This is a genomic window from Streptomyces sp. NPDC053755 (assembly GCF_040677675.1).
Taxonomy (GTDB): Bacteria; Actinomycetota; Actinomycetes; order Streptomycetales; family Streptomycetaceae; genus Streptomyces.
Window position 1 is genome coordinate 1 of the sequence record NZ_JBFASK010000036.1, and the last position, 56,605, is coordinate 56,605.

The 56,605-nt window shown below is 73.5% G+C and carries 49 protein-coding genes, 2 pseudogenes and 1 riboswitch (1 of these 52 cut by a window edge); of the genes and pseudogenes, 22 read left to right on the forward strand and 29 right to left on the reverse strand.

Features of this window, described 5'->3' with window-relative positions; translation table 11 throughout:
- Nucleotides 1-56: 56 nt before the first annotated feature.
- Together AB0K65_RS26990 and AB0K65_RS26995 are read right to left on the reverse strand one after the other, a co-directional pair.
- Entirely contained in the window at nt 57-341 is a 285-nt protein-coding gene (locus AB0K65_RS26990) for a hypothetical protein (RefSeq protein ID WP_365720893.1), read from the reverse strand.
- 623 nt (nt 342-964) lie between these two features.
- Entirely contained in the window at nt 965-1,591 is a 627-nt protein-coding gene (locus tag AB0K65_RS26995; RefSeq protein ID WP_365720895.1) for a hypothetical protein, read from the reverse strand.
- A gap of 265 nt (nt 1,592-1,856) precedes the next feature.
- Between AB0K65_RS26995 and AB0K65_RS27000 the strand changes: the two genes are divergently transcribed.
- On the forward strand, nt 1,857-3,380 hold the full coding sequence (locus tag AB0K65_RS27000) for a hypothetical protein (RefSeq protein ID WP_365720897.1): 1,524 nt from the start codon (nt 1,857-1,859) through the stop codon (nt 3,378-3,380).
- A gap of 8 nt (nt 3,381-3,388) precedes the next feature.
- Here AB0K65_RS27000 and AB0K65_RS27005 read toward each other — a convergent pair whose 3' ends face one another.
- The 5 genes from AB0K65_RS27005 to AB0K65_RS27025 form a co-directional block, all read right to left on the reverse strand.
- The gene (locus tag AB0K65_RS27005; protein WP_365720899.1) at nt 3,389-4,321 is read right to left on the reverse strand and encodes a carbohydrate ABC transporter permease; all 933 of its coding nucleotides are present in this window, start codon (nt 4,319-4,321) and stop codon (nt 3,389-3,391) included.
- A complete protein-coding gene (locus tag AB0K65_RS27010; protein ID WP_365720901.1) occupies nt 4,318-5,652 on the reverse strand; it encodes a sugar ABC transporter permease in 1,335 nt (444 codons plus the stop codon). Before AB0K65_RS27010 ends, AB0K65_RS27005 begins: the two co-directional genes overlap by 4 nt.
- 5 nt (nt 5,653-5,657) lie before the next feature.
- Nucleotides 5,658-6,983 carry an ABC transporter substrate-binding protein gene (locus tag AB0K65_RS27015; RefSeq protein ID WP_365720903.1) on the reverse strand — a complete coding sequence of 442 codons (1,326 nt, stop codon included), beginning with the start codon at nt 6,981-6,983 and terminating at the stop codon, nt 5,658-5,660.
- 1 nt (nt 6,984) lies between these two features.
- Complete coding sequence (locus AB0K65_RS27020; protein ID WP_365720905.1) at nt 6,985-8,670, reverse strand: glycoside hydrolase family 13 protein; 1,686 nt, start codon at nt 8,668-8,670, stop codon at nt 6,985-6,987.
- Between the two features lie 259 nt (nt 8,671-8,929).
- Entirely contained in the window at nt 8,930-10,204 is a 1,275-nt protein-coding gene (locus AB0K65_RS27025; RefSeq protein ID WP_365720907.1) for an ABC transporter substrate-binding protein, read from the reverse strand.
- 124 nt (nt 10,205-10,328) lie between these two features.
- Here AB0K65_RS27025 and AB0K65_RS27030 point away from each other — a divergent pair, with 124 nt between their 5' ends.
- The 3 genes from AB0K65_RS27030 to AB0K65_RS27040 are packed head-to-tail and all read left to right on the forward strand — an operon-like array spanning nt 10,329 to nt 13,989.
- Complete coding sequence (locus AB0K65_RS27030) at nt 10,329-10,844, forward strand: PadR family transcriptional regulator (RefSeq protein WP_365720909.1); 516 nt, start codon at nt 10,329-10,331, stop codon at nt 10,842-10,844.
- A 14-nt stretch (nt 10,845-10,858) separates the two neighbouring features.
- Nucleotides 10,859-11,647 carry an ABC transporter ATP-binding protein gene (locus AB0K65_RS27035; RefSeq protein ID WP_365720998.1) on the forward strand — a complete coding sequence of 263 codons (789 nt, stop codon included), beginning with the start codon at nt 10,859-10,861 and terminating at the stop codon, nt 11,645-11,647.
- A 2-nt stretch (nt 11,648-11,649) separates the two neighbouring features.
- A complete protein-coding gene (locus AB0K65_RS27040; RefSeq protein WP_365720911.1) occupies nt 11,650-13,989 on the forward strand; it encodes an FtsX-like permease family protein in 2,340 nt (779 codons plus the stop codon).
- Between the two features lie 93 nt (nt 13,990-14,082).
- Here the strand turns inward: AB0K65_RS27040 and AB0K65_RS27045 are convergent, their stop codons facing one another.
- The 3 genes from AB0K65_RS27045 to AB0K65_RS27055 all read right to left on the reverse strand — a co-directional run bounded on the left by AB0K65_RS27045 (nt 14,083) and on the right by AB0K65_RS27055 (nt 16,136).
- Complete coding sequence (locus tag AB0K65_RS27045) at nt 14,083-14,457, reverse strand: PRC-barrel domain containing protein (protein ID WP_365720913.1); 375 nt, start codon at nt 14,455-14,457, stop codon at nt 14,083-14,085.
- A 205-nt stretch (nt 14,458-14,662) separates the two neighbouring features.
- Nucleotides 14,663-14,914 (reverse strand): hypothetical protein, encoded by a 252-nt coding sequence (locus AB0K65_RS27050; RefSeq protein ID WP_365720915.1) that lies wholly within the window; start codon nt 14,912-14,914, stop codon nt 14,663-14,665.
- 160 nt (nt 14,915-15,074) lie between these two features.
- Nucleotides 15,075-16,136: a winged helix-turn-helix domain-containing protein gene (locus AB0K65_RS27055; protein ID WP_365720917.1), complete on the reverse strand. Its 1,062-nt coding sequence runs from the start codon at nt 16,134-16,136 to the stop codon at nt 15,075-15,077.
- Nucleotides 16,137-16,257: 121 nt separating this feature from the next.
- On the opposite strand from AB0K65_RS27055, the gene AB0K65_RS27060 reads away from it, so the two are divergent.
- Entirely contained in the window at nt 16,258-16,770 is a 513-nt protein-coding gene (locus tag AB0K65_RS27060; protein WP_365720919.1) for a DUF2690 domain-containing protein, read from the forward strand.
- Between the two features lie 33 nt (nt 16,771-16,803).
- Here the strand turns inward: AB0K65_RS27060 and AB0K65_RS27065 are convergent, their stop codons facing one another.
- From AB0K65_RS27065 to AB0K65_RS27080, 4 genes are all read right to left on the reverse strand, one after another.
- Nucleotides 16,804-17,487, reverse strand: coding sequence for a DUF4142 domain-containing protein (locus AB0K65_RS27065; protein ID WP_365720921.1), 684 nt, complete (start codon nt 17,485-17,487; stop codon nt 16,804-16,806).
- Between the two features lie 267 nt (nt 17,488-17,754).
- Entirely contained in the window at nt 17,755-18,093 is a 339-nt protein-coding gene (locus AB0K65_RS27070) for an STAS domain-containing protein (RefSeq protein ID WP_365720923.1), read from the reverse strand.
- On the reverse strand, nt 18,090-19,394 hold the full coding sequence (locus AB0K65_RS27075; protein WP_365720925.1) for a SpoIIE family protein phosphatase: 1,305 nt from the start codon (nt 19,392-19,394) through the stop codon (nt 18,090-18,092). Before AB0K65_RS27075 ends, AB0K65_RS27070 begins: the two co-directional genes overlap by 4 nt.
- Nucleotides 19,394-20,194, reverse strand: a complete 801-nt coding sequence (locus AB0K65_RS27080) for an alpha/beta hydrolase (protein ID WP_365720927.1) — start codon at nt 20,192-20,194, stop codon at nt 19,394-19,396. The genes AB0K65_RS27075 and AB0K65_RS27080 overlap by 1 nt, the downstream gene beginning before the upstream one ends.
- Nucleotides 20,195-20,309: 115 nt before the next feature.
- Between AB0K65_RS27080 and AB0K65_RS27085 the strand changes: the two genes are divergently transcribed.
- The 3 genes from AB0K65_RS27085 (at nt 20,310) to AB0K65_RS27095 (ending at nt 23,281) form a co-directional block, all read left to right on the forward strand.
- Nucleotides 20,310-21,221, forward strand: a complete 912-nt coding sequence (locus tag AB0K65_RS27085; RefSeq protein WP_365720929.1) for an endonuclease/exonuclease/phosphatase family protein — start codon at nt 20,310-20,312, stop codon at nt 21,219-21,221.
- 349 nt (nt 21,222-21,570) lie between these two features.
- The gene (locus AB0K65_RS27090; RefSeq protein WP_365720931.1) at nt 21,571-22,533 is read left to right on the forward strand and encodes a nucleoside hydrolase; all 963 of its coding nucleotides are present in this window, start codon (nt 21,571-21,573) and stop codon (nt 22,531-22,533) included.
- 91 nt (nt 22,534-22,624) lie between these two features.
- Nucleotides 22,625-23,281, forward strand: coding sequence for a class I SAM-dependent methyltransferase (locus AB0K65_RS27095; RefSeq protein WP_365720933.1), 657 nt, complete (start codon nt 22,625-22,627; stop codon nt 23,279-23,281).
- 221 nt (nt 23,282-23,502) lie between these two features.
- Here AB0K65_RS27095 and AB0K65_RS27100 read toward each other — a convergent pair whose 3' ends face one another.
- The 7 genes from AB0K65_RS27100 to AB0K65_RS27130 all read right to left on the reverse strand — a co-directional run bounded on the left by AB0K65_RS27100 (nt 23,503) and on the right by AB0K65_RS27130 (nt 32,210).
- Nucleotides 23,503-24,213, reverse strand: coding sequence for a GntR family transcriptional regulator (locus AB0K65_RS27100; RefSeq protein WP_365720935.1), 711 nt, complete (start codon nt 24,211-24,213; stop codon nt 23,503-23,505).
- Between the two features lie 159 nt (nt 24,214-24,372).
- On the reverse strand, nt 24,373-25,377 hold the full coding sequence (locus tag AB0K65_RS27105; RefSeq protein WP_365720937.1) for a proline racemase family protein: 1,005 nt from the start codon (nt 25,375-25,377) through the stop codon (nt 24,373-24,375).
- 21 nt (nt 25,378-25,398) lie between these two features.
- Entirely contained in the window at nt 25,399-26,265 is an 867-nt protein-coding gene (locus AB0K65_RS27110; RefSeq protein ID WP_365721000.1) for a dihydrodipicolinate synthase family protein, read from the reverse strand.
- A gap of 169 nt (nt 26,266-26,434) precedes the next feature.
- A complete protein-coding gene (locus tag AB0K65_RS27115) occupies nt 26,435-27,904 on the reverse strand; it encodes an NAD(P)/FAD-dependent oxidoreductase (protein ID WP_365720939.1) in 1,470 nt (489 codons plus the stop codon).
- On the reverse strand, nt 27,885-28,178 hold the full coding sequence (locus tag AB0K65_RS27120; protein WP_365721002.1) for a (2Fe-2S)-binding protein: 294 nt from the start codon (nt 28,176-28,178) through the stop codon (nt 27,885-27,887). The genes AB0K65_RS27115 and AB0K65_RS27120 overlap by 20 nt, the downstream gene beginning before the upstream one ends.
- 287 nt (nt 28,179-28,465) lie before the next feature.
- On the reverse strand, nt 28,466-29,599 hold the full coding sequence (locus AB0K65_RS27125) for an FAD-binding oxidoreductase (RefSeq protein WP_365720941.1): 1,134 nt from the start codon (nt 29,597-29,599) through the stop codon (nt 28,466-28,468).
- Between the two features lie 214 nt (nt 29,600-29,813).
- Nucleotides 29,814-32,210, reverse strand: coding sequence for a collagenase (locus tag AB0K65_RS27130; RefSeq protein WP_365720943.1), 2,397 nt, complete (start codon nt 32,208-32,210; stop codon nt 29,814-29,816).
- Nucleotides 32,211-32,400: 190 nt separating this feature from the next.
- On the opposite strand from AB0K65_RS27130, the gene AB0K65_RS27135 reads away from it, so the two are divergent.
- Complete coding sequence (locus AB0K65_RS27135) at nt 32,401-33,771, forward strand: aminopeptidase P family protein (protein WP_365720945.1); 1,371 nt, start codon at nt 32,401-32,403, stop codon at nt 33,769-33,771.
- A 66-nt stretch (nt 33,772-33,837) separates the two neighbouring features.
- Here AB0K65_RS27135 and AB0K65_RS27140 read toward each other — a convergent pair whose 3' ends face one another.
- Nucleotides 33,838-34,587, reverse strand: a complete 750-nt coding sequence (locus AB0K65_RS27140) for a DUF6215 domain-containing protein (RefSeq protein ID WP_365720947.1) — start codon at nt 34,585-34,587, stop codon at nt 33,838-33,840.
- 231 nt (nt 34,588-34,818) lie between these two features.
- Here AB0K65_RS27140 and AB0K65_RS27145 point away from each other — a divergent pair.
- Nucleotides 34,819-35,088 (forward strand): annotated as a pseudogene (locus tag AB0K65_RS27145) (potassium transporter TrkA); the annotation flags it as partial.
- 14 nt (nt 35,089-35,102) lie between these two features.
- Nucleotides 35,103-35,373 (forward strand): annotated as a pseudogene (locus AB0K65_RS27150) (cation:proton antiporter); the annotation flags it as partial.
- Between the two features lie 64 nt (nt 35,374-35,437).
- Here AB0K65_RS27150 and AB0K65_RS27155 read toward each other — a convergent pair.
- From AB0K65_RS27155 to AB0K65_RS27165, 3 genes are all read right to left on the reverse strand, one after another.
- Complete coding sequence (locus AB0K65_RS27155; RefSeq protein ID WP_365720949.1) at nt 35,438-35,902, reverse strand: hypothetical protein; 465 nt, start codon at nt 35,900-35,902, stop codon at nt 35,438-35,440.
- A gap of 88 nt (nt 35,903-35,990) precedes the next feature.
- On the reverse strand, nt 35,991-37,310 hold the full coding sequence (locus AB0K65_RS27160) for a hypothetical protein (RefSeq protein WP_365720951.1): 1,320 nt from the start codon (nt 37,308-37,310) through the stop codon (nt 35,991-35,993).
- 140 nt (nt 37,311-37,450) lie between these two features.
- On the reverse strand, nt 37,451-38,089 hold the full coding sequence (locus AB0K65_RS27165) for a methyltransferase domain-containing protein (RefSeq protein ID WP_365720953.1): 639 nt from the start codon (nt 38,087-38,089) through the stop codon (nt 37,451-37,453).
- A gap of 143 nt (nt 38,090-38,232) precedes the next feature.
- Nucleotides 38,233-38,416, forward strand: a riboswitch (cobalamin riboswitch).
- Nucleotides 38,417-38,562: 146 nt separating this feature from the next.
- Between AB0K65_RS27165 and AB0K65_RS27170 the strand changes: the two genes are divergently transcribed.
- From AB0K65_RS27170 to AB0K65_RS27180, 3 genes are read left to right on the forward strand one after another with little or no spacing between them, the layout of a single operon-like run.
- Nucleotides 38,563-39,546: an ABC transporter substrate-binding protein gene (locus tag AB0K65_RS27170; protein ID WP_365721004.1), complete on the forward strand. Its 984-nt coding sequence runs from the start codon at nt 38,563-38,565 to the stop codon at nt 39,544-39,546.
- Nucleotides 39,547-39,563: 17 nt separating this feature from the next.
- Nucleotides 39,564-40,721, forward strand: a complete 1,158-nt coding sequence (locus tag AB0K65_RS27175; RefSeq protein ID WP_365720955.1) for an iron ABC transporter permease — start codon at nt 39,564-39,566, stop codon at nt 40,719-40,721.
- Nucleotides 40,718-41,527, forward strand: coding sequence for an ABC transporter ATP-binding protein (locus tag AB0K65_RS27180; protein WP_365720957.1), 810 nt, complete (start codon nt 40,718-40,720; stop codon nt 41,525-41,527). The genes AB0K65_RS27175 and AB0K65_RS27180 overlap by 4 nt, the downstream gene beginning before the upstream one ends.
- Before the next feature lie 127 nt (nt 41,528-41,654).
- Here AB0K65_RS27180 and AB0K65_RS27185 read toward each other — a convergent pair whose 3' ends face one another.
- Nucleotides 41,655-42,305 carry a hypothetical protein gene (locus tag AB0K65_RS27185; protein ID WP_365720959.1) on the reverse strand — a complete coding sequence of 217 codons (651 nt, stop codon included), beginning with the start codon at nt 42,303-42,305 and terminating at the stop codon, nt 41,655-41,657.
- 367 nt (nt 42,306-42,672) lie between these two features.
- On the opposite strand from AB0K65_RS27185, the gene AB0K65_RS27190 reads away from it, so the two are divergent.
- The 4 genes from AB0K65_RS27190 (at nt 42,673) to AB0K65_RS27205 (ending at nt 50,348) form a co-directional block, all read left to right on the forward strand.
- Entirely contained in the window at nt 42,673-43,095 is a 423-nt protein-coding gene (locus AB0K65_RS27190) for an SsgA family sporulation/cell division regulator (protein WP_365720961.1), read from the forward strand.
- Nucleotides 43,096-43,214: 119 nt separating this feature from the next.
- On the forward strand, nt 43,215-43,373 hold the full coding sequence (locus AB0K65_RS27195; protein WP_365720963.1) for a hypothetical protein: 159 nt from the start codon (nt 43,215-43,217) through the stop codon (nt 43,371-43,373).
- A 332-nt stretch (nt 43,374-43,705) separates the two neighbouring features.
- Nucleotides 43,706-49,858: a DNRLRE domain-containing protein gene (locus tag AB0K65_RS27200; protein ID WP_365720965.1), complete on the forward strand. Its 6,153-nt coding sequence runs from the start codon at nt 43,706-43,708 to the stop codon at nt 49,856-49,858.
- A gap of 160 nt (nt 49,859-50,018) precedes the next feature.
- Nucleotides 50,019-50,348 (forward strand): hypothetical protein, encoded by a 330-nt coding sequence (locus AB0K65_RS27205; protein WP_365720967.1) that lies wholly within the window; start codon nt 50,019-50,021, stop codon nt 50,346-50,348.
- A gap of 18 nt (nt 50,349-50,366) precedes the next feature.
- On the opposite strand, the gene AB0K65_RS27210 is transcribed toward AB0K65_RS27205, so the two are convergent.
- On the reverse strand, nt 50,367-52,775 hold the full coding sequence (locus AB0K65_RS27210) for a SpoIIE family protein phosphatase (protein WP_365720969.1): 2,409 nt from the start codon (nt 52,773-52,775) through the stop codon (nt 50,367-50,369).
- Between the two features lie 197 nt (nt 52,776-52,972).
- On the opposite strand from AB0K65_RS27210, the gene AB0K65_RS27215 reads away from it, so the two are divergent.
- From AB0K65_RS27215 to AB0K65_RS27225, 3 genes are all read left to right on the forward strand, one after another.
- The gene (locus AB0K65_RS27215) at nt 52,973-53,266 is read left to right on the forward strand and encodes a hypothetical protein (protein ID WP_365720971.1); all 294 of its coding nucleotides are present in this window, start codon (nt 52,973-52,975) and stop codon (nt 53,264-53,266) included.
- Nucleotides 53,267-53,389: 123 nt separating this feature from the next.
- Nucleotides 53,390-53,713 (forward strand): hypothetical protein, encoded by a 324-nt coding sequence (locus AB0K65_RS27220; RefSeq protein ID WP_365720973.1) that lies wholly within the window; start codon nt 53,390-53,392, stop codon nt 53,711-53,713.
- A complete protein-coding gene (locus AB0K65_RS27225) occupies nt 53,710-53,994 on the forward strand; it encodes a hypothetical protein (RefSeq protein WP_365720975.1) in 285 nt (94 codons plus the stop codon). The genes AB0K65_RS27220 and AB0K65_RS27225 overlap by 4 nt, the downstream gene beginning before the upstream one ends.
- A gap of 40 nt (nt 53,995-54,034) precedes the next feature.
- On the opposite strand, the gene AB0K65_RS27230 is transcribed toward AB0K65_RS27225, so the two are convergent.
- Nucleotides 54,035-54,607: an antibiotic biosynthesis monooxygenase gene (locus AB0K65_RS27230; protein ID WP_365720977.1), complete on the reverse strand. Its 573-nt coding sequence runs from the start codon at nt 54,605-54,607 to the stop codon at nt 54,035-54,037.
- A gap of 179 nt (nt 54,608-54,786) precedes the next feature.
- On the opposite strand from AB0K65_RS27230, the gene AB0K65_RS27235 reads away from it, so the two are divergent.
- Nucleotides 54,787-55,719 (forward strand): GNAT family N-acetyltransferase, encoded by a 933-nt coding sequence (locus tag AB0K65_RS27235; RefSeq protein ID WP_365720978.1) that lies wholly within the window; start codon nt 54,787-54,789, stop codon nt 55,717-55,719.
- Between the two features lie 166 nt (nt 55,720-55,885).
- Here the strand turns inward: AB0K65_RS27235 and AB0K65_RS27240 are convergent, their stop codons facing one another.
- Nucleotides 55,886-56,605, reverse strand: partial view of a phosphodiester glycosidase family protein gene (locus AB0K65_RS27240; protein ID WP_365720980.1) — the 3' end only. It continues 822 nt past the right edge of the window; 720 of the gene's 1,542 nt are visible here — the last part of the coding sequence; the start codon falls outside the window, past its right edge — the gene reads right to left on this strand; the stop codon is at nt 55,886-55,888.

The following is a 56,605-nucleotide window of genomic DNA, read 5'->3' on the forward strand; positions in this document are numbered from 1 at the left end:
GCCCCCGTGGTGATCCACGGGGGCCCCTGCCATGCCCACGAAGCGGTGCTCCGACGTCAGGTGGAGAGCAACCGCTCGGTCACCTCACGGTACGTGCGCAGGGTGAGCCGGAGCTGTTCGGTGTCCACGCCCCGGTCGCCCGAGTCGCCGCCCGGCTGCCAGCCCTTCCGCAGCGCGGCGCGGCGCTCCTGGAGCGAGGCCACGAGCTGCCGCTCCACCTCGTCGAGCACCTCGGCCGCCTCGGCGACCGAGTCCCGCGGCGAGTCGACGAACCCGGCGAGCGCGTGGTGCATGCGCCGGCCGAGGCGGTCGCGGTCGGTGCCGCCGAGCAGCGGCTCCACCGCCCCGTCTCGCTCGGAACCGGGACCGGAACCGGAGCCGGCGGCGGTACCGGACCGAAGGCCGGTAACCCCGCCCGTACCCGTCTGCGACCCCGTCCCCTGAGGCACGGCGGTGTCCGTACCGGACGCCGGGCGCGCGCCGTCCCCCGGGAGGGCGCCGCGGCCTTCGTCGCCCCGCTCGCGGCCGGCCCCGGAGGTGGGGCCGTCGTGCGTGAGCGGATCCGTCGTGCTCCGTCCGCGCGGCGCGGCGGGGGCCACGGCGGGAGCCTGCGTACGGCTCCCGCCGTTCCGGCCCGTGGCGCCGGGGTCTTCGGACGGTGCTGCGGACAGAGGCGACCGGGACAGCGGCGTCGCCGGGGTCCCGGCGGCACCCGCGACGGGCGGTGCGGGGGGCGGGGGCGGCGGTGCGGCCGCGGGCGCCCCGGGCCCGCCGTGGCCGGCGTGCGGGGCCGGCGCCGCCTCGCGGAGCGCCTCACGGGAGGGCCCGCGGCGCACCCCGCCCTCGGCGCGGTGCGATCCGTCGCCGCCCGTCGGGTCCGGGTAGGCGGGAGGAGCCGGGGGCTCCTGCCGGGGGTCGGCTCCGGTCCGGCCCTCCGCCCACTGGTCGCGATTCTCGCGTGCCATCACGCACCACTTCCCTTCGGCTTGAGCAGGTGACCACGGCGGTGCGTGGCCGTCTCGCGCGGGCGCTCCGTGACGCCGGCCGTGGGTCCGGCCGTCGTCAGATCCTCGAAGAGGGCCCGAGCGTGGAGGAGGGCCTTGCGCAGCTCGTCGGTGGAGGCGGACTCGGTGTGCGCCGTCCGGCGCGCCGTGCGCAGACCCTCCACATGCCGCGGATGATGCACCGACAGCGCGGCGAGCTGGTCGTCGTGCCGGTCGGCGGCCGGGAAGCCCCGGGTGGCCGCGATCCGCGAGAGGAGCTGTACGGCGTCGGCGACGGCCTGCCGCGGTGCGTCGACGAAGCGCTCCTGCAGGGTCGTCCACTGAGCGGTGTACTGCTCACGGACGGCGGGCTCCAGCGGCAACGGCCGGATGTGGCCGTGCCGTTCGACCCGGTCGCGCAGGTCGTCGTGGGCGGCCTCGGCGTCACCGCCATGGCGTTCGAGGGTGCGGTCGTACTCGGGGCCGAAGCGCCGCTTGAGGGAGCGCCTGTCGCTGCCCGGGCCCGTGCGGGCTCGGAGCAGGACACCGGCCGCCAGCAACACCGCGACGACCGCCGCGATGATGAGGACTGTGGTCAGGGTCGACATGGCTGCCTTCCTGGATCGTGACTCCTGGCTGGCTGTTCGTCACTGCTTGCCTGCCGGTTCGGCTTGCCGCTTATCCGGGCGTCAAACCCGAGGCGGCCCGGCCGCGGTGGCGAGGGGGGCCGTCGACGGCCGATGCCGCCTCGGCGGGGGCTCGGCCGGCGAGGCGCGACGGGTGGCGCACGTGCCGGACGCCGCGACAGCCCACCGGGTGCGTCCGGATACCCTCACCGGGCGTGATCCGAACGGGCGGACGAGAGGGACAGCCGTGGACGGCGAGGCGAAGGCGACGGCACGGGCGGACGAGGCCCTGGCCGCCCTGCGGGCGAACGGTACGGTGCGGACGGCCGAACCCTTCACGGCGGAGGAGCTCGACGCGTGGCCGGTCACCGTTCCGGCCGCGGTGCGCCGGGTGCTGCTGGAGACCGGCGGGCTCGTCGGGGAACCCGGCACGGACGGATCCCGGGGCGACGCCTACCGCTTCGGACCGGAGGCCCGGTACGCCCCCGGTGCCTTCCGCGACGGGTACTGGACGATGGGCGAACACGGCCCCGGGCGCCTTCCGGTGCTGGTCGGCGTCGACGGGGCGGACCGCCCCGACTGGGGGCCGGTGCTCGCCGCTTCGTTCGGGGAGGACGGCGAGGTGTGGGTGCTGGCCCCGACCTTCACCCAGTGGCTGGCCTCCCTCGCCGGCCCCGCGCCCGTCACGGCCGGCGGACACCACGACGGGGCGGGCACGGCGTTCGTGACCGCCGTGCCCAGTGTGGCGGTGGCCGAGGGTCCCGACGCCGCACTCGCCGCGCTCGTCGGCCGCGGTGACCAGCTGACGGACGTGGTCGACCTGGCCTCGGTGCCCGGCTACCCGTGCCGGGTGCGCTGGGAGCCGTACTACTCGCTGGAGTTCGACACCGCCGACACCGGCGGCAGCGAGGTCGTGGCGACGCTCTCCGGCGGCGGCCGGCTGCTGTCGCTCCGCAGTGTGGTGAGCGGCGACTTCCTTGGCCGGCCCGTCCTCCGGCACACCGTGCCGTCCGACGCGGCGGCGCGGGCGGTGACCGAACTGCGCTCCCTGGCAGCCCGGTTCCCGGCGCGTGTGCGGCTTGCGCCGGGCTGCGCGGACGACGAGACGGACCGCTGGCCGGTTCCGGTCCCGGCCGACCTGCGGGACGTGTTCCGGGAGATCGGCGCGGTACGGGTCGACGGGCTGCCCGACCTTCTGCTGCTGCCCGGCGCGAAGGAGCACGAGGTCTCGCCGGAGACGCACGCCATGCTCGGGGGCGACGGCACCTACTGGCCGCTCGCCCGAGTCCGCTACGGCCCCTACGACGCGCTCGCGCAGATCCGGATCGACCCGGTCACGGGGGCGTGGGGGTGCGCGGTGTCGGTGATGTCCTCGCCCGGGACCCTGCGGGAGTTCCCCGATCTGACGCTGATCGCCGAGTCGCTCCCCGATCTGCTGCTGACCTACGCGCGGCTGGCCCGGGAGGCCGCGGCCCGGGAGCGGTCGGGCGGTGCGTGGCGCCCGGACGCCCCCTGGCTGTTCCCGAACACCGGGGAGGCATGGCCCCGCCCGGTGCCCGTCGAGGAGTGGGCGGGGTCCGCCGACCCGCTGCGGGCGGCCGCGGCGGAACTCCCGCCGGGCACGCACGGCGTGGACCTGCGCGGTGTCCCGGTTCCGGCGGACGTCAGCTTCCACCGGACGGAGGGCTGGCCCTACCGGCACCCTCTGAAGCGGCTGACGTTCCCGGGCGCGGGCACCTTGGTGCTGGCCGAGCTCGAGGAGCGTGCCTGAAGGGGCCGTCATTTGACCGAGCCCGCCATCACCCCCTGCACGAAGTGGCGCTGGAAGGCGAAGAAGACCACGACCGGGACGATCAGGGAGAGGAACGCACCGGGGGCCAGTACGTCGATGTTGCTGCCGAACTGCCGGACCTGTGACTGGAGTTCCACGGTCAGCGGCTGCGCGCCGCTGTCCGCGAACAGCAGCGCCACCAGCATGTCGTTCCACACCCAGAGGAACTGGAAGATCGCCAGGCTCGCGAGCGCGGGCCTGGCCACCGGCAGGACGAGCCGCGTGAGGATACGCCACTCGCCACCGCCGTCCATCCGCGCGGCCTCCAGCATCTCGCGCGGGATGTCGGCGAAGTAGTTGCGCAGCAGGAAGACCGCGAACGGCAGCCCGTACGCGACGTGGAAGAGCACCACACCCGGGATCGTCCCGAAGAGGCCCAGCTGCCCGAAGAGCTTGGCGACCGGCAACAGCCCGACCTGCACGGGCACCACCAGGAGGGCCACGACCAGCAGGAAGATCCAGTCGCGGCCGGGGAACTCCAGCCAGGCGAAGGCGTAGCCGGCGAGCGCGGCGATGACGACGACGAGCACGGTCGTCGGCACCGAGATGAGCACCGTGTTCCAGAAGGCCCGGGTGATGCCCGCGTTGGCGAGCACGGCCGTGTAGTTGTCGAGCGACAGCTGCCCCGGGGCGCTCAGTGCGGTCCACCAGCCGCTCGACGCGCTGTCGTCGGCCGAACGGAGCGAGGAGAGCAGCAGACCCGCGACGGGCGTGATCCAGACCAGGCCGACGACGGCGAGGAACGCCTGGACGAGGCTGCTGCCGAGCAGGCGGCGGAGCCGGACGCCGGGTCCCCGGCCCGAGGGCCGCCGGACGGGCGTGCGCGGGCCGGCCGGCGGGGCGGGGCGCTTCGACGGCGCCGGAGTGACGGTCGCGCTCATGACTGGCTCCTGCGGAAGCGGCGGACGTTGAAGACCATGGCGGGGATCACCAGCAGGAGGAGCAGCACGCCGAGGGCGCTGCCGAGCCCCTGGTCGTTGCCGCCGCCGAAGGAGACGAGCCACATCTGGGTGGCGAGGACGGTGGCGTCCTCCTGCACGGGCCCCGGCGCGATGATGTAGATGAGGTCGAAGACCTTCATCACGTTGATCACCAGGGTCACGAAGACGACCGTGAGCACCGGCGCCAGCAGCGGGACGGTGATCCTGCGGAACACCTGCCATTCGCTCGCGCCGTCCATCCGGGCGGCCTCCAGCGCGTCACGCGGGAGGGAGGACAGGCCGGCGCCGATGAGCACCATGGCGAAGCCGGTCCAGATCCACAGGTACGCGCCGATGATCGCGGGGGTGACGAGGGCCGGGCCGAGCCAGGAGACGCCCTCGTAGGGGGGCGCGAAGTTCGCGGCGGGCAGCCGGACGGTGTACGTGTCCGACGCGTCGAGGCCGGTGAGGCGGAAGGAGCCGTCGGCGGCGGTCGTGGTGGTGGCGGCGGTCCTGCCGTCCCGTACCGCCTCCACCGTCAGTCCCGGCAGGCCGCGTTCGGCCGGGTCGATCACGCCGGGCCGTCCCGCGCCGCCGGGCGTGAAGTCCAGGAAGACGGCGCCCCGCACCTCGTCCGGGCCGGCCTGCGCCGGTGACGCGGGCCTCGCGTCGGCCGGCACGTCCTTGGGCGGGACGCCGACCAGTCCGAGCTGGACCGCCCGGCCCGGCGCGACGGCGTCGGTGGTGGCGTAGGAGCCGTCCGGGGCCTTGGCGAAGCCCAGTCCCTCGCGGGCCCGGGCCGTGGGGTACGAGGAGGTGTCCGTGAAGGCGTCGTGCACGCCGACGACGGCGGCGTTGAGCACGCCCTTGTCGGGGTCCTCCTCGTAGGCGAGGCGGAAGATGATGCCGGCCGCGAGGAAGGAGACGGCCATCGGCATGAAGAGCAGCAGCTTGAACGCGGTGGCCCAGCGGATCTTCTCCACCAGGACGGCGAGGACGAGCCCGAGGCCGGTCAGCAGCGTCGGGGCGACGACGACCCAGAGGGCGCTGTTGCGGATCGCGGTCAGTGTGGCCGGGTCGCGGAAGATCTCGGCGTAGTTCTCGCCGCCGACGAAGCGGCTGCCGGAGGCGTCGAGGAGGCTGCGGCCGACGGAGAAGAGGACGGGGTAGACGACCAGGGCGCCGAGGAGGAGCAGCGCGGGCAGGACGAAGGCCACGGCGATGGCCCGCCGGCGGCGCTGGGCGCGCCGCCGGGGGCTCGCGGCCCCCGCGGTGGGGGTGAGGGTGGTCATGTCCGTCAGCCCTTGTATGCCTTGGCCGCGGCGGCTTCGAGCGCGGCCGCGGTTCCGGCCGGGTTCGACGGGTCGCGCAGGAAGTCCTGGAGCAGCTTCCACTCCCCCACGCCCTTGGTGCCGCCGAAGGAGGCCGGGGCCTGGTCGGACATGTCGAAGCGCACGGAGTCCCCGGCGGCGATCAGCGAGCCGGCCGTCTCGCGCAGGGTGTCGTCGCCGTACGCTGCGAGGTCCAGCTTCCTGTTCGGGGAGAGGAACCCGCCGGCCTCGGCCCAGACGGCGGCGGCCTCGGGTGTCGCCAGGTACTCGAGGAACGCCGTCGCGGCCTTCTGGTTCCTGCCGTCGGCCAGGACGACGGCGGCGTCACCGCCGCTGACGACGGGGGCCTTGCCGCCCGTGACGGCGGGGAAGGGGAAGAAGGCGGCGTCCTGGCCGATCTTCCTGCCGAACTGGTCCTTGGCGATACCGGCGACGAAGTCGCCCTCGTACACCATGCCGGCCTCGGGTTCGGGGCCGAAGACCTTCTCGACGGAGCCGGGGAAGTCGGTGCCGAGCGCTCCCTTCTGCCCGCCGGCTATCAGCTTCTTGTCGGCGAACAGGGTGCCGAGCGTGGTCAGCGCCTTGACGACGGACGGGTCGGTCCAGCTGATCTCGTGCTTGGCCAGCCGGTCGTACTTCTCGGGGCCGGCCTGGGAGAGGTAGACGTTCTCGAACCAGTCGGTGAGCGTCCAGCCGTCCTCGCCGGCGACCGCGAAGGCGGGCAGGCCGGAGTCGGAGACGGCCTGGCCGCTGCGGAGCATCTCCTCGTACGTCTTCGGCGGCTTGACGCCGGCCTGTTCGAACGCCTGCGGGCTGTACCAGACGGTCGACTTGTGGGCGGCCTTGAAGTACAGGCCGTAAAGGGTGCCGTCGACGGATCCGTACTCCTTCCAGACGGGCGCGTAGTTGGCGTCGACGGCCTTCACGGTCGTCGCGGACAGCGGCTTGAGCCAGTTCTTCTTCGCGAACTGCTGGAGCACGCCGACCTGGGGGACCATGACCACGTCGGGTGCGTTGCCGCCCTCGATCTTGCTGCCGACGACGGTGGAGACGTTGTCGCCGGTCGAGGTGAAGCGGGTCTCGGCCCCGGTCTTCTCGGTGAAGGCGTCGAGCACCTTCTGGAAGTTCTTCTGCTCGGCGCCGGACCAGACACCGGCCACGTTCAGGGTCTGGCCGCTGAGTGCCTTGCCGCCACCGCCCGCGCCGACCGGGCCGCCGCCGCAGGCGGTCGCCCCGAGCGCCAGGGTGAGGGCCGAGCAGCACGCCATCGCCGTACGTCGTCGCATCGTCATGTCATACCTCCGAGGTGGTGTGGTCGCTGATCCACCAGGCGGCGGTGGATCCGGGCAGGACGCCGGCCGGGCAGGGCCCGCTGGCCAGCAGGGGGGCGCCGGATACCGGTGCGGGCACCGGCGCGGCGGTGAAGTTCACGGCACAGACGAGGCCCTCGCCGCGCGCGAAGGCCAGGACGCCGGGAGGCGCCTCCAGCCAACGCAGCGTGCCCTCGCCCAACTGGGGCAGCCCGCGCCGCAGTTGCAGACCCTCGCGGTACAGGTGCCAGGACGAGCGGGTGTCGGCGAGGGCCCGGTCGGTGGCGTGCTCGGCGAACCAGCCGGGCTGCGGCAGCCACGGTTTGGCGCTCTCGGCGCCGGTGCTGAAGCCGAACGGGGAGGCATGGCCGGACCACGGCAGCGGGACGCGGCAGCCGTCGCGGATCCGGGCCCGGCTGCCGGTGCGCCGGAAGATGGGGTCGGTGAGCACCTCGTCGGGCAGGTCCACGACCTCCGGGAGGCCCAGCTCCTCGCCCTGGTAGATGTAGGCGGCGCCGGGGAGCGCCAGCATCAGCAGGGCGGCGGCCCGCGCCCGGGCGGCCCCCAGGCCGCTGCCCTCGGTGCCGGACTCTCCGTAGCGGGTGACCGTGCGGACCTGGTCGTGGTTGTTGAGGACCCAGGTGACGGTGGAGCCGGTGCCGGCGATGTCGCGCATCGCCTCGTCGATCACCGCGCGGAAGGAGCCGGCGTCCCAGGGCGCGCCGAGGAGGTCGAAGAAGAAGGCCTGGTGCAGTTCGTCGGGGCGTACGTACGCGGCGTGTTCCCTGGCGTTCGGCACGGAGACCTCGCCGACGAGCAGCCGCTCGCGCCCGTCGCGGGCCGTGTACCCCTCGCACACCGACCGCCAGTGGCGCCAGACGTCGTGCACCTCCGGCTGGTTCCAGGCCAGCGGGTTGACCGAGTCGCGGGTCCGGGCGTCGGCCTCGGGGTCGGCGGAGTCCGGCAGGTCGGGGTGTTTGAAGAGGCCCGCGGCCACGTCGATGCGGAAGCCGTCGACTCCCCGGTCCAGCCAGAAGCGGAGGACGTGCTCGAAGTGGGCGCCCACCTGGGGGTTGCGCCAGTTGAGGTCGGGCTGCTCGGGGGTGAACATGTGGAGGTACCACTGGCCGGGGGTGCCGTCCTCCTCGGTGACCCGGCTCCAGGCGGGGCCGCCGAACATGGCGTGCCAGTTGTTGGGCGGCTCGTCGCCGCCAGGCCCCCGGCCCGCGGCGAAGTGGAACCGGGCGCGGGCCTCGCTGCCGGGGCCGGCCGCGAGCGCCTCGCGGAACCAGGCGTGCTCGCTGGAGCAGTGGTTGGGGACGATGTCCAGGAGGACCTTGATCCCGAGCCGGTGCGCGTCGGTGACGAGCCGGCCGAACTCCTCCAGGTCGCCGTAGACGGGGTCCACGTCGCAGTAGTCGGCGACGTCGTAACCGTGGTCGGCCTGCGGCGAGGGGTAGAAGGGGCTCAGCCAGATGCCGTCGACGCCGAGCTTCTTCAGGTACGCCAGTCCGGCGCGTACGCCGGCGAGGTCGCCGATGCCGTCACCGGTGCTGTCCAGGAAGCTGCGGACGTAGACCTGGTAGATCACCGCGTCGCGCCACCAGGGGTGGGCGGAGTGGTGTGTGAGGCGCTGCGCGAGGCCGTCGCCGGCGGAAGCTGTGAGCATCACCCGTTGACCTGTTTCTCCGTGAAGGGTGCGCGCCATCCAGAGCGGATAGCCGTTATGCATGCATGTTAGGTAAGAGTGCCAAGGAGGTGTCAACGACTGCGGCGAAACCGGCGTCCTTTGAGGGGTTACGTACCGTTTCATGCCGGAGGCCGGAGACGAAGAAGCGTCACAGAGGTAGCTAACATGTAACTATGCGCCTGCCGCTCGGGGCGGACGAGGGAATCCGGCCCCGGCCCCGGCGCGTGCCGGGGCCGGGTCAGCGGCGACGGGCGATGGCCGCGAGCTCGCCGGCCAGTCGGCGTACGGCCGCCTCGGGCGTCTGGTGCTGGGCCATGGCGTCGTGCACCACGGCCTGCACGGCCAGGCTGACCTGCTCGTACCGCGGGCTCTTGGGCCGCGGCTCGGCGGCGAGCACACTGTCACGCAGCGCGGGCAGGTAGGGGAACCGCCGCACCAGCGCCGGGTCGGCGTACAGCGCGGCCCGCACGGGCGGCAGCGCGCCCTCGGTCAGCACCCGCCGCTGCACCCGCTCGCTCGTGAGGTAGGCGACGAGGTCGCGTGCCGAGTCCGGATGGCGCGCCTGGCTGCTCACCGCCAGGTTCGATCCGCCGAGCACGCTGGTGCCCGGCCCGCCGGGGCCGGGAAGGGGCACGGCGCCGAACCTCCCCGCCACCCTGGAGTCCGGGCCGGACGCGCCCGCGTAGGCGTAGGGCCAGTTGCGCAGGAAGAGCAGCCGGCCGTCCTGGAACGCCTGCCGGGACTCCTCCTCCGTGTACGTCAGCGCCTCCCGGGGGATCCAGCCGTCGCGCACACCGCGGGCGAGGAACCCGACCCCGGCGCGCGCGGCCGCCGACTCCACCGTGACCCGCTCGCCCTCGTCGCCGAGGATGGTGCCGCCCGCGGAGTACACGGCCTCGGCGGCGTTGACGGTCAGCCCCTCGTAGGGCAGGAACTGCCCGGCGTATCCGCCGAGCCCGTGCCGGGGCGCGATCGTGCGCGCCTGGCGCTCCAGTTCGGCCCAGGTCCGCGGCGGCCGTTCGCCCTCGCGGTCGAGCACGTCCTTGCGGTAGAAGAGCATTCCGGCATTGGTGACGTACGGGACGGCGTACAGCCGGCCTTCGTACGTCGCCGTGTCCACGACCGGCCGCAGCAGGCCGTCGAGCGGGATCCTCGTCCGGTCCACGGGGGCGATCCACCCGGCGGCGGCGAACTCCGTCGTCCAGGCCACGTCGATGTTGAGGATGTCGAACCGGCCCTCGCCGGACCGCAGATCGGTGATCATCTGCGCGCGGGTCTCGTCCGCCGAGTCGGGCAGCTCCACCAGCGTGACGCGCTCGCCCGGATGCTCGCGGTTCCACCCGTCGAGCACGCGGCCCAGATAGCCCGTGAGGTCCCCGGCCGTGGCCAGGGTCATCGGGCCGCGCCCGCTCCCGCGCTCCCCGGCGGCGGGGGCGGCACCGGAGGTGACGTATCCGGTCAGAACGATCATGGTGACCAGGAGACCCCTACCGGCGGCACGCATCCACCGCATAGGTTCCTCCCTGTACACCGGCGCAGGACCTCGGCGTCCGGCGTCTCGGGCATGTATACCCGTTAGGCATGGGCGATACTAGAGCCCACATCACATCGGGAGCAGGCGGAGGAGGACAGCACGAGTGCGCCTTCCGCTCCTCGCCCTCCTGGCACGGGGGCCCGCCCACGGCTACGAACTCAAGCAGGACCTTGAGCAACTCCTGGGCGCCGCGTACCCTCCCACCAACGTCGGCCAGATCTACGTGACGCTCGGCCGGCTGGAGAAGTCCGGCCTCATCGAGGGCGAGGAGATCGCCCAGGAGAGCCGGCCCAACAAGAAGATCTACCGCCTCACCGACGCCGGGCAGGAAGCGCTGCGCGCCTGGTTCGAGGAGACGGCCGACGAGCCGAGGGTCCGGGACGAGTTCTTCATGAAGCTCGCCCTCGCCCCGAGGACCGGTCTCGCCGACCAGATCGCCCTCATCAACAGACAGCGACGCGAGTACCTCAACACCATGCGCAACCTTTCCAAGCTGGCCGCGACCGAAGACCGGGGCAACCGCATCTCCCACCTGCTGATCGAGGGCGCCATGCTGCATCTCCAGGCCGATCTCGACTGGCTGGAGCGCTGCCAGGAGGAACTGGAGGACCTGCGGTGACGGACGCCTCCGCGATACCCCCGGCACCCGCGTCGCCGGCCGCTCCCGGCGGATCCGCCGTGCCGCTGCTGCGGGCCGAGGGCCTCGGCAAGACCCACCACGGCGAGGGCGCCCCCGCCCATGCCGTACGCGGAGTCGACCTGACCGTGCGGCACGGCGAGTTCGTCGCCATCACCGGCCCCTCGGGCGCCGGGAAGTCCACACTGCTGCACCTCCTCGGCGGCCTGCAGCGCCCCGACACCGGCTCCCTCTGGCTCGACGGCGAACGCACGGACGGCTACAGCGAGGCCCGGTGGGCCGTCGAGCGGCGCCGCCGCATCGGCATCGTCTTCCAGTTCTTCAACCTCGTCTCCAACCTCACCGTCGCGGACAACGTCGAACTCCCCGCCCTGCTGGCCGGCGCCTCCGCCCGGCGGGCCCGGACCGAGCGCGAGACGCTCCTCGCCGAACTGGGTCTGGAAGGCAAGGCCCGCAGCATGCCCGGAGAGCTGTCCGGCGGCGAGCAGCAGCGCGTCGCCCTGGCCCGGGCCCTGGTCAACCATCCGCGCCTGCTCCTCGCCGACGAACCGGCCGGAAGCCTCGACAGCAAGGGCACCCGCGAGGTGATGCGGCTGCTGACCCGCTTCCACCAGCGCGGGCAGAGCATCGTCCTCGTGACCCACGACGCGCGGCTCGCGAGCGCGGCGGACAGGGTGATCAGCTTCTTCGACGGCCGTATCGCCGACGACGCCGAACTCGGCGGCCCGGCGCCGCGCGGCGCCGGGCTGTCCGGCGTCCTCGCGCTGAACGAACTGAAGGACTGACCGTGCGGGCCATGCTGCGCTGGGCGCACGCCGATCTGCGGACGCATCGGGGCGAGGCGCTGTTCCTCGTCGCGGCCACGGCCGGCATCGTCGCCTCGCTGCTGCTCGCGACCGCCCTCTTCGGCTACGCCACCAACCCCTGGCAGCGGGTCTTCACCCAGTCCCACGGCGCGCACGTGTGGATCCACACCGGGCCCGCCGCCGACACCGGGCGGCTCGCCGCGCTCGACGGTGTCGCCGCCGTCTCCGGCCCGTACCGCACGGCCACCACGACCGTCGCCTCGCGCGGCGCCCGCGCCGGCGCCGAACTCAGGGCGGTGGCCGGCCCCCCTGACTCGACCGACCCGGCGGCGGCCGGTCTGCCCGCCACCGGACGGCCCCTGACGACGACCGGCCGCTGGCTCGACCCCGCCGTGCCGGACGGCGTGGTCCTCGAAGCGGGCCTCGCCCGCGCCCTGTGGGCCGAACCCGGCGACCGCCTCACCCTCCCCGGACGCACCGTCACCGTCCTCGGCGTCGCCGACACCGCCGAGCGCCGCTACCGCCCCGGGGAGCGGCCCGGCACCATCTGGGCCCTGCCACGGGCGGTGCCCCGGGACCGTACCGGCGGTCAGGTCGTCGGGCTCCGTCTGGACGATCCGGAGGACACCGGCTACACCGTCCAGCGCGTCGTCACCACGCTCGGCGCGGGCGCCGTGACCGATGTCTCCACCTGGCAGCAGGCCCGCGCCGAGGCGCAGGGCGACACGCGGCTGCTCGGCCAGGTCCTCGGACTCTTCGGTGTGGGCGCGCTCGTCGCGGCCGCGCTGGCGGTGTTCGGTGCGATCAGCACGCGCGTCCGCGGCCATCTGCGGGACATCTCCGTCCTCAAGGCGGTCGGGTTCACGCCCGGCCAGGTGGTCCGGATCTTCCTCGTCCAGCATCTGGCCTTCGCCGTCCTGGGGGCCGCGCTGGCCGTGCTGCTCGTCCGCGGCGCGGGCGGCCGCCTGCCCGGCAGGCTCGGCGACGCGGTCGAGGTCTGGCAGGGACTCCCGGGCCACCTCCCGGCCCTGCTGCTCGTCCCCGTCGCGGCGGTGCTGTTCATCGGCGCGGCCACGTGCCTGGCCGCCTGGCGGGCCGGCCGCGTGCCCCCCGTACCGGTGCTGCCGTCCAGCGGTCCGGGACGGGCGTCCCGCAGGCCGGCACCGGGAACGGGGCTCTCCCGGGCGGCGAGGAAGGCGCTCGGGCTGCGCGTCCCGGCGGCGCTCGTCCTCGGCTGGCACCAGGCCTTCGGACGCGGCCGCCGCGCCCCGGCGACCGTCGTCCGTCTCGCCCTTCCCCTGCTGCTGATCACGGTGGCACTCGGAGCCTGGACGACCATCGAGCGGTTCGAGAGCCGGCCGGAGGAGCTCGGTCTGGCCGCCGCGCTCACCGCCCGCCCCGACGGGGCCCTCTCGGACGCCGAGGCGGCCGCCCTCCTCGAGAACGACCCCGACGTCGCCGCCGCCCACCCCGGCCTGGAGGTCGCCGCCCTGGTCCCGGGCCAGACCGGCACCATCGCCCTGCGCGGCGTCGGCACCAGGGCGGAGCCCTACCCGTACTCCGTCGCCGAGGGCCGCCCGGCCCACGGTCCGGACGAGGCGGTCGCCGGCCAGGGCCTGCTGGACCACCTCGACGCCCGCGTCGGCGACTGGGTGCGGCTGACCGTCGGCGGGCACCCGCAGGTCCTGCACATCGTCGGCCGCAGCATCGAGCCCGAGAACGGCGGCCGGGTGGTCTCGACGTCGCTCGACACCCTGCGCGAGAACGACCCCTCCCTGCGCCCCTCGCTCTACCAGCTCCGCCTGCGACCCGGCGCCGACGCGCCCGCCGTGCGCGATCACCTCACCGAAGCCTCCCGGGGGCGGCTGGACATCCGCGAGGTCACCAGCCCCGCCGACCACCTCTCCGCACTGCGCGGGGTCGTCGCCGGTCTGATCGCCGTCCTGGCGCTGATCGGCCTCACGGAGCTGTCCACCACCATCGGCGGCAGCGTCCGGGACAGCGGCCGGGACCTGATCGCGCTGAAGGCGATCGGGCTGTCCCCGCGCCAGATCACCACGGTCACCGTCAGCGCCGTCGGCTGCACCGCCCTCGCCGCCGCCCTCGCGGGTACAGCCCTCGGGGTCCCCTTCGCCCACTGGCTGATCGACCACGAGGCCCGGGCCGTCGGCATCGGGGCGGGCATCGCGCACGCCCCTCCGCTCCCCTACCTCGCGGCTCTCGCCCTGGCTGCCGTCACGGGCGCGATCGCCCTCGCCGTCCTGCCCGCGGCCCGCGCCACCCGCCGCCGTCTCGCGGACACCCTCGGCGCGATCGCGTGAGTCCCGGCCTTCGGCCGGGCGGGGCGTGGCACCACGCCGCGAGGCGGCTCCCGCACCTGGTGCGGGAGCCGCCTCGTCGTGCCGGGCCGAGGGTCAGACGGGGCTCGGCCCGCCCCCGAAGGGCCCGCCCGTCCGGTAGTACACGGCGATCTCCTCGCGGTACTGCTGGTCCGCGAGGTGCTTGTCGGCGTGGAACTCCGGTGCGTCCTTGATCTGCTCCTTGGTCAGGCCGAGGTGCACCGTGTGCCCCTCCAGGTCGATCCGGGTCACCGTGCTCGCCGGGAGCAGCACCTCCCTGCCGAAGATCCACACCCCGGTGTCGACCACCAGGTAGGCGTCCCCGACCTCGTCGGAGTGCTTGTCGACCTTCCCGATGTGGCCGTCGGTCGCCTCGACCCGCCATCCGGTCAGGTCGGTGCCCACCAGATGACCGAACGCCTCCCCGTAGCTCCACACGTTCTCCGCCATGCCGATCACTCCTCCGTCTCGGACGTCCTCCTGAGGCCGGTCACTCGCCACGGCCTCGGCCGGGTCGCGGTCGGTGCGGCCGCCGCGACCGAGGAGGACCGCCTGCCCCGCGGACCGGGACCCACACCCCCGGATCCCGACGCGGCGCGGGCGGGCGCGGCCGTGGAGGCGGAGCAGAGGCACCCGACCGCCCCGGCGGGGCCGCCTACCGGCCCGTCACCTCGGTGATCCAGCGCTCCAGCGCCGCCCTGTCGGTGGGAGAGGCGTACTCCTTGGCGTACTGCAGGACGATGTCGTAGAGGGCGCCCTCCAGGTGCTGCTGCTCCTCGAACCGGCGGATGACCGCACGGGAGAACTCCCCGACGGAGCTGTCGCCCCGCTCCTCGGCCTTCGCCGCGGCGTCGTGGAACGCGGCCGCGACGAGCAGATGCGCGGTCGCCTCGTCCTCGGGGGTCACCGGGGGGCTCCGGGGACACGGTGCGGAGACGTGCTCGGCACGCCCCCGCACGCGGGGGGACGGACGTCGTTCCCGACCGACTCGCTCATGCCAGGTGTTGCCTCTCCCCTGCCGGATGTGGCGGCTCTCGAGGAGAAGCCATATCCGGAACGCGACCGAGTCATGCCGTCGTCCCGGCATCGATCTCCCGGCGGGTGCCCGGCCGGGGAGCACAGGCGGCGGGGCCCGGAGCGGTCCGGGGCGCTCGTCCCGCCTCGCGCAGCAGCGCCGCCCCGACAGGGGTGAGCGTGTGCAGCACGTGGGCGGCGACGCGCTCGCTCGCGATGAGTCCCGCGTCGCGCAGGGCGCGGGTGTGGAAGCTGACGGTCGTCGGTGAGACGCCGGCCGCCCTGGCGGCCTCGGTCGAGGTCACGCCGTGCGCGGCCGCGCGCAGGACCGCCGTCCGTGTGCGCCCCAGGAGCGCGTCGAGCGCGCGGGTCCCGTCGCCGTGCGCCGGATCGGGCGGGGCCTTGTGGAGCAGGGGGTAGACCAGGACCGGGGGCAGGCCCGGGTCCGCGAGGGTCACCGGGCTGTGCCAGTTGAAGTAGGACGGGAGGAGGACGAGGCCGCGGCCGTTCAGGTGCAGGTCACCGCCGACCATGTGGTGCTCCACCTCCAGCACCGGGGGCCGCCAGTTCATGCGCGGCGCGAAGCCGGCCAGCAGCCCCTCGGCGCCGCCGTCGAGAAAGGCGCGTGCCCGAACGGCCCGGTCGGCGTCGATGCGGGCCTGTATCCGGTCCTCGTACGGCTTGATGGCCGTCTCGTGGTACGCGCGCAGCGCGTCCGTCAGCGTTCCGCGCCGCTCCGGTTCGGCGAGGCGCGGCAGCCAGGGATGGCGGCCGGCGTCGGGGACCAGCGCCACCTCGCGGAGCACCCGGTCCCGCGGCGTCGCCAGGATCGCCTCGAGGCCGGCCGCCAGGCCCTCCTGCGCTTCCGGGGGTGTCAGGAAGTCGGGGTAGTAGGCCGCGCGCGGGAACGCGGGGAGCAGCAGGGATCGCACCGTGGGCGCGAGGCCCGACTCGGTCAGCCGCTGCGCCGTCGACCGGTACCAGCCGGAGTAGGCCCACCTGCCGCGGCGTGTCTGGAACCGGTGCAGGCTCGACGCGATCTCCCACAGCGGGTCGGGGCGCTGGGCGACGCGCGTCCGGGCGAGGTCGACCTCGGTGAAGTGGATCCGGAGCAATGAATTCCCCCTCGCGGCCTGCGCACTTCGAGCCTGCTCGCAGAGTCTGGGGCCCGCCGGGAGCCGCTGGCAAGATGGCGGCGTTCCGCATCCGCGGATGATGACGCAAGGGGGCGATTGCATGCAGAGAGTCCGTGTCAAGGCGCTGGTGAGCGCGCTGACCCTGACGGCGGCGACGGGGGCCGTGTGGCTGGGTCTGGCGACACCCGCCCAGGCGGCCACCTGTTCCTGGTACTCCGGCCAGACCGGGACCTCCTCCAACTGCGACAACAAGGATCCCGACACCATGGCCGCGTCCTGCGGCGGGCAGACCATCCACTCCACGCGCCTCAAGCGCAGTTACGACGGTGCCGCCACCGGCCCGCTGCTCGAACTCCGCTACAGCTCGAGCTGCCGCACCGTCTGGGGGCGCCTGACCGGCGCCTGGGGTACCGACTACGACCAGGCCGGCTGCACCGTCACCGTCCACCGCAACTCCGACGGCCAGGAGTACTCGCGCAGCCCCGCGTTCGGGGCCGTGAACGCCACGGTGTGGTCGAACACCGTCTACGACGCGGGAGTGACCGCGTACGTCAGGGCGCACTGCGACACGGGCCCCGGCTACCAGTACAGCGGGCAGACCGCCGGCTACTGACCTCGCGAGCGGCGGCGGGTCGGCTCCTTGCCGTCACCTGTCCGCGTTGTTGCGCCGCCGGGCGACCAGGAGCCACAGGCCGGCGCCCGCCAGGACGGCTCCGCCCGTCAGGGCCACCGTGCCGAGGACGAGGTGGTCGTCCGCGACCGCCGCCAGTCGGCCGCTGCCCGCGTCGATCGTCTTCGGCTCCGCGACGCCGTGGCAGGTGCCGCCGCGGACCATGTCGAGGTGCATGGCGATGACCGGCCGCGCGACGCGGGCGGCGGCGACGACCTGGGCGTTGTCGCCCCGGGCGATCTCCTCGTCGATCAGGGCGAGCGCCCGGGTGTGTCCGGCGGCCTGGTCGGCCAGCCACGCGGTGTCGTAGGCCGGCGTGCCCGCCTTGGCCCGGACGGCCTCGAGCTTCCGGCGGTCCTCGGGGGCGGGAGAGTCGGGCAGGGGGACACCGAGTTCCTTCGCCAGCCCCACCAGTCCCGCGTCAAGCTGGGTGTGATCGCGTACGAGCGCGGCTCCGACGGCCTTGACGCAGGCGGTGGTGGCGTTCTTCCGGGCGTCCTCGCCCGCGGCGATCTCGGCGAGGTCCACCCGGTGCCCCGTCCGCACGAAGGAGGCGTCCTGGTCTCCGACGGGCGCGGCCGACGCCGGGGAGGCGCACAGGACACCCGTGGCGGCTATGAGGAGGGCGGTCGTCGCGAGCTGGTTCCGCATGGTCCGCATGGGTACGTCCTTTCGCCTCCGGGTCTGCCGGCGGCACGACGGGAGGGTGCCCTTTAGCACCCGCCCCTCATATGTGCCGCCCCGACACGCGGCCCTCGCGCCGGAGTCCCCTTTTCACCGCAAAGGGTGACCGCCGTCGGGGTGCGGGGGGTGTCCGGGCGGGAGAAGACGGCCCGGGGCGGGCGGACGGTCGCGGGGTGCGCGAGCGTGCGCGCGGGGCGTCGCGGCCCGGGCGGGACTTTCCGGACACGACCCGGGGTCCGGGACTCACGGGCGGGTGGCCGCGTCGCTCTCGGCGTACAGGGTGAAGACCTGGTCGAGTCCCACGATGCGCAGGATCCGCATGGTGTTGTCCGGTACGGCGGCCAGGGCCATGTCGGCCTGAGCGGCCTGCGCGTGGTTGCGGGCCGCGAGGAGGACGGTGATGCCGCTGGAATCGCAGAATTCCATCCCGGCGAGGTCCAGGACCAGGCGCTGCCCCGGCTGGAGCACGAGCGCGGTGACCTGCCGCCTCAGTTCGGCGGCGCTGGAGTAGTCCAGCTCGCCGGTGACCTCCAGGACGGGGCCGGTGGCGGCGGAGCGGGAGCTGATCTTCAGGGGTGTCATGAGGGGTTCTTCGTCACGGGGCCGGAGGCCGGATGGGTCGGGCGGGGTATGCCGAGGGCGAGGAGGGCGGTGTCGTCGTCGAGGCCGTCGCCGAAGCCGGCGAGCAGCTCGGTGAGCGCATCGATCAGGCGGTGCGCTGACCGGCCGGCCTGGCCGGTCGCGAACTCCCGCAGGGCCTCGTCCCCGTACAGATGGGTGCGGCCCGCGCCGGTACGGGCTTCGGTGAGGCCGTCGGTGTACAGCAGGATGCTGTCGCCGGGGCCGAGCGTGGTGACGGCGGTGACGAAGTTCGGCTCGGCGACGACTCCGACGAGCAGACCGCCGGGGGTGCGGAGGTAGTCGCAGGTCCCGTCGGCGCGCAGGATCAGCGCGGGCGGATGGCCGCCGGAGGCCAGGCGGACCGTGGCGTCGCCGGTCACCGGATCGGGTTCGAGGATGCCGAAGATCGCCGTGCAGTAGCGGGGGTCGCCTCCGCTGTAGCGCTCGTGGAGGACGGTGTTGAGCGTGGTCAGGGCGGCGACGGGGTCGGGCGTGTGGAGGGCCGCCGCCCGCAGCGTGTAGCGGGTCAGCGAGGTGACCGCGGCGGCCTCGGGCCCCTTGCCGCAGACGTCTCCGAGGAAGAACGCCCAGCGTTTTCCGTCGATGGCGAAGATGTCGTAGAAGTCGCCGCCGAGCCGGTCGGGGGAAGCGGTGTGGTAGTGCGCGGCGGCCTCTATGCCGGGCACCGTCGGCAAGGAGTCGGGGAGGAGCGACTTCTGCAGGACGGCGAGTGCGTCCTGCAGCCTGGCACGGTCGGCCTCGGCCTGTTTCACCGCCCGTTCGGACGCCTTGCGTGCCCGCAGGAGCTCCTCCTCGTAGGCACGGCGGTCGTGCCCGTCGAAGACGGTGGTGCGGATCAGGAGCGGCTCACCCGAAGCGCCGTGCTTGACCACGGAGGAGAGCAGGACGGGCATGCGCCCGCCGCCGGCCCGTTTGATCTCCAGGGCGATGCCGTTGAGTCTGCCCTGCATCCGCAGCAGGGGCGCGAAGTGCGTCTCGTGATAGAGCTTGCCGCCCACGGTCAGCAGGTCGGTGAACCTCGTCCGGCCCACCACGGCCTCGCGGTCGAGGCCGAGCCAGTCCAGCAGAGTGGCGTTGATCTTGACGATGGTCCCGTCCATCAGCGTGGAGAGGTAGCCGCACGGCGCGCTTTCGTACAACTCCTCCGCGCTGTCCTCGAGCAGGGCGGCGAAAGCCGCGTCACCCACCCGTTCGCCGCTGGTTTCGTACGGTCCGGGGCCGTGACCGATGGGGCACGTCATCACAGGCCGGACAGGAAGGTGCGGATGGCCTCGTTGGTGGCCTCGGGTGCGGACATGTGCGGGCAGTGACCGGTGGCGTCCAGTGTGACGAGCCGCGACCCGGCGATCGCGCGGTGGACGTAGGCTCCGACCTCGCGCGGGGCGATGACGTCCTGGGTGCAGTCCAGCACCAGCGTGGGCACGCCGACCGTCTTCAGGTCCTCGCGGGAGTCCGACAGGAAGGTCGCACGGGCGAAGGCCCTGGCCATGTCGGGGTCCGTGGCGCAGAAGCTGTTGGTCAGCTCTTCGCCCAGCTCGGGCCGGTCCGGGTTCCCCATGATGACCGGCGCCATGGCGGAGGACCATCCGAGATAGTTCGACTCCAGGGACACCAGCAGTTCGTCGATGTCCTCGGCGCTGAAACCGCCGCGGTAGTCGAGATCGTCGATGTACCGGGGGGACGGGGCGACCATGATCAGGGATCCGATGCGTTCGGGCGCCTCGGCGGCGGCCAGGACGCCGATCATGGCGCTGACCGAGTGCCCGACGAACGCCGCTCCGCGCAGGTCGAGCGCCTCGCAGACCTCGACGACGTCCTGGGCGTAACCGTCCAGACCGGCGTAACGCTCGGCCGAGAAGGCGGACAGATCGGAGCGTCCCGAACCGACGTAGTCGAAGAGCACGACGCGGTAGTCGTCGGCGAGGGCGGGCACGGTGAGCCGCCACATGTTCTGATCACACCCGAACCCGTGCGCCAGCACCACCACCGGCCCACGCGGGTTCCCCGTGACCGTGACGTTGTTCCTGCGCAAGATGTCCATGCCCGCCATCCTGCCAGCCACACCTCGACGGGGTGACCCGGGTGCCGTCGGGGGGACGGCCTCCGACCTCCATGACGTGCGCCCCGCCCTTGCCATCGACACCGGAGAACGGCGTATGCGCCCGAACGCGTTCCGCAGGTTACGTCTCGCCCTGGCCGTCGCCGGTCTCCTCGGAGCGGCCGTGCCCGCCGCCGCGGCCCCCGGCCGGTCCGGCCCGGCCGCGCCCACCGGCGGCCAGGAGACGGTCCGCGCGATGACCTACAACATCCATGCCGGCGCCGGACACGACGGGCGGCTCGACCTGGAGCGGACCGCCGGCACGATCGAGGCGGCCCGTCCCGACGTCGTCGCCCTGCAGGAGGTCGACGTCCACTGGGGCGAGCGCAGCGCGTGGCAGGACCAGGCCGCGACGCTGGCCGAGCGTCTGGACATGGGGTTGTTCTTCGGGCACATCTACGACCTCCCCGGCGTCACGCCCCAGTCCCCCAGACGGCGGTTCGGCGTGGCGCTCCTCAGCCGGCTTCCCGTCCTGGCCGCCGAGAACCACGAGCTGACCCGCCTGTCCACCCAGGAGCGGAACGCCGAGCCCGCGCGGGCGCCGGGTTTTCCGGAGATCACGGTCGATCTGCGGGGCACGCGCCTGCACGTGTACGGCACGCACCTCGACTACCGCGCCGACCCGTCGGTCCGCGGGACGCAGATCGCCGACACCCTGCGGATCCTCGGCCGGGACGGCGACGACCCCCAGCTGCTGCTCGGCGACTTCAACGCCGAGCCCGCCGCGCCGGAACTCGCCCCTCTGTGGGGCCGCATGACCGACGCCTGTGCCGTCGCCGGCCCCTGCGCGAAGACGTATCCCGCGCGAGACCCGGTCAAGCACCTCGACTACGTGACCGCCTCGGCCGGGATCCGCACCCTGCACGTGGACGTTCCCGAGTCGTCGGCGTCCGACCACCGGCCGGTCGTCGCCGACCTGGCGGTGCCGCGCACGGCGCCCCGCGGCCGGCCTCGCCCGCCGTCAGGGTGAGCCGCGCGCGTACCGAGGCCGGGCCCGGGCCGTCGTCGGGTCCGGGCGGACCGGCGGCTGCGGGCCTTCCCCGGGTCCGGCCCCACCGCGGGTTCCACGCCCTCGTCGGGCGCTGCCCCGCGCCGGGCCGCCCGGCGGCGGGTCACCCGGACGGCCCCGACCGCCCACGCCGTCTCGGTCGGCCGCCCTCGTGGCAGGCCCCCGGGCCGGCGGGGGGCGGACCCGACGGCGGTACGCCGACGTCCGCGCGGGGATGCGGGAACGGGAGGGCGGGGGCTGTATAGGGTCACGTCCGTACGCGCGGGGACGAAGGCCCGGAGCGACGTCGCAGGAGACAAGGAGCGTTGCCGTGACTGGTCAGCCCATCCCCGTCGTCATCGACTGCGACACGGGTGTCGACGACGCCCTGGCCCTGCTGTTCGCCGTACGCCACCCGGGACTCGACGTACGCGCGGTGACCTGCGTGGCCGGGAACACCGACCTGGACGGGGTGGTCCGCAACACGCTCACCGTGCTGGAGCAGGCGGGCGCGGGCGACATCCCGGTCGCGAGGGGCGCCGACCGTCCCCTGATCGAGCCGGTGCGGACGGCCCGGCACGTGCACGGGCAGGACGGGATGGGCGACCTCGGTCTGCCCGCGCCGACCCGCAGGCCGGTCGACGTGGACGCGGTCACGCTGCTGCGCCGCGAGATCCTCGCGTCACCGAGGCCGGTGACCGTCGTCCCCACGGCGCCGCTGACGAACATCGCGCTGCTGTTGCGCACCCACCCGGAGGTGGTGCGCAACATCGAGCGGATCGTCTTCATGGGCGGCGCGGTGGCGACGGGGAACGCCACCCCGGTCGCGGAGTTCAACGTCTGGCACGACCCGGAGGCGGCCGCGATCCTGCTCACGGCCGGTGTGCCGATCACGATGTACGGGCTGGACGTCTTCAAGAGGGTGCTCGTGCCCGCCGCCGACGTCCAGCGGCTGCGTGCCAGCGGCGAGCCGCGCCTGCGGCTGGCCGGCGAACTCCTCGCCCACCGCGACCCGGCGACCTCCGGCGACCCCACCCCGACCGGCGGTCTCGGTGACGCGGGCGCGGTCTGCGCGGTCGTCGACCCGGAGGGGATCACCACGGAGGCGCTGCCGGTGGAGGTCAGCCTCGCCCCGGGCCCCACCCGGGGACAGACGATCGTGGACCGGCGCCCCCGCCCGGGCGAGTCCGAGATCCACGGGGGCGTCCGCCCACAGCCGCTGGTGGACGTGGCATTGGGTGTGGACGTGGAACGGTACGTGAGCCTCTGGCTCACCACCGTCGAGAAGCCGTGACGGCCGCTTCGACGTCCTGCCCGGCCCGGGGTGGTGACGGCCGCTCCTCCGCCCGCCCCCGTTGTCAGTGGTGACGAGGAGAATCCCCGTCATGACGGACATCACTTCCGCGATCACGCGGTACTGGGACGACGCCGCCTCGGCTTTCGACGCCGAGCCCGACCACGGACTGCTGCACGAACCGACCCGCCGGGCGTGGGCTCGGCTCCTGGAGCGGATGGCGCCCTCCGAGCCGGCCGATGTCCTCGACGTCGGGTGCGGTACGGGCTCGCTGTCCCTGCTCCTGGCCGCGGCGGGACATCGTGTGACCGGTGTGGACGTGGCGCCGCGGATGATCGAGCGGGCGCGGGCCAAGCTGTCGGCGGCGGGGCTGGAGGGCCGGTTCCTCCTCGGGGACGCGGCGGCGCCGCCGGTCGGCGACGAGTGCTTCGACGCGGTGATCGCCCGGCACCTGGTGTGGACCCTGCCCGATCCCGTGGGGGCTCTCCGCGCCTGGGTGGCGAGGCTTCGCCCGGGCGGTCGGCTGCTGCTGGTCGAGGGACGCTGGCGCGAGGCCGGGGAGAGCGGCCCGGCGTATGTGGCCGGAGCCGATGCGCTGCCGTGGCACGGCGGGATCGGCGCCGCCGACCTCGCTGAGGCCGTCCGGCCGCTGGTCTCCGGCGTGCACGTCGAACCGCTCGGTGATCGGGCCGAGTTGTGGGCCGGGCCGGTGTACGGCGAGCGCTACGCCCTCGTCGCACACGTGTAGGCGCGGGCCCGCCTTCCGCGGAAGCGGCTGCGGCGTCCCTGACGTCGCAGCCGCTTCCGCGTACGTGCACCTTGCGGGCCGGCGACGAGATGACCGGGCATCCCACCCACGGCCGACGCGGTCCACCGCGCCGACACCCTCGACGGCGCGCCCCAGGGGTCCCGCCAAGGCCGCGCCCGGTCGGGAGACGCCATGACCCACGCGCGCCGGCCGAGCGCGACCTACAGGCCCGAGCCGAGGCCGCCCTGGGTGCGGCCCACCGGTTCGTCACGGCCCTGGGCCCACAGAGACCGGACGTGGCCGAGGTGGCGGAGCATGCATGCCTCGGCCGCCTCGGCGTCGCCGCCGAGCATCAGGTCGAGGAGTTCGAGGTGCTCCTCCGCCGAGGAGACCAGCTTCCCGGCTTCGTCCAGACCGGTCAGGCCGTAGAGGCGGGAGCGCTTGCGCAGGTCCCCGACCGTCTCGACCAGCCGGTCGTTGCCCGCCAGGGCCAGCAGGGAGAGGTGGAAGCGGCGGTCCGCCTCCAGATAGCCGATGAGGTCGTGCCCGCGGGCGCTGGTGACGATCTCCTCCGCGATCGGGCGCAGCGCCTCCAACTGCTCGACGGTGGCCATCTTCGTCACCCGGCCGATCGTCGGAACCTCGATCATCGTGCGCAGTTCGGTGTACTGGTCGAGGTCCCGCTCGCTGACCTCGGTGATCCTGAAGCCCTTGTTGCGGACCGGCTCGACGAGTCCCTCCCGCGCCAGGTCGAGCATCGCCTCGCGCACCGGCGTGGCCGAGACGCCCAGTTCGCCGGCGAGGCCGGGCGCGGAGTAGACGCGCCCGGGGCGCAACTCCCCCGCTATCAGGGCCGCTCGAAGGGCATGCCCGACCTGGTCGCGCAGCCGTTCCTGGGCCTTGATGAGACTGTGCTGCTTCAGGTCACCCATTGCCGTTCCTCCGAGCGTCGCAGGGGACCAGCGTACGATGTCACGTTGCGCCGACTCGGGGTGGTGCGCGACATCGCCGCCGCGCCACCGCGGCCGGCCGTACGGAACCCGGTCGCGCCGAGAGCGCGCGGCCGGTGCGGGCGGCGGGCGTCGCGGGTCTCACAGGAGGAAGCCCGCGGGGAAGGGGTCGGACGGGTCGAGGAAGTACTGGGCGGTGCCGGTGATCCAGGCTCGTCCCGTGACCGTCGGTACGACGGCGGGAATGCCTCCCACGGTGGTCTTTCCGGTGAGCCGGCCGGTGAACCGCGTGCCGATGAAGGACTCGTTGACGAAGTCGGCGCCGAGCGGCAGCAGACCGCGCGCGTGCAGCTGGGCCATGCGGGCGCTGGTGCCCGTGCCGCAGGGAGAGCGGTCGAACCAGCCGGGGTGGATCGCCATGGCATGCCGCGAGCGCCGGGCGTCGGAGCCGGGGGCCGCGAGATAGACGTGCTTGACCCCGGCGATCGAGGGGTTCTCGGGGTGGACGGGCCGGTCGGCGGAGGCGTTGACCGCGTCCATGACCGCGAGACCCGCGGCGAGCAGGTCGTCCTTGCGGGACCGGTCGAAGGGCAGGCCGAGGGAGTCGAGTTCGACGAAGGCGTAGAAGTTGCCGCCGTAGGCGAGGTCGTAGGTGACCGTGCCGTGGCCGGGGACTTCGGCCTCGAGGTCGAGTCCGGCGCAGAAGGAGGGGACGTTGGTGAGGGTGACGGCGGTGGCGGCCCCGTCCTCGACACGGACGTCGACGCTGACGAGCCCGGCCGGGGTGTCGAGGCGGACCGTGGTGACCGGCTCCACGACGGGGACCATGCCGGTCTCGACCAGGACGGTGGCCACGCCGATGGTGCCGTGCCCGCACATGGGCAGCAGCCCGGAGACCTCGATGTAGAGCACGCCGAAGTCGGCGTCGGGTCGCGTGGGCGGTTGGAGGAGGGCGCCGCTCATGGCGGAGTGCCCGCGCGGCTCGTACATGAGCAGGGTCCGGACGTCGTCCAGGTGCTCGATGAAGTGAAGCCTCTTGTCGGCCATGGTGGCGCCGGGGATCACCCCGACTCCCCCGGTGATCACCCGGGTCGGCATGCCCTCGGTGTGCGAATCCACGGCGTGGTAGACGTGACGCGTACGCATGGAGGTCTCCTCCGGGATCGCTTAGCGGTGCCCCTCGGCGAGGGCCTTCTCGGTCGCGGCGCGGACGGCGGCCCCGGTCTCGCCGGTGAGCGGAGAGCGGGGAGGGCGGGTGGGGCCGCCGGTGCGGCCTGCCAGGTCCATGGATGCCTTGATGGCCTGGACGAACTCGGTCCTGGAGTCCCAGCGGAGCAGCGGGTGCAGGGACTTGTACAGCGGGAGCGCGGTGCCGAGGTCCCCGGAGACCGCCGCGTGGTAGAGGGCGGCGCAGGAACGCGGCAGCGCGTTGGGGTAGCCGGCCACCCAGCCGACGGCGCCGGCGAGGGCGAGTTCGAGCAGGACGTCGTCGGCGCCGACGAGGAGGTCGAGGCCGGGTGCGAGTTCGGCGATCTCGTAGGCGCGGCGGACGTCTCCGCTGAACTCCTTGACGGCGACGACGGATCCCTCGCCGTGGAGCCGGGCGAGGAGGGCCGGGGTCAGGTCCACCTTGGTGTCGACGGGGTTGTTGTAGGCGACGACGGGGAGCCCGGCGCGGGCGACCTCGGCGTAGTGGGCGCGTACGGCGGTCTCGTCGGCACGGTAGGCGTTGGGGGGCAGCAGGAGGACGGAGCCGGCGCCCGCCTCGGCGGCCTGGTCGGCCCAGCGGCGCGCTTCGGCGCTGCCGTAGGCGGCGACGCCGGGCATGACACGGGCTCCGTCACCCCCCGCCGCCTCCACGGCGGTGCGGACGACGCGGGACCGCTCCTCGTCGGTGAGGGTCTGGTACTCACCGAGTGAGCCGTTGGGGACCACGCCGTCACAGCCGTTGGCGATCAGCCAGGCGACGTGCTCGGCGTAGGCGTCGAAGTCGACGGAGAGGTCCTCACGCATCGGGAGGGCCGTGGCGACCATGATTCCGCGCCAGGGGCGGGTACGCGATGCGCGGGCGGGCGGGGCGGGCTCGGATCCGGGGGGCGGGGTGGGCGCGGGGGAAGGCGCGTGGGTCATCGCAACTCCTCAAGTGATGTGTGACATTTTACAAGGTGGTGTGCTCCAGCCCGCAAGAGCACCGGCCGTCGAATCAGCTCTCCGTGGCGGGCAGTTCGGCGAGATGACGCAGCGGGACCGGACAGGAGAAGGGGCGTCGGTCGGCGACGGGCGGCTCGCCGACGAGGGCGGCGACGGCGGGTCCGCACATACGGCCCTGGCACCAGCCCATACCGGCGCGGGTGAGCAGTTTGACCGTACGGACGTCCCGGGCGCCCAGACCGGCGACCGCCTCGCGGATCCGGCCGGCCGGCACCTCCTCACAGCGGCACACCTCGGTGTCGTCGCGCAGCCCGCCCCTCCAGCCGGGGCCGGGGCGGTGGACCGCGGTCATGGCGGCCGCGAAGGCACGCAGCCGGAGGCGGCGGCGCAGCAGGGCGGTGGGGACGACCGCGCCGGCGATCGCGCGGGCCGCGATCTCGCCCTCGGTGAGGGCCAGTCGGGCTCCGCCGATGCCGCCTGTCTCACCGGCGGACCAGATGCCCGGGACGGACGTGCGCTGCCGGGAGTCCAGGGCGAGTGCAACGGTGCCGTCGCCTGCGGAGCGGGTGGCACAGCCCAGGCCGGTGGCCAGCTCCAGTTGGGGCACGAGCCCGTGGCCGACGGCCACGGCGTCGCACGGAATCCTCCGGGCGGTGCCGGCCAGCGGGCGCCACTCGTGGTCGATCCGGGCCACCGTGACCGCCTCGACGCGGTCGGTGCCGTGGACTTCGGTGACGGCGTGCCGGGCGAGGAGGCGGATCCGGTGGCGGAGCAGGGCGCCGCCGTACGCGGCGCCCTCGGCGAGCTTGCCGGCATTGCGGAGGAGCGCGGACGCGTGCCGGGCGTAGCCGGTGTAGGCACCTGCTTCGACGACGGCGGGTACGCGGGCCCCTGCGGCGGCGAGCGACCCGGCGACGGCAGGCAGCAGTGGCCCGCTGCCGGCGACCACGACCCGCCTGCCCGGAAGCACCAGACCGCTCTTGAGCATGGCCTGGGCTCCGCCGGCCCCCACGACCCCGGGCAACGTCCAGCCCGGAAAAGGCAGTTGCCGCTCGTAGGCTCCGGTGGCCAGCAGCACGGTCCTCGCCCGCACCCTCACGGCCCTGTCGTCTTCGCCCGCCACGGCGTGCAGCACCCAGCCCTCGCCCGTCACGGAGTCCGCCCGTACCACCGTCCACACGTGGTGGGCGGGGAGGTACGTGATGCGGCCCGTCGACTCGTGTCCGCGGAAGGCGGCCTCGCGGGCGGCGAAGGCCGCCCAGTCGTGGTGCAGGGCCTCCGGCCGGGCCGCGCCGAGCCCGGGGGCGGGGCTGCGGTAGTACTGGCCGCCGGGGCGGTCGCCTGCGTCCAGGACGACGACGCGCAGACCGAGGGCCGCGGCGGTGACGGCGGCGGCGAGCCCGGCCGGCCCGGCACCGACGACGGCGAGGTCGGGGACCGGGGCGTGGGACGGCGCCTGGGCAGGCGCTGCGCCCGACGGCCCCTCGGCGTCGGGCGTCGCCTCAGACGGCCAGGTCGGCATGGCCGGTCCCCTTCTGTGTGGTGACGTCGTCCCCGGGGCGGGCGGGTAGGAGGCAGGCCCGTTGGTTGGGACGGCCGTTGACGGTGACGAGGCAGTCGTGACAGACGCCGATCCCGCAGAACACCCCCCGCGGGGCGTCTCCCTCGCGGGTGGTGCGCCAGGCGAGGACGCCGGCGTTCCAGAGCACGGCGGCGACGCTCTGGCCCGCCTGCGCGGTCAGTTCACGGCCGTCGAACCGGAGGACGTACGTCGCCTCCGGCGCTCCGCCCACCAGGCCGCGCGGCGACCGCCGGCGCGCCGACCACCAGGGCCGCCGGCGCGCCTGGCGCGGTGCGGCCTCCCGAGCGGGATCGGCGGACGCGTCGGCGGCGGGGTCGTTCATCGGCCGGGGCTCCTTCGGGTGCGGGCACGAACACGGTTCGGTCGTGCCGGAGGGGACACGGGCGGCGGTCATCGGTTCGGTCGTGCGGGAGGAAGCCCGGGCGGGCGTCATCGGTTCGGTCGTGCGGAAGCAGGCGGCGTCGAGCCCCCGCAGCGGTCTCTCCCGCGGGCCGTTGCCGCTCACCGGGGTGTTCCCTCGAACCGGTCGGGGCGGAACGGCGTGGGGTCCACCGGCGGCCGGGTGCCCGTCAGGGCGGCCGTGATCAGGCGGCCCGTGGCCGGGGCGAGGCCGATGCCGGCGCCCTCGTGGCCGCAGGCGTGCAGGAGGCCGGGGACGCGGGGGTCGGGTCCGATCGCCGGGAGGTGGTCCGGGAGGTACGGGCGGAAGCCGAGGTAGGTGCGCAGCACGCGCACGTCCGCCAGGACCGGGAACAGCGCCGCGGCCTGGGCGGCCAGCCGGCGCAGGGCCTCCACCGACAGGGACCGGTCGAAGCCCACGCGCTCGCGGGTCGCCCCGATGAGCACCGGCCCCGACGGCGTGCCCTCGACCACCGCCGAGGACTGCAGGGCGGCGGAGCCGCTGGCGACGTCGGAGATGTAGTCGGCGGCGTACACCTTGTGCCGCACGACGCGGGGCAGTGGCTCCGTCACCAGGACGAAGCCGCGGCGCGGGAGTACGGGCAGGTTCACGCCCGCCAGTTCCGCGACGCGTCCGCCCCAGGTGCCCGCGGCGTTCACCACGTGGGGGGCCAGGATCTCCGTTCCCGCTCGGGTGCGGACACCGCGAACGGCCCCCTTCCTCCTCACGATGTCGGTCACCTCCTCGCCCAGGTGCAGCGTGGCGCCGGAGGCGGCGAGAAGGCGGGCCGCCGCGCGGGCGGGCTGGACCTGGGCGTCCTGCGGATAGTGGAAGGCGCCCGCCAGGCCCGGGGCCAGATGCGGTTCCAGGTCGTGCAGCGCGCCGGCCGGCACCTCCACCGCGTCGACGCCCGCGCCCCGCTGGCCGTCCGCGAAGACGCGCAGCGCCTTGAGGGCGGCGTCGTCGGGGGCGACGACGATCCCGCCCTTGGGCTCGTACTCGAACTCCCCCGGGAGCGCCGCGGCGAGGTCCCGCCACAGACCGGCGGAGAACAGGGCGAGGTCGAGCTCGGGGCCCGCCTCCTTGTCGGAGACCAGCAGATTGCCCTCCCCGGCGCCGGTGGTGCCGCCCCCGACGGCGCCCCGGTCGACCACGGCGACGGAGAGGCCCGCGCGGGCGGCGTCGTACGCGCATGCGGCACCGACGACGCCGGCACCGATAACGATCACGTCCACGGCAGTAAGGTGTCACATTCTTCAGAGGGCGGCCAGGGTGCCGGGGGCCGCTGCGGTCCGGTCCCGCCAGGAGGACGGGACGGGACCGCGGCGCCCCCGCATGGGGTCGGCTTCGGCTTCGGCTTCGGCTTCGGCTTCGGCTTCGGCTTCGGCTTCGGCTTCGGAGGACGATCGGCCGTCCGGACGACCGATGAACGCCGGACGGGCGGACGGACTAGCTGCGCAGCGGTCCCTCGCAGCTGTACGGGGACGTTCCCGCCACCCGGTTGCTCCATATCTCCACCGGGCCGAAGGAGCAGTTCATGTCGGCCAGGTTGTTGGAGACCGCGCCCGCCCGGTCCAGAAGGAAGTAGTCCACCGTCTCGGACATGTCCTTGAAGTTCTGGTCGGCGCTGCGCCAGTCCTTCAGGTTGGCGGTGATCCGGCCGGTGCAGGTGAACCGGCGCTTGCCGGGATCGCCGTTCTCGACGCAGTCCGGCGTGTTGTGGGTGGCGCTCGCGAACGAGGTCTTCACGTTCGCGAGCGCGGCGTCGCGGAGCCGGTCGTTCGTGGTGTAGACGGTGTCCGGCACGAAGAGGTCGTCGACCCTGGCGATCTGCGCGTCGAGGAAGCGGTCGTAGCCTCGCTGCGTGTAGGTGTCCGCGCCGAGCCGGTGGCGCCACGCGTCGTAGCCGGCGACGTCGTTGCCGCGCAGGTGGGTGTACATCTCGCGGAGCACCGAGGGCCTCTCGGTCCACAGGTACTCGAAGAAGGTCCCGGCGTAGCTGTAGAAGCGGAAGCCGTCGCCTTCGTAGGTGGCGTTCAGTATCTGCTCGACGGTCATCCTCGGGCCGCCGCCCGCGGTGTCGGCGATGATGCTCTTGACCAGGGACTTGCGCACGGCGATGCCGTTGTCGCGGGTGGCTCCGTCGAAGAACTCGGCGGTGCCCTCGTCCATGGCGGTCGTCCTGTCCCCTTCGTACCAGGGGCCCTCACCGAAGAATCCGGGCACGGCGAACCGGCCGTTGAGGTAGTGCGTGTACTCGTGCCGGAAGAGCTCCTCGAGCGTGAGCGAGGAGTCCTGCGGGACACGGCGCTGGTACGTGTAGAAGGTGGCGCCCTTCTCGATGTAGATCCCGCCGTTGTTCGTGTCGTAGCCGGTCAGGATGGGGTGGTAGTTCTCGTAGTCGGCCCGCGAGGCGTACAGCACGATGGTGAGCGTGGTGTTGGGGTCCCCGGCGAGCGGCTGTTCGGTGCCCAGGACCCGGTGGTACTGCGCCTTGACCTGCTTGGCGGCGTAGTACAACTGGTCGACGGTGGCCCGGTCCAGGCCGGTGCGGACCTTGATGGCGCCGTTGTCGTAGGTGTAGGTGTACGGGAAGATCCGCTTCTCGATGTCCTCCTTGCAGACTCCGTACGGCTCGCACGCCTCGTAGAAGCCGAGCCAGGAGACGAGCTTGGCCCACGGCTGGCTGCCGTCACCGAACGTCGAGCGGGCGACGGGCAGAAGGGCGCCGAGGTCGGGGACGATCCGGTCCCGGAGGGCGGCGATCTGGCCGAAGCGGCCGTACTCTCCGAGGGCGTCGCGCGCGACCCAGGCGTTGGCGGTGCCCTTGAGGTGGGCGTGGCCGGCGAAGGCCTTGAAGGCGGCGCGGTAGGAGTCGTCCGCGGTCACGGCCGCGTGGAACGCGGTGTCGGCGTTCCCCGGGTAGACGCCGAGGTAGTTGACGGACAGCGCGGCGAGCGCGGCGCCCGCCCAGGCCGGGTCCAGGTGGGTGGCCGGGTGGGACGGGTCCATGGTGGCCAGGACCTTCTTGATCAGTCCGGTCTGGTGTGCGCGCAGGCCCGGGGCGCTGCCCGCGTAGAGCGCCTCGCGCAGGGTGCGGGCGTTGGCCGCGGTGACGTCGAAGGTGCGGGCGGCGGCGCCGAAGTCGGCGATGGCGCGCCGCATGGCGTCCACGGTCGGGGCGTCCGTGATGTCGATCTCGGAGCGGGTGTGGTCGTGGTAGGCCACGGCGTGCAGGTACGTGAACATCTCCTCCAGGTGGGAGGAGTTCCGGCCGTCGTGAGTGGCGGCCAGGGCGGATATGCGGCGGGACACGGCCTGGACGTGCGCGTCGGACATGACGGGCGTCAGGCGGGCGTCCCAGGTCCAGATCAGGCCGCGCAGACAGTCGTCGGCGAGGACGGCCGGGTCGCCGAGGAAGTCCGCGAACTGTTCCGGCGCGAGGCGCGTGATCCCGTCGAGGGTGCAGGGGACGCCCGCGGCCGTCCGTGCCGTGCGGGCGGCGAGCTTCTCCGCACGCGGGGACGGCGGTGCGGCGGTGGAGGCTCCGGGGACGCGGCCGTCGGCGGTGCGGGCTCCGGGGGCGGACGAGGAGGCCGGCGCCTTCCTCCGCTCCGAGGCGAGGCGGTCGACCTCGTCGAAGGGGTCGGCGCCGGGCGCGCCGGAGGCGAACGCGCCCGCCGAGGGGGGCGGGACGGCTCCGGGGGCGCTCGCCGGCGCGGACGTCGGGGCCGCGGCGGAGCCGGGTGCGGCGGTCGAGGTCCACGCCTGGCCGGCCGTGGTGAGGAGGGTGACCGCCACGGCGGCCGACAGGAGGGACGTGCGCGCGGCTCTGTGCTGGGACACCAAGTGCTCCTGGGGGGTGGGAGGTGGGGGAAGTGGTGCGCTGGACGCGGCGACGGACGCGTCAACCGCCGCGTGCCGCACGGAGGTTGACGGAGAGGAACATGCCGCGATGTGAGCTGTAACATAGTAATGTGAAATTGCACTGACAAGCCCTGTGCGCCCACCAGTTCGCTTCTTCACGAGGAGCCCCGTGACCGACTCCCCCGCGCGCCTGCACATCGGCAGCCACGACCTGCAGGTGTCTCCCGATCTGTCCCGCTTCATGGGTGACGGCTGGTCGCCCTCGCCGCTGCCCGCGTCCGCCCGGGTGCCGGCACACGACTCCACCCCCGGCCGGCGTGCCCGGCTCTCGGCGCGCTTCCCCGGGGAACGGCTGATCGTCCCGGCCGGGGAGCTGACGGTGCGCTCCAACGACTGCGACCACCGCTTCCGTCCGCACAGCGCGTACGCGTGGCTGACCGGCCTGACGGGCGAGGACCAGGCGGGACACGTCCTGGTGCTGGAACCGGTCGGTCCGCAACGCCACGAGGCGGTGCTGTACCTGCGCCCCCGGTCGCCCCGCGCGGAAGGCGAGGACGCGTTCTTCCGGGACCGCAGGTACGGGGAGTTCTGGGTCGGCCGCCGCCCCGACCTCGCGGAGGCGGAACGGCTCACGGGCCTGCGCTGCGCCCACCTGGACACCCTGGGCTCCCCGCCCGGCCGCAGGGCCTCGGAGGACGCCGAACTGGACTGCGCCCTCTCCGAGTTGCGCCTGGTGAAGGATGCCTGGGAGGTCGGGCAGCTGCAGCTCGCCGTCGACCACACCACGGCGGGTTTCGAGGACGTCGTACGGGCGCTGCCGCGCGCGCTGGCGCACACCCGCGGTGAGCGGTGGATCGAGGGGGTGTTCGGCCTGCGGGCCCGGGCGGAGGGCAACGGCACCGGCTACGACACCATCGCGGCGTCGGGCGCCCACGCGTGCGTCCTGCACTGGATACGCAACGACGGCCGGCTCGACCGGAACGACCTCCTGCTCCTCGACGCCGGGGTGGAGACCGACACCCTCTACACGGCCGACGTCACCCGTACCCTCCCCCTGTCCGGGCGCTTCTCACCGGTCCAGCGCGAGGTGTACGAACTGGTGCTGGCCGCCCAGGAGGCGGGTATCGCGGCCCTGCGGCCGGGGGCCGGCTTCCGGGACTTCCACCGGGCCGCGATGCGGGTGATCGCGGAAGGGCTGGCCGCGTGGGGCGTCCTGAAGAGCGCCGAAGGCGACCTGCACCGCAGGTACACCCTGTGCGGCAGCGGCCACATGCTGGGGCTCGACGTCCACGACTGCGCGAAGGCGCGGGCCGAGACCTACACCGACGGCGTCCTGGAGGAAGGCCACGTCCTGACCGTCGAGCCGGGCCTCTACCTCCAGCCGGACGACGAGACCCTGCCGGCGCAACTGCGCGGCATCGGCGTCCGCATCGAGGACGACCTCGTCGTCACGGCGACGGGCGCCCGCCTGATGTCGGGCGCCCTGCCGCGCACGGTGGCGGGCATCGAGGAGTGGATGGGGAACCTGCTGGAGGGCTGATCCACGGCCGAGGGCTGATCCACGGCCGACCCCTTTACGCGCCGACGGATCGGGACGGCGGGCCGCTCACCCGTGAGCGGCCCACCCCGGCACCGTCGGCAGTACCTTCTCCGCGACACGGACCAGTACCGCGTCGCTCGGCACCGCGCCGTCCGAACGCCACAGCGACAACTCGAAGCTGTCGCCGCCGTCCTGCGGACTCCGGGCCACGGAGAGGACTCCGACGGGCACTCCCGGGCCGCTGTCCGCGTCGCTTCCGTCGAGGCGGAAGCTGATCCTGAGCGTGTGGTCCCAGTAGAGCACCGCCGGTCGGCCCAGGACCGTCCGCTCCTGGGCGCCGGCTCCCAGCAGGGCCGCGGATCCGGCCACGGGCAGACGGTCGTAGGTGGCCGACAGCGACACGGTGTAGGTCGCGAACTCGACCTGGGCGGAGGGGAGGGCGATCTCCTCGCCGGCGAGGCGGACGGAGCCGTCACCGCCACTGGCGCTCGTCGCCGTCTCCGTCGGCGTGCCCAGGAGGGCGGCGAGGTCGGAGCGGTGCAGCGCCGCGCACAGCTCCGCCCCCGAGACGCGCCGGGGCTGCCGGGCCCGGGTCTTCGCCGACGCCCGGCCGGCGTCCCCCGACGCCTGGCCCGCCCCTCCCGACTCCCCGTCCGCACACGTCACGGGCCGCACGGCGGCGTCGTTCGCGGACGCGTTCTCCCACACGTGCCCCACACCCACGGCGAGGGCCAGCACGGCCACCATTCCCAGGGCCATGACGGCCTGCCCCCACGCGCCCGCGCCTCTCGGAAGCGCGTCGATGTCCTCGGCCATGTCCCCCACCCGCCGTGATTCCCGCCGTGGTTCCCCGCCACGTGCCCGCGGACCTTAACCCGTGATCATCCGGCGCACCAAGGCCTTTCCGGCACGGCGCCGCTCCGGCCCTCCGCGACCTTCCTCCCACGTGCCCGGGATGCGGGCGGATCCCCGGCCCTCAGGGTGGCGACGGGGGGGCGGAGCCGCGCCTTCCGCGCCACTACGACACCACTGACCTGGGGGTTCTCCGTGCCCGCTCCTCGCCTCAGCCGGACCCCGCTACCCGGTTTCGGGGTCCGCTACGACCTCACCACCCGCGAGCACCGGCGCCTTTCGGTGATCGCCCACCGCGACGGCGCACGGACGCTCGACGCGCACCGCAGGACGATCCGGACGAGTGCGCGCTGTCCGTGAAGACCGACCGGTCGTGAGGCGGAGGCCCCGGTCGACGCGCTGATGCCCGCGCACCACAGCCCCAACCTGCCGTCCACCACCGGCCTCGGGCTGGTGACGGAACGGACGCGCCCACCCCGGTGGCCCGGGGCGAGTTCTCCATCGTGATCGCGGGCCTGGCCGTGACGGCGGGCATTCGAGCCCGCGCTCGGCCCCCTGGCCACCGCGTACGCTCTCGTCCTGGTCATCCTCGGCCCGCTCACGCCCCGCTACACCGGACCGGTCGCCACCTACCTCACCGGGCGCCGCCGCGGGAGCACCCCCGGCCCTACGCCGACGCCGGACCGGGCCCAGACCCTCTCGGAGGCGCTGGAGCCGGTGGACGACGCGGGACCCGTCGGCAGGACATGAGCGAGCGACGGACCGGAAGCGCGGGGTGAGGCACGCGGATCCGGTCCGTCGTCGTCCCGCTCGGTCAGAGGAGGACGGAAGAGAAGCTGTCCAGCTGGATCCAGGTGACCTTGTTGGTCGTCTGCGGCCCGAAGACCGTCACGACGCCCAGGGTGTTGGCCTCGACGCGGACGGCGTTGACGCCCTGGTAGTTGTTGCGGGGGCAGATCCCGCGGGTCAGCTTCGGCGGGCGGATCGTGGCGGGCAGGGTGCCCAGCTGGGCGTCGCCGGTGAAGGAGCAGGTGACCGTGCCGCGCAGTTGCAGGTACTCGGTGCCCGCGAGCCGGATGACCCGTGCCTGCGCGGGCGCCTCGGCCACGACGCCCGGGGCGAGCGTGAGGTCCGTCCAGTCGACCAGGAGCTGACACCCTTCCGGTACGTCCGCCGCGGCGGCGGGTGAGGCGGACAGCAGCGGGGTGCCGACGGCGACGGCCGGGGCGGCCAGCACCGCTCCGAGCAGGGAACGGCGGCTGGTGGTGGGGCGGTTCATGCGCGATCCTCCGGATCGGGTAGGACGGGGCGGCGAGGGGGCGGGGCGGCGACGGCCCGGGGCCGTGGGCGACCGGGACGGCGTGCCGTCATCGCCAGGCGACCGAGACGCCGTCGAGGTCGATCCACGTGATGGCGTTGTCGGCGGTGGCGCCGTACGCCCAGAGCGCGCCGTGGACGTCCGCCTCGACGCGGCAGACGCAGCGCCCGTGGAAGTTGTTCCGCGGCACGTTCTGGCGGGCCGGCCGGGTGGGGCGCAGCCGGTGCGGCAGCGTGGCGACCTTGCCGTCCGCCGTCAGGCCGGGAAAGCAGGTCAGGGTGCCGCGCAGCTGGAGGTGGGTGGTGCCGGCCATGGCGATCAGGCGGCCGCGCGGGCGCTGGGCGCCCGGGGCGGTCCCGGCTTCGAGGACGAGGTCCTCCCAGTCCGACAGCACCTTGATCCCGTCCACGGCCGGCCTGGTCGGGTACCAGCCGATCGTGACGTCGCGGGCGAACTCGCTGCCCGGCGTGGTGTTGCTGAACCCGAACAGCAGGCGTGTCTCCCCCGTCGCCGGGTCGACCTCGACGGCGAGCCCCTCGGGTTCCCGCCGCGTGAGGCCGTCGGCGCCCGTGACCACCTGCCGGTCGAGCCGCTGTCCCGTCGTCCACGAGTACGAGGTGAGGAACGTGATCCCCGGGAACTCGCTGGGAAGGGCCGGGTCCTTGTCCTTGTCGTACGGCGCCCACTGGTACACGTACAGGACGTCACCGAGGCTCGCGAACCCCTGGAAGGTGAGCTTCGGCTCCAGCGGGTAGGGCGACGGCACCGCGGGGGTGGTGTCCTCTCCGGCGGGCACCGTGAACGTCGGGCCCACCGGTGCCCAGTCGCCGGCGGCGGCGCCGGTCAGGTCGTAGCGCGTGAAGCGGCGCTCGCCGCCCTGGTGGTACATCACCGTCAGGAGGCCGTTCACCGGGTCGGTCGAAGGCCCGGTGCCGGCGGTGCTGCCGGGCGCGGTGAACTTCCGCTCCTGCGGGATCGCGGCTCCGTCGAGCACCGCCCCGTCCTCGAACCGGAACCGCGTGACGGCCTTGCCGAAGGCCGTGCCCCCGCTCGTGACATGGAGCGGGCCGACCTCGGTCCAGACGTGGCTGTCGGCGCCGACCGGTTCCACGCCCATGGCGAGACCGTGCCCGAAGCCCTTCAGCTGCATCGAGCCCGTACGCACTCCGGTCTGCCGGTCGATGCGGTTGAGGTACATGTTGCCCGCCGACGCCGTGGCCGAGCTCTCCACCTGGAGCACGAAGACGTGCCCGTTGACGGTGTCCGTCGCGATGGCCTGCGGAGCCGGGTTCTTCACCAGGTCCACGGTCTGGAGCAGCCTGCCCGTCACGCCGGACAGGTCGATGCCGTTGGTGTCCGTGTACGCCATGTTCCCTCCCCTGGGTCCTGTCCGGACCCGACCCGTCATGATCACACAGGTGTGCGAGGGGCCGAGCCGCCCCTCGCGACGGCGCGCGAGCCGGGGTGGGGAGGGCCGCACCGACCGGGCGGCTGGTCAGGCGGCTCGTTTCAGGCGGTACGGGTCAGCCGCCACACGTTGTCCACCCGGGTTCCGGACCTGCCGTCGGGCGAGGACAGGGCGCGCTCCACACCCTCCAGGGTGTCCACCCGCCAGGGGTGCGACAGGTCGAGCATCGCGAGCACGCCTTCGAGCGTGGGGAAATCGGCGTCGAACGGGTACTCGTGCTCCTCCATCCAGGAGGGCCACGCGGCGTGCATCGCGATGAGGAGGGTGCCGCCCGGCGCGACCGCTTCGGCGGCCGACCTGAGCACGCCCTCCTGGTCCAGGGCGACGGGCGACTGGAGGAACTGGGCGCTCACCAGACCGAACTCGCCCTTGGGGAAGGTCACTCCGAGTTCGTGCCGCTCGAAGGCCACGCGGTCGGCGAGACCCGCCTCGGCGGCGTGGGCCGCCGCCCGCTCGAGGGCGGTGGCGGAGATGTCCACGCCGGTCACCCGCCATCCGCGCGAGGCCAGCCACAGCACGTCACCTCCCTCACCGCAGCCCAGGTCCAGGGCGGTGCCCGGCTCCAGGCCGGCCGCCTCACGGACGAGGAGCGGGTTCGGGTCGCCGCTCCAGACGCGGGCGCTGGTGCTGTAGCGCTCTTCCCAGAACTCCGTCGGATCGGTGGGCTGCGAGGTCGGCATGAAGGCTCCTTCGGGATGGTCGCGCAGTGCCGGCGGCACCTGGGCCCAGAGTCGCCAAGGCGCGGAAAAACGTCAAACATGCTTGCCGATTCGGCAACTACGCGGCGGGGCCCGGGGCGTGCCCGCTTCCGTTCCGCTCGCGCGGAACCGTAGGATCACCTGGTCATCACCGCGACGGGAGACAGGAAGCCGGTGCGAATCCGGCACGGTCCCGCCACTGTGACCGGGGAGTGCACCCGTCGAGACGCCACTGAGCGCACGCGTGGGAAGGCTGGGGTGTACGCCGATCCGGGAGTCAGGAAACTGGCCTGTCGCGGGCCCGATCCGAGGAGCGCGGACTCCCCAGGAGGCTTTTCTTGTACCCCAGCACGTCCCGCGTGCCCGGCACGCCCCTCATCTCCGGGGCGCCTCGTACGCCCGGCACATGCCCCACCCCGCGCCGGCGTCCGGCCGCCCGTCCGCGACGCCGCTCCGTGCGCGCCGCGGCCCTGGCCCTCGCCCTGTCGGGAGTCCTGCTCACCGGCTGCGGCACCTCGCCGTCCACGGCCTCCGGCCCGAAGGGCCCCGCACCGGCCGCCAAGGGCTTCCCCGTCACCGTCGACAACTGCGGTACGCGCACCACGTACGACAAGCCACCCTCCCGGGTGGTGACGATCCACCAGCACCCCGCGGAGCTGATGCTGGCCCTCGGGCTGAAGAACCGGATGGTCGGCACGGCGTTCCCCGACTCGGACGTCCTGCCCGCTTTCCGGAAGGACTTCGCGGCGATCCCGGAACTGGCCAGGAAGGAGCCGTCGTTCGAGTCCGTCCTCGACGCGGAACCGGACTTCGTCTACGGCGGCTACGCCAGCGCGTTCTCCGAGAACGAGGGACGCTCGCGGAAGGCGTTCGCCGACGCCGGCATCGACACCTATCTCAACCGCGAGTACTGCGGGAAGAAGAAGGTGTCGATGACGGACACGTACGACGAGATCCGCGCGATCGGCTCGCTCTTCGGCGTTCCGGAGCGCGCCGACGCGCTGGTGGCCGACCTCCGGGGCCGCGTCGCGAAGACGACGGAGGCCGTCGAGGGCGCGCCCTCCGTCCCCGTCTTCGTGTACGACAGCGGCGACAAGTCCGCGTTCACCGCGGGGGGCAAGAGCCTCGGCACCGAGGTCATCCGGCTCGCCGGAGGCGCCAACGTCTTCGCCGACCTGGACGACGTCTTCGGTGACGTCTCCTGGGAACAGGTCGTCGCCCGCAAGCCGGAGGTCATCGCCATCTACGACTACGCGGGGGCGGACAGCGTCGAGCGGAAGAAGGAGTTCCTGCTGTCACAGCCGGCCCTCGCCGAGGTGCCGGCGGTACGGAACAAGCGCTTCGTGGTGCTGCCGCTGACCGCGACCCTGGTCGGGGTCCGCGCGCCGTACGCGGTGGAGGACCTCGCCCGCGGGCTGCATCCCGAGCGCTTCCGGTGACGGCCCCGGCCGACGCCGTGTCCGCCGCCGATTCCGTCCCCGTCTCCCCCGGCGCCCCCGCCCGGCCCGCGGATCCAGGCGCCCCGGGCGCCTCCGCGCGGGGCACGGCCCCGCACCGGGGGGCCGGGGCCCGCCGCCGCGCCTTCCCGGTCGCCCTCGCCGTCCTGGCGGTCGTGCTCCTGGCGTCGATGACGGCCGGCATGGCCGTCGGCTCGGTGCACGTGCCTCCCGGCCAGGTCTGGGGCATCGTGACGCACGCCCTCTTCGCCGACTGGTCGGAGCCCACCTGGTCGTCGGCGCGCGAGACCATCGTGCTCGACGTGCGGGCCCCGCGCGTGCTGCTGGGGGCGGTGACGGGCGCCGGGCTCGCGGTGGTGGGAACCGCCATGCAGGCCCTCGTGCGCAATCCCCTCGCGGAGCCGTACCTCCTGGGGGTGTCCTCGGGCGCCTCGCTGGGCGCCGTCGCGGTGATCGTCTTCGGGGTGAGCCTCTTCGGACCGGTCTCCCTGTCGGCCGCCGCGTTCGCCGGCGCCCTGCTGACCCTCCTGCTCGTGTACACCACGGCCCGGTCCGGCGGCCGGATCACCTCGGTGCGCCTGGTGCTGTCGGGGGTGGCGTTCGCCTCCGTCCTCACGGCGGTCATGGACGTCCTGCTGCTGACCAGCGACCGGGGCAACGAGGCACGGGCCGTCCTCGCCTGGACCCTCGGGGGGCTGGGCGGTGTCCAGTGGGGCACCCTGTGGCTGCCGGGCGCCGCGCTCGCGCTGGGCATCGCGGTCCTGCTGACGCGGGCCCGTTCGCTGAACCTGCTGCTGGCGGGTGAGGAGGCGGCCGCGACGATGGGACTCGACGTGGCCCGGTTCCGGGCCCGCACATTCGTGCTGCTCTCGCTGGTCACCGGGGTCCTGGTGGCGGCCGCCGGGCCGATCGGGTTCGTGGGGCTGATGATGCCGCACACCGTGCGGCTCTTCGTCGGCGGCGACCACCGCCGGGTGCTGCCGACGGCAGCCCTGGGCGGAGCCGTGTTCCTGGTCTGGGCGGACATCGCGGCGCGGACGATCGCGGCGCCGATGGAGATTCCCGTCGGTGTCCTCACGGCGCTGTGCGGGGGCCCGTTCTTCCTGTGGCTCATGCGCCGGGACGCCCGGCGCACGGCCGACCGGGGAGCGCCGTGACGGCGGCCGAACTCGTCGTCGAGGGCGTCACGCTCGCGGCGGGGGCGCGCCGGCTCGTACGGGACGTCTCGCTGACCGCCCGGCCCGGCGAGGTGATCGGCCTCGTCGGGCCCAACGGCAGTGGCAAGTCCAGCCTCCTGCGGGCCGTCTACCGCGTGCTGCGCCCGGAGGGCGGGAGCGTGCGGGTGGACGGCACGGAGGTCCGGTCGATGCCGGTCCGGCGGCTCGCCCGAACGCTGGCCGCCGTGGTGCAGGAGAGCGGTGCGGACTTCGACCTGACCGTGCGGGACGTGGTCTCCATGGGACGCACGCCGCACAAGCGGCTCTTCGACGGCGACACCGGGGAGGACGCCCGGATCGTCGGGTCGGCGCTGGAATCGGTGGACGCCGCCGAACTGGCCGACCGCTCCTTCGACCGGCTGTCCGGCGGCGAACGCCAGCGCGTGCTCATCGCCCGCGCACTGGCCCAGCAGCCCGCCCTGCTGGTCATGGACGAGCCGACCAACCACCTGGACATCCGCCACCAGCTGGAGGTGCTGGGTCTCGTGCGCCGGCTCCCGGCCACGGTCCTGGTCGCCCTCCACGACCTGAACCTCGCCGCCTTCTACTGCGACCGCCTCTACGTCCTGCGTGAGGGAGCGGTCACCGCCACGGGCACGCCCGCGGAGGTGCTCACCCCGGACCTGCTGCGGCGGGTGTACGGGGTGACGGCCGAGGTCACCGTCCACCCGCGCACGGGAGCGCCGCAGGTGACCTTCCTGCCCGGGGAGGCCGACCTGCCCGCCCCTGCGTCGGAGCGGCGCTGAGCAGGGCGTCGCCGTCCCGTGGGCGATCCGCAGCGCCACGACCGCCGCCGCACCCGCCGCGGCTCCGCACCCGGGGCGCCGGGCGTGCGTCCCGGCCGACGCCGGGACGCACGGCACCCCGGGCCGGTCAGGTGAGCTTGAAGAAGAGTGTGTCCTGGGTGTACCAGTCGACGTTCTTCGTGGCCGTCTGCCACTCGTCGTGCTCGAAGTCCAGCTTCTCTATCAGTTCCCGGACGTCGTAGCGGAAGTCCGGGTCCATCCGGTCCAGGACCGAGCGGTAGGCGTCGGCGGCCGCCTTGGTCTTCGCCAGCGGCAGGTGCCCGATGGCGGGGTATCCGTCCATCGCGTACGGAAGGAAGGGGAACTCGTCGGGCAGCCCGCCGTAGAGGTACCCGTGGGGCAGGAGGTCGGCGGGCACGCCGAGTCGGCGCATCTCGTCGTCCACCAGGCCGAAGAACGTCGAGGGCTTGGAGTAGGTGCCCAGGTGGGAGGGGTCGGAGGCGTTGCGGTCGATGATGTGCTGCATCGCCGCGTGGTAGGCGTTGCCCGCGCAGTCCGCGTCCGAGTTCGTGTGCCCGGCGAGGAGGTGGTCGAGGGCGTCGGGGATGGACAGCCCCCAGTCGACGCCCTGGGCGTCGAGGGAATCCTGGTGTGCCCGGGCGTAGGTGCGGATGCCGTCGAGGACGCGGGACTGGTCCGCCGTGAGATCGCCGTTGCTGCCCAGGAAGGCGAGGACGTGGGCCTTGTCGGCGGTGGAGTACGCGATGTTGTGACTCATGATCACCATCGTGCCAACCCGCACTGACATCCGGACCCCGCGGAGTGTCCGGAAGGTATCCGCCCCCGCTCTTCGGGCGGAGTCCGCAGCCCGGGCGAGGCGTTCCGGACACGGCCCGGAGCGGCGGTGTCACCGCCGCGGCCGAGCACGGCCGTTGTCGGCCCGTCAGACCCACCCGGCCGTCGATCATACGAAGAGCCGACCCTCGAACGAATGATCAGGCCGTTCGGGATTGACGCTCCGTACAAGATCTCGACACCTCCTTCTCCGTAGCCTCACAGGATCGAGGCGTGATCACGGTCTGCGGGGTAACCGGAGCTTGATGCGCCACCGTCCCGGGGTGGCGCCCCCGACGCTGGAGCCCCCCATGCCCGAGACCGGTTCGCCCGTTCCGCCGCCCAGCCGTGAGATCAAGTGGAAGGCGACGGCCCACCTGGTCGCCGAGTCCTGCCGCGTCCCCCTTCCGACCACCGTCCGCTACCGCTCCCGCTCGCCCTTCACCCTCCAGCTCACCCTGCACACCCCCACGGGCGACGTGGTGTGGAACCTGGAGCGGGACATGCTCTTCACCGGTACCGACAAGCCCACCGGCATCGGCGAGGTGCACATCCGCCCCGCCCCCTACGACCAGGTCGTGCTACGCCTGGGCGCACCCTCCGCCTGCGCCCTCATCACCTTCGAACGCGGTCACGTGCTGCGCTGGTTGAGCACCTCGTACACCCTCGTGCCGGCCGGCACCGAGAGCGATCACATCGACTGGAAGCCGTTCCTCGACGTCCTCGCCGGGTGAAGGGCGGCCGCGCCCTCGCCGCCTGGGACGGCGCCTGGGCAGAGGGCCGGGTGACCACCTTGACGGGGAGGACGGGGGGGGCGCCGAGGCTGTCCGGGGCGGACCTCACGGTCGAGTCCATGACCCGCCACGGGGAGCCCTCCTTCCGATCGGCCCTCGGCCCGCCGGGAGCCGAGCAGTACGTCGTGGCCGACGGCGCTCCAGCCGTGGGCCGGCGCACGGGCGACGTCTCCGCTGCCGAGCAGTCCTCTTCGCATACGGCGAGGCTGACCAGCTGACCACCGCCGTGGCGCGGTGAATCGGTCCGAGGGACCGGCCCGCTCTGCCCCCGAGAACGCAGGCCGCTCGTCCCGGGCCAGCCGGCCGGCCCTCCCGTCCCCTGCCTCCCACCCGCCCGATCGCCCCCTCCGGGCCTTCCCCCCGCCCGACCGCTCATCTCCGGCCACTCGATTCCGGCCGGGAGGACGCGAAGGCTCAAGAGAACCTCTGAAGGTTATGAAGGTTTCCTTCCGCGGGGAGACGGGCGTGGGGTGATCCGCAAATCTGTCTGCCGTACGAACTGACGTGGCACAGACAAGATGTGGGAGGGATTGTGCCCAACAGACCCCCGATGGCGAGGACACGCAGATCGACCCGGCAGCGGTTACGCCTGATAGCCGGCGCGGTCGCCGCCGTCCTGGCCGCCGAGACGGCCGTGGTCGTCGCCACCACCGGCCAGGCCGTCGCCTTGAGTTCGCAGCAGCCCACCGCGCGCCCCGCCGCGGCGGCCGCGCAGGGCCCCGCCGCGGCCCAGGACGAGGCGTCCGCCCGGCTGATGGCTCGGTTGCAGAAGCGCAGGATCGAGGTCCTCTCGGCGCGCACCGAGACCTCGGCGACCTACGTGCTGCCCGACGGTCAGATGCAGACGGCCGTCTACGCCGCGCCGGTCCGCGTCAAGCGCGGCGACACCTGGCAGGACATCGACACCACGCTCGCGGACGCCGGCGCCGACCTGAAGCCCCGGACCACGACGGCGGACATCGCCGTCTCCGACGGCGGCGACACCAAGCTCGCCTCCGTCGGCCGCAGCGGACGCAGCTTCGCGATGGGCTGGGAGAAGAACCTGCCCGCGCCGAAGCTGAAGGGGGACACCGCCGCGTACGACCTGGGCGGCGGCCAGACGCTGAGCGTCACCGCGCTGCCCCAGGGCTTCTCGCAGAACGTCCACCTGGCCAAGGCGCCCACGGCGCCCGTCACGTACCGCATCCCCGTCGAGGCCAGGGGACTGAAGCTGTCCCAGGCGGCCAGCGGGCGGCTGCTGCTCAAGGACCCCGCGGGCAAGCTGGTCGCCGAGGCGCCCGCTCCGATGATGTGGGACTCCTCCAAGGACCCGCGCTCGGGAGAGTCCAAGCACCTGGCCAAGGTGCCGGTGAGGATCGAGACGGCGAAGGACGGGAAGCAGACCCTCGTCCTGACTCCCGACCCGGCGTACTTCGCCAAGGACCTGACCTACCCGGTCACGGTCGACCCGACCTCGACGCTCGCCGCCTCCACCGACACCTGGGTCGCCACCAACTTCCCCGACTCCCAGGTGTCGTCGCCCGAACTGAAGTCGGGCACGTACGACGGCGGCACCACCAAGGCGCGCGCCTACCTGAAGTTCGACGTCTCGGCCTTCAAGGGCAAGCGCGTCAACGACACCAACCTGGGCCTCTACTCGTACTACGCGTCGACCTGCCAGACCACCGGGTCCGGCACCCAGGTGCGGCGCGTCACCGGTGCCTGGGACTCCTCGGCGATCACCTGGGGCGCGCAGCCCGCGACGACCGACGCCGGGGCGGTCACCAGCACCGCCGCGAAGGGCTACAACACCAGCTGCCCGGCCGGCACCGTCGACTTCGACATCGACGCGATCGTGCAGGCGTGGGCCGACGGCCAGCCCAACCACGGTCTGCAGATCCGGGGCACCAGCGAGACCGACTCGCTGACCTGGCGGCGGTTCCGCTCGGCGAACTACGTCAGCGGTGACCACGCGCAGGAGCCGCACCTGACGGTCACCTACGACTCGTTCCCGGGTTCGCCGACCGCTTCCGCGATCTCGCCGTCCGCCGTCAACGCCTACAACGGCATCCGGTACGTGACGTCGCTGACCCCGACCCTGTCCGCCAAGGTCACCGACCCCGACGGCGCCACGGTCCGGGCCCAGTTCGAGATCACCCCGGACCCGGCCTACAACGACACGACGTACACCTACACCGGTACGAGCGCCGCCGTGGCCTCCGGTTCGAACGCGACGCTGACGATACCGACGGCGAACAAGCTGCCGTCGGGGCCGAAACTGCGCTACCGCGTGCGCGGGTACGACGGGACGTTCTACGGCCCGTGGAGCGCGTACATGCCGTTCGGCGTCAACACCGCCAAGCCGGCCGCGCCCGCGATCAGCTGCCAGACGTACGACAAGGACACCTGGACCGGGCGGGCGAGCGGACCGGTCACCTGCACCCTGGACACGGCCACCGCCGACGGCCAGGGCTACTCCTGGGGTCTGGACGACGCCAATCTGCCGAACCGCGTGGACGACACCGTCGACGGCACCGGCGGCGACCCGCTGACCATCTCCGTCGACCCGGCGGACGGCTGGCACACCCTGCGGGCGAAGACCGTCGACTCCGGCGGCAACCTCTCCGCCGACGTCACCAGCTACAGCTTCGGGGTCGGCGCGGACGGCGCCGCCGTCATCGCCCCCTCCGACGGCGACGACACGGCCCGGCGCATCGCCCTGCAGGCCAAGGGCAAGGCCGAGTACACCGGAGTGACGTACCAGTACCGCCGCGGTGAGACCGACGCCTGGAAGGCCGTGCCGGCCGCCCAGGTCACCACGGCCACCGGCGGGGCCGTCAGCTGGCCCGCCCAGGTCACCTCCGGCACCGCGCCTCCGCTGGTGTGGGACGCGGCGACCTCGCTGGCCGAGGACGGCGTGCTGGAGCTGCGTGCGGTGTTCGACGCCGGCACGGCCACCACGTACAACTCACAGGTCGTCGAGGTCACGCTCGACCGGCAGGCGGGCAACGCCCCGAGCCTGGAGGTCGGCCCCGGCGCGGTCAACGCCCAGACCGGTGACTTCACGTACAGCGACACCGACGCGGAGGTCTTCGGCCTCTCCGTCGAGCGCTCGCTCTCCTCGCGACGGCCGGTGGCGCAGGACGTCCAGGAGGGCCAGGCCGGGATCTTCGGTCCCAACTGGTCCTCGGGCGTCAGCGCCGAGGACGCGGGAACCGACTGGACGGTGCTGCGCAGGACGTCGGCCACCTCGGTCGAGGCCCTGGACTCCACCGGTGTCGCCACCGCCTTCACCGCGACCAGCGGCGGCGGCTGGAAGGCCGAGTCGGGCTCCGAGGACCTGACCCTGACGGGCTCGCTGACCGGGACGTTCACCCTGAAGGACACCAGCGGCACGGTGAGCGTCTTCCGCAAGGTCGACTCCGCCGCGGCCTCCTGGACCCTGGCCACCACCGCCCTGTCGGTCGACGACTCGACCACGACCGTGGTGTCCGAGAAGGTCACGGTCGGGGGCGCCGTCCAGTCCCGTCCCAAGTACCTGGTCGGCGCCACCTCGGCGGTCGACGCGGCCACCTGCCAGGCGACGCCCGCCACGAACGGCTGCCGCGTCCTGGAGTACGTCTACGCGTCCTCCACCACGGCGACGGCGACCGCCTTCGGCTCCTACGCCGGGCAGGTCTCCCAGATCCGGCTGTGGGCCGCCTCCCCCGGCGCCGGCGCGGCGACGGCCGAGACCCTCGCCCAGTACGCGTACGACGCCTCCGGGCGGCTGCGCGAGGTGTGGGACCCGCGGACCAGCCCCGTGCTGAAGACGGCCTACGGCTATGACAGCGCGGGCCGGGTCACGACGATCACCGAGCCCGGCGAGCTGCCGTGGACGCTGACGTACGGCAAGGCGGGCACCGCGGTCACGGCCGGCGAGGGCATGCTCCTGTCCGCGTCGCGGCCGACCCTGAAGCAGGGCAGCGCCACCGAGACCGACGGCGGCAAGGCCGTCACCACGGTCGTCTACCAGGTGCCGGTGTCCGGCGCGTCCGCCCCGTACCAGATGAACGCGGCCGCGGTCGCGGTCTGGGGCCAGAGCGACGCCCCGGTCGAGGCCACCGCCGTCTTCCCGGCGGACCAGGTCCCCGCGTCCAACGTCGGCACGTCGCTGGCCGCGAACGCGTACGGCCGGGCGACGATCGTGTACGCCGACGCGTCGGGCCGTGAGGTCAACACCGCCCAGCCGGGCGGCCACATCGACTCCGTCGACTACAACCAGTACGGCTCCGAGGAGCGGTCCCTGACCGCCGGCAACCGGGCCCTCGCGCTCGGCGCCACCGACGCGGCCAAGGCGGAGCTGACCCGGCTCGGCATCATCGACGCGACCGTCGCCGAGCGCGCCGAGCAGCTCTCCACCCGCACCGTGTACAGCGCGGACGGGCGCCGCGAGACCGAGGAGTCCGGCCCGCTGCACCTGGTCACCCTGGAGCGCGCCCTGACCGGGGGCACCGCCGAGGGGACGCTGCCCGCGGGCAGCGAGGTCCCGGCCCGCACCCACACCGTCAACACCTACGACGAGGGCCGGCCCGCCGACGCGGCGGTGCAGGACCTGGTGACCACCACAGTCACCGGTGCCGCCGTACCGGGGTACGCCACCGACGCCGACCGCCGCACGACGGCGACCGGCTACGACTGGGCCTCCGGCCAGCCGACGCGCAGCGTCGTCGACCCGGGCGGCCTGGCGATCACCACGACGACGGCGTACGACGCCGCCGGCCGCAAGACCCGGGAGACCTCGGGCCGTTCCGACGGCACCGACGCCCTGACCACGCTGACCGAGTACTGGTCCGCGACCGGCACCGGCACCTGCGCGGGCAAGCCCGCCTGGGCCGGTCTGGTGTGCCGCACCCGCCCGGCCGGGACGGTCACCGGCGGAGGCTCCCACCCGGCCGAACTGGCGACCAAGACCTTCGGCTACGACCGCTGGGGCAACGTCTCCTCGGTCGCCGAGACCGCCAACGGGGTCACCCGCACCACCACGATCACCACCGACACGGCGGGCCGGCAGATCAAGTCCGCCGTCACCGGCGGCACGGGCACCGCGCTGCCGGAGGCCACGACGGTCTACCACCAGCAGAACGGCGAGGTCGCCTCGCAGACCGCCGGCGGCGCCACCGTGTCCTACGGTTACGACGCGCTCGGCCGCCGGATCAGCACCACCGACGGCAGCGGAAACACCGTCACCACGGCGTACGACGCCCTGGACCGGCCGGTCCGGGTCTCCGACTCGGCGCCGTCCACCACCACCTACACCTACGACACGGCCGTCGAACCGCGCGGTCTGGCCACCCGCGTCACCGACTCGGTCGCCGGTGCCTTCTCCGGCACCTACGACGCGGACGGCGAACTCGCCACCGAGACGCTGCCCGGCGCCCTCACCCTGACCGTGGACCGGGACCCGGCGGGCAACACCACCGCCCGCAGGTACGCGTCCGCCGACGGCACGGCCCTGCTGTCCGACACCACCGGACACACCGCGCACGCACAGCAGGCCGGGCACAACCAGTCCGACGGCACGGCCACCGGCACCGCCTACACCTATGACGCGGCGGGCCGGCTCGTGACGGCGAAGGACACCGCGGACGCCCTGTGCACCCGCAGGTCCTACACGTTCGACGCCAACAGCAACCGCACCGGCCTGACCACGGCCGACTGCTCCGAAGGAGGGACGGCGAGCACCAGCGTCTCGCACACGTACGACAGCGCCGACCGGATCGTCGACGGCGGTTACGCCTACGACGCGTTCGGCCGCACCACCGCGACGCCGACCGGTGCCCAGCTCACGTACTACGCCAACGACCTCGTCCACAGCGAGACGGTCGGTGACCGCCGCCAGACGTGGAACCTCGACGCCACCGGCCGGCTGGCCGCGTGGACCGTGGAGGCCAAGGGCACGGACGGCACGTGGACGCGGACCGAGTCCAGGACGCACCACTACGGCACCGGGGACAACCCGACGTGGACCGCGGAGGACGCGCAGGGCACCGTCACCCGCTACGTCAACGGGCTCAGCGGCCAGTTGACCGCGACGACGGACAAGACCGGCGGGCTCGTCCTGCAACTGCTCAACCTCCACGGCGACGTCTCCGTCCAGCTCCCGGCGGACACCGCCAAGGCGCCCGTGGTGCTGCGCACCGACGAGTACGGCAACCCGACCGAGGGCGCGGCCGCCGCGCGCTACGGCTGGGTCGGCGGGCACCAGCGCTCCTCGGAGACGCTGAGCGGCTCCACTCTGATGGGTGTCCGCCTCTACTCGCCGGTCACCGGCCGCTTCCTGCAGGCCGACCCGGTTCCGGGCGGCTCGCTCAGTGCCTACGCGTACCCCGGCGACCCAGTGAACGCGCAGGACCTGGACGGCCAGCGCTGGAAGAAGAAGAAGGTCTGGAACGTCAAGAAGAAGAAGGCCAAGAAGCTGGCCCGTGCCCTCAAGGCGGGCGCGCGTCTGGTGTCGGCCTTCGGCCGGATCGGCCTGACGATGCCGGCCTTCTGGGCCAAGATCGCGGGCCTGGCCCTGGAGGGCATCGGCGGCGCGATGCGGTGGTTCGCCACCGAGATCCAGATCAAGAACGCGATGCCCAAGAGCAAGGGTGTCAAGATCACGGTCGGGATCTGGCAGCACAAGGGCTTCTGGTCCTGGGTGATGTACCCGAAGATCAAGGTCAACCGCTGGAAGAAGTAGCGGCTTGAGGGGAGGGGGCCGATCCGCGGCGACGCCGTGCGGCCCCCTCCCCGTATCTTTTCCCGGTCCCCCGACCGTTCCCCTGCCGCTCCGCTGTTCCGTTCGCCTATTCGTTCGCACGCCCGGCCCCCGCCGGGCCCCCGGAAGCGAGGACGTCTCCGTGATCGTGTTCCAGGCCGCCTTCCTCCTGCTCCTGGCCGCCCAGGCCGTGCTGGTCGTACGGCACGGCCGCGGCTGGCGGCTGGAGTCCGCCGTCACCGCCGGGTTCGCCCTGGCCTTCCTCGTCCTGCCGCCCGTCGACGGTCGGTCCCTCATGGAGACCGCGCTCCGGGTGTACGTGGCCGTGGGCATCGCCCCCCTCGCCGAGAAGGCGCTCCGCAAGGCCGGCACCCGGCGCAAGGATCTCGACGACCTCCGCTCCCCCCGATTCTGGGCGGCCGCTGCGCTCTGCGCCCTGCTGGCGGCGCTGGTGGCGCGCGTACCCGTCTAGGCGGCCGTGAGCAGCCGCTCACGGCGGAAGCGGTTGCTCGGCCCAGATCGTCTTGCCCGTCGCGGTGTAGCGCGTCCCCCACTGCTGGGTCATCTGCGCGATGAGGAAGAGCCCGCGGCCGCCCTCGTCCTCGCTGCCGGCGCGCCGCAGATGGGGCGAGGTGTGGCCGGTGTCGGAGACCTCGCAGATCAGGGTGCGGTCGCGGATGAGCCGTAGCTGGACGGGGCCGGAGGCGTAACGGATGGCGTTGGTGACGAGTTCGCTGACGACCAGTTCGGTGGTGAACAGGAGCTCGCCGTCGAGTCCCCACGCGTCGACCTGATCGGTGGCCAGGGCGCGGGCCCGGCCCACCACCGCGGGGTCGTCGGCGAGTTCCCAGGCGGCGACCTCCTGGCTGTCGAGGATCCGGGTGCGCACCAGGAGGAACGCCGCGTCGTCGCCGACCGGGCCGGGCAGCAGCGTGGCGACGATCCGGTCGCACAGGTCGTCGAGGGGCGGCGGCGGTTCCCCGGCAGGACCCCGGTGCCCGGCGAGGACGGCGTGCAGGGCGTCGAGTTCGGCGTCCCGGTCCCGCCCCCGGCCCTGGACCAGCCCGTCGGTGAACAGGGCGAGCACACTGCCTTCGGGAAGGGAGAACTCGGCGCTCTCGAAGGGCAGACCGCCCAGACCCAGGGGCGGCCCGGCGGGCAGGTCGGGCTGGGTGACGAGACCCGTGACGGAGTCGACGACGGACGGCAGCGGGTGCCCGGCACGGGCCATGCTGCACCGCCCGGTCACCGGGTCGTACACGGCGTACAGGCAGGTCACGCCGAGGGCCGCGTCGTCGGTCTCGGCCTCCACGGCGGCCTGCTCGTGGACGTCCTGGGTGATGAGTTCGTCGAGGCGGGTGAGGAGTTCGTCGGGCGGCAGGTCGAGCCGGGCGAGGGCGCGCACGCTGGTTCGGACGCGGCCCATGGTGGCGGCGGCCCGTACCCCGTGGCCGACCACGTCGCCGACGACCAGGCCGACACGGGTGCCGGACAGGGCGATCACGTCGTACCAGTCGCCGCCCACCCCGGCTCCGCTGTCCGCCGGCAGGTAGCGATGGGCGACGTCCACACCGGTCAGCCGGGGCAGGTGCCGGGGCAGCAGGCTGCGCTGGAGGGTGAGGGCGGCCGCGTGTTCGCGGGTGAAGCGGCGGGCGTTGTCGATGCTGACGGCGGCTCGGGCCACCAGTTCCTCGGCCACGAGCAGGTCACCGGCCTCGAAGGCGTCGGGGTGGCTGTCGCGGCGGAAGGTGACGACGCCGAGCGGGGCGGCCTCGGTGCCCAGCGGTACGGCGAGCCGCGTGTGCGTGCCGTCCGGGGCCGTCGAGCGTTCCAGGACGGAGACCCCGTCGGCCAGACTGCGGGCCTCGAGGGAGTCGGCCGCGTGCGTGACCGGCCGGGGCCGGCGCGCCTCGCCGTCCGCCGCCGCGCCGGGCGGACCCTCCCACACGCGCACGACACGCCTGGTGGAGGCCGTCCCCGGCGTCGGCTGCTCCCCCCTCATCACGACGTCGATGAGGTCGACCGTGACGCCGTCGGCGAACTGCGGGACCGCCACGGCCCAGAGTTCCTGCGCCGTACGGGTCATGTCCAGGGAGGTGCCGACGCGGGCGCCGGCCCGCACGAGCAGGTCCAGGCGCTGCTGGGCCAGGTAACGGTCGGTGATGTCGACCGTCTCCTCGCACACGCCCAGGGTGGTGCCGTTCGTGTCCTCGAGCCGGTAGTAGGAGCAGGACCAGACGTGGTCGTGCTCGGGATCCGCCGGCGGGCGGCCGCTGTAGTGGAGTTCGATCACGGGCTCGCCGGTGTCGAGCACCCCGCGCATGGTCTCTTCGAGGGTGGGCGGGTATCCCGCGGTGAGGATCTCGCCGTCGGTGACCATCTCGTCGGGGCCCAGACCGGCGTACTGCGCGTCGCCCATCTCGCGGTAGAGGGCGTGATTGGTCCACACGACCAGCAGGTCGGTGTCGTAGATGGCGAGGCCGACCGGCGACTGGGTCGCCAGGCCGCGGAGCATCGACTGGAGCGCCTCCCAGCGTTCCGTCTCGTCCGCGTCCGCCATGCAGAGCAGCCGGGCGGGCCCCGCCCCGGTGTGGGACAGCGGAAGGCTCGCGGTCGCCACCCGGACGATCCGGCCGTCCCGGTGGCGCATACGGATCAGCTCGTGCCGGGCCTCGGCGGCGTCCGGGTCCTCGGCGTCGGGGCCCCGGCCGGAGCGGTCGACGACGAGCGTGCGCAGGGGACGCCCCACCACCTCGTGCGGCGGGTGGCCGAGCAGCGCGCGGGCGGCCCGGCTCCAGCCGACGACCGTGCCGTCGGCGTCCAGGACGGCGGTCGCCGCCCTCGTCACGTCGAGGGGGCCGCGGAAGCCGGCGTCCTCGGCCGCGTACACCGCGCTCATGGCACCTGCCTTCCTGCGTACCCTCATAGTCGGTCGGCGGCCCTCGCCGCACAACCGCGCTCGGCCCGTACGGGCGGCGCGGGCCGGGGCGCCGACTGGTCCCGGCGACGGGATGGAGGCAGGCTGGTGATACGGGCGCCCGGGTGTGAACGGCGCGCCGCACGGAGCGCCTGCCCGGGCCGGGAAAGGCCGCCATCATGCGCATGTTGATGAAGGTCCAGATGGACACGCAGATCTCCAACGAGGCCATCAAGCAGGGCACCCTGCAGAAGATCATGGAGAAGGCGATGGAGGCGATACGCCCCGAGGCCGCCTACTTCACCACCGAGAACGGCAGTCGTACGGCGTACGTCTTCTTCGACCTGGCCGACTCCTCGCACATGCCGAAGACCGCCGAACCCTTCTTCATGGAACTCGGCGCGAAGGTCACGTACACCCCGGTCATGAACCGCGAGGACCTGGGCAAGGGCCTGGCCGCCCTCCAGGGCTGAGGCCGGGCCGAGGCGCCGCGCACGCCCATGGCGACCTCCTCACGCGAAACCCCTGGTCGTCCTCTCCCGGTATGCCGTCGCCGTCAGTACCGTGGTGACCGTACGAGAGTGAGGAGGCCTCCCATGAGCGCGCTGCCGCACCACACGCCGGACCCGGCGTACGCCAGCCCCTACCGGATCGAGGCGCACGAGGGCCCGCAGACGCTCGCCGAGCTGCGCGCCGCACTGGCCGTCATCGACTCCGCCGAGCTGACGGCCTTCAACGCCCGACTGGACGCGGCCCGCTTCGGCGCCGACCAGGCGGCCGTGATCACGGAAGCCCGCCATCTGGTCGCCCTGCGGACCCGGCCGGAGGTTCCCGCCGCGGTCCAGGCCTCCCTCGACGGAGCGACCGACCTCATGCACGTGGACGACCTGTGGGCCGAACTCGACAAGGGTGTCGCGTGACCCACTGGCACGTCCTGGTGCCCCGGCGGCTCTACACCGAGTTCGCGCACCTCTCCCCCGGCGGCCGCCGGGCCGTGCACGACGCCCTCGCTCTCCTGGCCGAGGACCCGCGGAGCCCGGCGTCGGCCGCGGAGCCGATCCGGACCGTGGAACTCCGCCGCCTCACCACCGAGCCGGCCACGGACACGGGCGCGACGGTCACGCTTCTCTACCGCGTCCACGAGCCGGAGGGCGAGAGACCGGGACGGGTGGAACTGATCTTCATGCTGGCCGGGCCCTGACCGGCCGTGGAGCGGGTCTCCAGCCGGCCCCTGGCCGTCCTCAGCGGCCGAGCCACCCCCGCAGCGCCCTGCTGACGGCCGGCATGGCCACGTACGTCATCAGGACGTTGAAGACGCACGCGATGACCGCGCTGCTGACCGCGAGCGGCAGCGCGGTCAGGCGGGGCACCAGGACATAGCCGCCCACGAGCGAGATAGGGTAGATCGCCAGCGTGGCGCTGACCGCCATCTTCCACCGCGGGGGCGCCGGCCGGGTCGAACCGGGCTTGGCGAACCAGGTCTCCATGCCGGTCAGTTGGCGCCGGGCTATCTCGGTGTGGTGGTGTCCTTCGCAGTCGGCGAACCACGCCGCCCGCTCCGGTGACTCCTGCCAGGCCCGGCAGGCCGCCGCGTCGCGGAAGCGATGGACCAGGAACCAGGGGGCGTCGTCGCCGGCCGAGCGGAACAGGCCGTGGCCGAGGTGGCCGGGGAACCTGGCCGCGCTGCCCAGGATGCCCTGCGCCCACCGCTCGAAGTCGGCCTCGTACCCGGGCTCCACCCGGCGCGCTATCAGCAGGGTCACCTCGCCGGTGTCGGCGGGCACGGTGGTGTGCTCAAGGCTCACCGCAGTCACTCGTACTCCTCGTGATCACGCCGCGCCGCCGCCCACTCTACGCCGCGCCGCCCCCGATCCGGGCCGGAGCTCTCGGCCGGGGCCTCCCGGCGGGCCGGAAAACCGGGTGGTCCGCGGGGCCCGACGGCGGCTAGGTTCTCGGGGCGACTCCGCCCCGCCCCTGCTGCCGAAGGCATTCCGTGACCGTGATCCGCACCGCCCGTCCTGACGAACTCCCCGCGCTCCTGGAGCATCCCGGCGACGCCGAGCGCAACGCGGCGACCCGCGCCTACCTCGGCATGCTGCTCGACACCGGGTGCACCCGGCCCGAGTGGTGTCTGGTCGCGGAGGACGGCGCCGGCCGGCTGGTCGGCAGCGTGGTGCTGTGGACCCTGCCGGGCCAGGACGTCCCGTACGCCTGCGTCCTGTTCGAGGCTCCGGCCGACGAGCCGGAGACGGGTGCGGCGCTGCTGGAGGCGGCGGTCGCGAAGGCCCGCGCCTGCGGCGCGGACGAACTGGAGCACGTGGTCGACTCGCCCGCGCAGGCCCCGCAGTTCCAGCGCGACCCCGAGCGCAGGGGCGTACTCCTGCGGGAGTCCGGCTTCCGGGTGGTGCGCGACGGCCGGCGGTTCGCCCTGCGGGTCCCCGGCACGCTCCCGGCGGACGACGACCGGCTGACCTTCCGCAGCCTCGCCGACCTCGGCCCGGAACCCTTCGTCGACCTCCTGGCGGAGCTGCTCGCCGAGACCGCCGACGCCCGGCTGGGCGCTGACGTGAAGCGGTGGGGTGCCCGGCAGGCAGCCGCGCGGCTCTTCGAGGAGACTGCCGAGCTGCGGCACGAGCCCGCGTGGTGGGAGATCGGCTACGACGCGGACGGCAGTCCGGCCGTGATCAGCCTGCCGGCGGAGAACCCGAGCGTCGCCGTGATCGGGTTCGTCGGTGTCGCGCCCGCGCACCGCGGCAAGGGGTACGCGGCCTCGGCGGTGGTACGCGGCACGAGGATCCTGGCGGCGAACGGCGCCGAGGAGATCCGTGGGGACTGCGACGCCGCGAACACCGCCATGGCGAAGGCGTTCACCAGGGCGGGGTACGAGAACTTCGCCGACCGCCTGGAGTTCAGCCGACCCCTCTGACCGGAGAGGGGCCGCTCCCGGGACGGCGGCCGTGGGGGCGGCCTGCGAAGGGGCCGCCGGCACGGACGGGTCAGGGGCGCCGGGCGGTGGGGCACACCGACCGGCGCCCGCCCCGCCCCACCGGCGGACCGTGCGCGGGCGGGGCGGAGCGGGGGAAGGCGTCGGGCTACCTCTGGGGGTAGCCGCCCCGTCCGATGTAGAGCGCGTCGGCCACCTGGCGTTCGGTGCCGGGAGCGGGCCCGTCGGTGAGACCGCTCTGGCGGGTCAGCTCCGCCCCGGTGAGCAGGGTCGTCGAGCCGCCGCCGTCGAGGTTGACGACGTCCATGGCCCCGAGCGTCATGAGCGGCACCGCGACCTCCGTGAGGAACCCGCCGTCGGGCGCGTACGTGTCACGGGGACCGGAGAGCGTCGCGATCAGCGTGCGCCCGTGGTCGTCCACGCCCAGCACCGTCCGGGTGTCGCGACAGAAGTCGGTCTTCACGTAGTCGGCGCTGGTGACCAGCGTCTTGCGCGCGCCCGTGACGTCGTAGAGCCGCCCGCAGGAGCCGTAGGCGTACTCCGACGGCCGGTCGACGCCGTAGTGGCTCGTGCCGGCGGTCACCATCCGGTCCCCGCCGGCGATGATGTCGACGGACTCGTCGAGCGGCAGCTCGCGAGGGACGCCGCCGCCGTCGAAGCTGTGGTCGACGACCTTCTGATCGATCGTCAGGACGGCGCCGGCCTGGTGCTGCCGGGACAGCCAGTCGGCCTGGTGGTCGCCGATGGCCTGGAGGATGTACTCGCCTTCGGGGACGGTGTGCCCGCCGCGCTCGGCCCAGCCCTCCACGATCCTGCCGGTGGCGTCCAGACGTACCTCGTAGCCCGCCTGGTCGTCTGCGGTGATCTT

Excerpts from the sequence above, each read along its gene's own strand:
- AB0K65_RS26995 (WP_365720895.1), bottom strand. The coding sequence starts at position 1,591 with ATGTCGACCCTGACCACAGTCCTCATCATCGCGGCGGTCGTCGCGGTG.
- AB0K65_RS27005 (WP_365720899.1), bottom strand. The coding sequence starts at position 4,321 with ATGAGCGCGACCGTCACTCCGGCGCCGTCGAAGCGCCCCGCCCCGCCG.
- AB0K65_RS27010 (WP_365720901.1), bottom strand. The coding sequence starts at position 5,652 with ATGACCACCCTCACCCCCACCGCGGGGGCCGCGAGCCCCCGGCGGCGC.
- AB0K65_RS27015 (WP_365720903.1), bottom strand. The coding sequence starts at position 6,983 with ATGACGATGCGACGACGTACGGCGATGGCGTGCTGCTCGGCCCTCACC.
- AB0K65_RS27020 (WP_365720905.1), bottom strand. The coding sequence starts at position 8,670 with ATGCTCACAGCTTCCGCCGGCGACGGCCTCGCGCAGCGCCTCACACAC.
- AB0K65_RS27025 (WP_365720907.1), bottom strand. The coding sequence starts at position 10,204 with ATGCGGTGGATGCGTGCCGCCGGTAGGGGTCTCCTGGTCACCATGATC.
- AB0K65_RS27045 (WP_365720913.1), bottom strand. The coding sequence starts at position 14,457 with ATGGCGGAGAACGTGTGGAGCTACGGGGAGGCGTTCGGTCATCTGGTG.
- AB0K65_RS27060 (WP_365720919.1), top strand. The coding sequence starts at position 16,258 with ATGCAGAGAGTCCGTGTCAAGGCGCTGGTGAGCGCGCTGACCCTGACG.
- AB0K65_RS27065 (WP_365720921.1), bottom strand. The coding sequence starts at position 17,487 with ATGCGGACCATGCGGAACCAGCTCGCGACGACCGCCCTCCTCATAGCC.
- AB0K65_RS27070 (WP_365720923.1), bottom strand. The coding sequence starts at position 18,093 with ATGACACCCCTGAAGATCAGCTCCCGCTCCGCCGCCACCGGCCCCGTC.
- AB0K65_RS27075 (WP_365720925.1), bottom strand. The coding sequence starts at position 19,394 with ATGACGTGCCCCATCGGTCACGGCCCCGGACCGTACGAAACCAGCGGC.
- AB0K65_RS27080 (WP_365720927.1), bottom strand. The coding sequence starts at position 20,194 with ATGGACATCTTGCGCAGGAACAACGTCACGGTCACGGGGAACCCGCGT.
- AB0K65_RS27085 (WP_365720929.1), top strand. The coding sequence starts at position 20,310 with ATGCGCCCGAACGCGTTCCGCAGGTTACGTCTCGCCCTGGCCGTCGCC.
- AB0K65_RS27095 (WP_365720933.1), top strand. The coding sequence starts at position 22,625 with ATGACGGACATCACTTCCGCGATCACGCGGTACTGGGACGACGCCGCC.
- AB0K65_RS27100 (WP_365720935.1), bottom strand. The coding sequence starts at position 24,213 with ATGGGTGACCTGAAGCAGCACAGTCTCATCAAGGCCCAGGAACGGCTG.
- AB0K65_RS27105 (WP_365720937.1), bottom strand. The coding sequence starts at position 25,377 with ATGCGTACGCGTCACGTCTACCACGCCGTGGATTCGCACACCGAGGGC.
- AB0K65_RS27110 (WP_365721000.1), bottom strand. The coding sequence starts at position 26,265 with ATGGTCGCCACGGCCCTCCCGATGCGTGAGGACCTCTCCGTCGACTTC.
- AB0K65_RS27115 (WP_365720939.1), bottom strand. The coding sequence starts at position 27,904 with ATGCCGACCTGGCCGTCTGAGGCGACGCCCGACGCCGAGGGGCCGTCG.
- AB0K65_RS27140 (WP_365720947.1), bottom strand. The coding sequence starts at position 34,587 with ATGGCCGAGGACATCGACGCGCTTCCGAGAGGCGCGGGCGCGTGGGGG.
- AB0K65_RS27155 (WP_365720949.1), bottom strand. The coding sequence starts at position 35,902 with ATGAACCGCCCCACCACCAGCCGCCGTTCCCTGCTCGGAGCGGTGCTG.
- AB0K65_RS27160 (WP_365720951.1), bottom strand. The coding sequence starts at position 37,310 with ATGGCGTACACGGACACCAACGGCATCGACCTGTCCGGCGTGACGGGC.
- AB0K65_RS27165 (WP_365720953.1), bottom strand. The coding sequence starts at position 38,089 with ATGCCGACCTCGCAGCCCACCGATCCGACGGAGTTCTGGGAAGAGCGC.
- AB0K65_RS27185 (WP_365720959.1), bottom strand. The coding sequence starts at position 42,305 with ATGAGTCACAACATCGCGTACTCCACCGCCGACAAGGCCCACGTCCTC.
- AB0K65_RS27190 (WP_365720961.1), top strand. The coding sequence starts at position 42,673 with ATGCCCGAGACCGGTTCGCCCGTTCCGCCGCCCAGCCGTGAGATCAAG.
- AB0K65_RS27195 (WP_365720963.1), top strand. The coding sequence starts at position 43,215 with ATGACCCGCCACGGGGAGCCCTCCTTCCGATCGGCCCTCGGCCCGCCG.
- AB0K65_RS27200 (WP_365720965.1), top strand. The coding sequence starts at position 43,706 with ATGGCGAGGACACGCAGATCGACCCGGCAGCGGTTACGCCTGATAGCC.
- AB0K65_RS27210 (WP_365720969.1), bottom strand. The coding sequence starts at position 52,775 with ATGAGCGCGGTGTACGCGGCCGAGGACGCCGGCTTCCGCGGCCCCCTC.
- AB0K65_RS27215 (WP_365720971.1), top strand. The coding sequence starts at position 52,973 with ATGCGCATGTTGATGAAGGTCCAGATGGACACGCAGATCTCCAACGAG.
- AB0K65_RS27220 (WP_365720973.1), top strand. The coding sequence starts at position 53,390 with ATGAGCGCGCTGCCGCACCACACGCCGGACCCGGCGTACGCCAGCCCC.